Origin of the sequence: Pseudomonas sp. MSSRFD41, assembly GCF_014230245.1 — a bacterium.
Taxonomy (GTDB): domain Bacteria; phylum Pseudomonadota; class Gammaproteobacteria; order Pseudomonadales; family Pseudomonadaceae; genus Aquipseudomonas; species Aquipseudomonas piscis.
In genome coordinates this window covers 1-47,810 of record NZ_JACKZK010000036.1, presented here as the reverse complement: position 1 = coordinate 47,810, position 47,810 = coordinate 1, and the positions used below count along the sequence as shown (strand labels likewise).

General features: G+C 60.1%; 44 protein-coding genes, 1 tRNA gene and 3 pseudogenes. 38 read left to right on the top strand and 10 right to left on the bottom strand.

What is annotated here, in order from left to right; genetic code table 11:
- Positions 1-313: 313 nt before the first annotated feature.
- On the bottom strand, positions 314-1,795 hold the full coding sequence (gene gltX / locus H7A76_RS30240) for a glutamate--tRNA ligase (RefSeq protein WP_185701903.1): 1,482 nt from the start codon (positions 1,793-1,795) through the stop codon (positions 314-316).
- Between the two features lie 155 nt (positions 1,796-1,950).
- A complete protein-coding gene (gene uvrB, locus H7A76_RS30235) occupies positions 1,951-3,966 on the bottom strand; it encodes an excinuclease ABC subunit UvrB (protein WP_185701902.1) in 2,016 nt (671 codons plus the stop codon).
- Positions 3,967-4,302: 336 nt separating this feature from the next.
- On the opposite strand from uvrB, the gene H7A76_RS30230 reads away from it, so the two are divergent.
- The 5 genes from H7A76_RS30230 to H7A76_RS30210 all read left to right on the top strand — a co-directional run bounded on the left by H7A76_RS30230 (position 4,303) and on the right by H7A76_RS30210 (position 8,375).
- Entirely contained in the window at positions 4,303-5,499 is a 1,197-nt protein-coding gene (locus H7A76_RS30230) for an amino acid aminotransferase (RefSeq protein ID WP_185701901.1), read from the top strand.
- 121 nt (positions 5,500-5,620) lie between these two features.
- Positions 5,621-5,818 (top strand): hypothetical protein, encoded by a 198-nt coding sequence (locus H7A76_RS30225; protein ID WP_185701900.1) that lies wholly within the window; start codon positions 5,621-5,623, stop codon positions 5,816-5,818.
- Positions 5,819-5,906: 88 nt separating this feature from the next.
- Positions 5,907-5,982 (top strand) — tRNA-Asn (locus H7A76_RS30220).
- A gap of 566 nt (positions 5,983-6,548) precedes the next feature.
- Entirely contained in the window at positions 6,549-7,703 is a 1,155-nt protein-coding gene (locus tag H7A76_RS30215; RefSeq protein ID WP_185701899.1) for an MFS transporter, read from the top strand.
- A 90-nt stretch (positions 7,704-7,793) separates the two neighbouring features.
- Positions 7,794-8,375, top strand: coding sequence for an SH3 domain-containing protein (locus tag H7A76_RS30210; protein ID WP_185701898.1), 582 nt, complete (start codon positions 7,794-7,796; stop codon positions 8,373-8,375).
- Between the two features lie 47 nt (positions 8,376-8,422).
- Here H7A76_RS30210 and H7A76_RS30205 read toward each other — a convergent pair whose 3' ends face one another.
- Together H7A76_RS30205 and H7A76_RS30200 are read right to left on the bottom strand one after the other, a co-directional pair.
- Positions 8,423-9,958 (bottom strand): nucleobase:cation symporter-2 family protein, encoded by a 1,536-nt coding sequence (locus tag H7A76_RS30205; RefSeq protein ID WP_185701897.1) that lies wholly within the window; start codon positions 9,956-9,958, stop codon positions 8,423-8,425.
- A 378-nt stretch (positions 9,959-10,336) separates the two neighbouring features.
- Entirely contained in the window at positions 10,337-11,176 is an 840-nt protein-coding gene (locus tag H7A76_RS30200) for an arylamine N-acetyltransferase (protein ID WP_185701896.1), read from the bottom strand.
- A 234-nt stretch (positions 11,177-11,410) separates the two neighbouring features.
- On the opposite strand from H7A76_RS30200, the gene H7A76_RS30195 reads away from it, so the two are divergent.
- Positions 11,411-11,995 (top strand): GNAT family N-acetyltransferase, encoded by a 585-nt coding sequence (locus H7A76_RS30195; RefSeq protein WP_185701895.1) that lies wholly within the window; start codon positions 11,411-11,413, stop codon positions 11,993-11,995.
- A gap of 30 nt (positions 11,996-12,025) precedes the next feature.
- The gene (locus H7A76_RS30190) at positions 12,026-12,550 is read left to right on the top strand and encodes a GNAT family N-acetyltransferase (protein ID WP_185701894.1); all 525 of its coding nucleotides are present in this window, start codon (positions 12,026-12,028) and stop codon (positions 12,548-12,550) included.
- Positions 12,551-12,553: 3 nt separating this feature from the next.
- Here the strand turns inward: H7A76_RS30190 and H7A76_RS30185 are convergent, their stop codons facing one another.
- Positions 12,554-14,110, bottom strand: coding sequence for a diguanylate cyclase (locus H7A76_RS30185; protein WP_185701893.1), 1,557 nt, complete (start codon positions 14,108-14,110; stop codon positions 12,554-12,556).
- Positions 14,111-14,740: 630 nt separating this feature from the next.
- On the opposite strand from H7A76_RS30185, the gene H7A76_RS32910 reads away from it, so the two are divergent.
- The 7 genes from H7A76_RS32910 (at position 14,741) to H7A76_RS30150 (ending at position 25,390) form a co-directional block, all read left to right on the top strand.
- Positions 14,741-17,263, top strand: coding sequence for a polysaccharide pyruvyl transferase family protein (locus H7A76_RS32910; RefSeq protein ID WP_185701892.1), 2,523 nt, complete (start codon positions 14,741-14,743; stop codon positions 17,261-17,263).
- 116 nt (positions 17,264-17,379) lie between these two features.
- On the top strand, positions 17,380-18,072 hold the full coding sequence (locus H7A76_RS30175) for a 2OG-Fe(II) oxygenase family protein (RefSeq protein WP_185701905.1): 693 nt from the start codon (positions 17,380-17,382) through the stop codon (positions 18,070-18,072).
- Positions 18,065-20,245: a glycosyltransferase gene (locus H7A76_RS30170; RefSeq protein ID WP_185701891.1), complete on the top strand. Its 2,181-nt coding sequence runs from the start codon at positions 18,065-18,067 to the stop codon at positions 20,243-20,245. Before H7A76_RS30175 ends, H7A76_RS30170 begins: the two co-directional genes overlap by 8 nt.
- 38 nt (positions 20,246-20,283) lie before the next feature.
- Positions 20,284-21,300: a class I SAM-dependent methyltransferase gene (locus H7A76_RS30165; RefSeq protein ID WP_312026275.1), complete on the top strand. Its 1,017-nt coding sequence runs from the start codon at positions 20,284-20,286 to the stop codon at positions 21,298-21,300.
- A gap of 25 nt (positions 21,301-21,325) precedes the next feature.
- On the top strand, positions 21,326-23,410 hold the full coding sequence (locus tag H7A76_RS30160; protein ID WP_185701890.1) for a glycosyltransferase: 2,085 nt from the start codon (positions 21,326-21,328) through the stop codon (positions 23,408-23,410).
- On the top strand, positions 23,407-24,510 hold the full coding sequence (locus H7A76_RS30155; RefSeq protein WP_185701889.1) for a hypothetical protein: 1,104 nt from the start codon (positions 23,407-23,409) through the stop codon (positions 24,508-24,510). Before H7A76_RS30160 ends, H7A76_RS30155 begins: the two co-directional genes overlap by 4 nt.
- Positions 24,494-25,390 carry a glycosyltransferase family 2 protein gene (locus H7A76_RS30150; protein WP_185701888.1) on the top strand — a complete coding sequence of 299 codons (897 nt, stop codon included), beginning with the start codon at positions 24,494-24,496 and terminating at the stop codon, positions 25,388-25,390. Before H7A76_RS30155 ends, H7A76_RS30150 begins: the two co-directional genes overlap by 17 nt.
- 292 nt (positions 25,391-25,682) lie before the next feature.
- Here the strand turns inward: H7A76_RS30150 and H7A76_RS30145 are convergent, their stop codons facing one another.
- Positions 25,683-26,162: a hypothetical protein gene (locus H7A76_RS30145; RefSeq protein ID WP_185701887.1), complete on the bottom strand. Its 480-nt coding sequence runs from the start codon at positions 26,160-26,162 to the stop codon at positions 25,683-25,685.
- A gap of 211 nt (positions 26,163-26,373) precedes the next feature.
- On the opposite strand from H7A76_RS30145, the gene H7A76_RS30140 reads away from it, so the two are divergent.
- A complete protein-coding gene (locus tag H7A76_RS30140; protein ID WP_185701886.1) occupies positions 26,374-27,261 on the top strand; it encodes a serine hydrolase domain-containing protein in 888 nt (295 codons plus the stop codon).
- Here the strand turns inward: H7A76_RS30140 and H7A76_RS32535 are convergent.
- A pseudogene (locus H7A76_RS32535) lies at positions 27,258-27,467 on the bottom strand (site-specific integrase); the annotation flags it as partial. The gene H7A76_RS30140 and the pseudogene H7A76_RS32535 overlap by 4 nt on opposite strands.
- Positions 27,468-27,837: 370 nt before the next feature.
- On the opposite strand from H7A76_RS32535, the pseudogene H7A76_RS32530 reads away from it, so the two are divergent.
- Positions 27,838-28,035 (top strand): annotated as a pseudogene (locus H7A76_RS32530) (hypothetical protein).
- A 310-nt stretch (positions 28,036-28,345) separates the two neighbouring features.
- Here H7A76_RS32530 and H7A76_RS30135 read toward each other — a convergent pair.
- Positions 28,346-30,091 carry an ATP-dependent nuclease gene (locus tag H7A76_RS30135; RefSeq protein WP_185701885.1) on the bottom strand — a complete coding sequence of 582 codons (1,746 nt, stop codon included), beginning with the start codon at positions 30,089-30,091 and terminating at the stop codon, positions 28,346-28,348.
- Between the two features lie 1,087 nt (positions 30,092-31,178).
- Here H7A76_RS30135 and H7A76_RS30130 point away from each other — a divergent pair.
- Both H7A76_RS30130 and H7A76_RS30125 read left to right on the top strand, forming a co-directional pair.
- Positions 31,179-31,772, top strand: coding sequence for a hypothetical protein (locus H7A76_RS30130; RefSeq protein WP_038580796.1), 594 nt, complete (start codon positions 31,179-31,181; stop codon positions 31,770-31,772).
- 5 nt (positions 31,773-31,777) lie between these two features.
- Positions 31,778-32,893 (top strand): ImmA/IrrE family metallo-endopeptidase, encoded by a 1,116-nt coding sequence (locus H7A76_RS30125; protein ID WP_185701884.1) that lies wholly within the window; start codon positions 31,778-31,780, stop codon positions 32,891-32,893.
- A 53-nt stretch (positions 32,894-32,946) separates the two neighbouring features.
- Here the strand turns inward: H7A76_RS30125 and H7A76_RS30120 are convergent, their stop codons facing one another.
- Positions 32,947-34,002, bottom strand: a complete 1,056-nt coding sequence (locus tag H7A76_RS30120) for a phage portal protein (RefSeq protein ID WP_185701883.1) — start codon at positions 34,000-34,002, stop codon at positions 32,947-32,949.
- Entirely contained in the window at positions 34,002-35,759 is a 1,758-nt protein-coding gene (locus H7A76_RS30115) for a terminase ATPase subunit family protein (protein ID WP_185701882.1), read from the bottom strand. Before H7A76_RS30115 ends, H7A76_RS30120 begins: the two co-directional genes overlap by 1 nt.
- 153 nt (positions 35,760-35,912) lie before the next feature.
- Here H7A76_RS30115 and H7A76_RS30110 point away from each other — a divergent pair, with 153 nt between their 5' ends.
- The 20 genes and pseudogenes from H7A76_RS30110 to H7A76_RS30020 all read left to right on the top strand — a co-directional run.
- Entirely contained in the window at positions 35,913-36,758 is an 846-nt protein-coding gene (locus H7A76_RS30110; RefSeq protein WP_185701881.1) for a GPO family capsid scaffolding protein, read from the top strand.
- A gap of 42 nt (positions 36,759-36,800) precedes the next feature.
- A complete protein-coding gene (locus tag H7A76_RS30105; RefSeq protein WP_185701880.1) occupies positions 36,801-37,820 on the top strand; it encodes a phage major capsid protein, P2 family in 1,020 nt (339 codons plus the stop codon).
- Between the two features lie 2 nt (positions 37,821-37,822).
- Positions 37,823-38,527: a phage terminase small subunit gene (gpM, locus tag H7A76_RS30100; RefSeq protein WP_185701879.1), complete on the top strand. Its 705-nt coding sequence runs from the start codon at positions 37,823-37,825 to the stop codon at positions 38,525-38,527.
- Between the two features lie 115 nt (positions 38,528-38,642).
- Positions 38,643-39,104, top strand: coding sequence for a head completion/stabilization protein (locus tag H7A76_RS30095; RefSeq protein WP_185701878.1), 462 nt, complete (start codon positions 38,643-38,645; stop codon positions 39,102-39,104).
- Positions 39,104-39,316 carry a tail protein X gene (locus H7A76_RS30090; protein WP_185701877.1) on the top strand — a complete coding sequence of 71 codons (213 nt, stop codon included), beginning with the start codon at positions 39,104-39,106 and terminating at the stop codon, positions 39,314-39,316. Before H7A76_RS30095 ends, H7A76_RS30090 begins: the two co-directional genes overlap by 1 nt.
- Positions 39,317-39,358: 42 nt before the next feature.
- Positions 39,359-39,682 (top strand): phage holin, lambda family, encoded by a 324-nt coding sequence (locus H7A76_RS30085; protein ID WP_185701876.1) that lies wholly within the window; start codon positions 39,359-39,361, stop codon positions 39,680-39,682.
- Positions 39,679-40,521 carry an N-acetylmuramidase family protein gene (locus tag H7A76_RS30080; protein WP_185701875.1) on the top strand — a complete coding sequence of 281 codons (843 nt, stop codon included), beginning with the start codon at positions 39,679-39,681 and terminating at the stop codon, positions 40,519-40,521. Before H7A76_RS30085 ends, H7A76_RS30080 begins: the two co-directional genes overlap by 4 nt.
- Positions 40,518-40,724, top strand: coding sequence for a hypothetical protein (locus tag H7A76_RS30075; RefSeq protein WP_185701874.1), 207 nt, complete (start codon positions 40,518-40,520; stop codon positions 40,722-40,724). The genes H7A76_RS30080 and H7A76_RS30075 overlap by 4 nt, the downstream gene beginning before the upstream one ends.
- On the top strand, positions 40,721-41,200 hold the full coding sequence (locus tag H7A76_RS30070; RefSeq protein ID WP_185701873.1) for a hypothetical protein: 480 nt from the start codon (positions 40,721-40,723) through the stop codon (positions 41,198-41,200). The genes H7A76_RS30075 and H7A76_RS30070 overlap by 4 nt, the downstream gene beginning before the upstream one ends.
- Positions 41,197-41,640, top strand: a complete 444-nt coding sequence (gene lysB, locus H7A76_RS30065; RefSeq protein WP_185701872.1) for an Rz-like lysis system protein LysB — start codon at positions 41,197-41,199, stop codon at positions 41,638-41,640. The genes H7A76_RS30070 and lysB overlap by 4 nt, the downstream gene beginning before the upstream one ends.
- Positions 41,555-41,740 (top strand): annotated as a pseudogene (lysC, locus tag H7A76_RS32525) (Rz1-like lysis system protein LysC); the annotation flags it as partial. The gene lysB and the pseudogene lysC, both read left to right, overlap by 86 nt.
- Entirely contained in the window at positions 41,737-42,189 is a 453-nt protein-coding gene (locus tag H7A76_RS30060) for a phage tail protein (RefSeq protein WP_185701871.1), read from the top strand. The pseudogene lysC and the gene H7A76_RS30060, both read left to right, overlap by 4 nt.
- Entirely contained in the window at positions 42,182-42,643 is a 462-nt protein-coding gene (locus tag H7A76_RS30055) for a phage virion morphogenesis protein (protein ID WP_185701870.1), read from the top strand. The genes H7A76_RS30060 and H7A76_RS30055 overlap by 8 nt, the downstream gene beginning before the upstream one ends.
- Positions 42,644-42,835: 192 nt before the next feature.
- The gene (locus H7A76_RS30050; protein WP_185701869.1) at positions 42,836-43,429 is read left to right on the top strand and encodes a hypothetical protein; all 594 of its coding nucleotides are present in this window, start codon (positions 42,836-42,838) and stop codon (positions 43,427-43,429) included.
- 3 nt (positions 43,430-43,432) lie between these two features.
- Positions 43,433-44,545 (top strand): DUF262 domain-containing protein, encoded by a 1,113-nt coding sequence (locus H7A76_RS30045; protein ID WP_185701868.1) that lies wholly within the window; start codon positions 43,433-43,435, stop codon positions 44,543-44,545.
- An 84-nt stretch (positions 44,546-44,629) separates the two neighbouring features.
- Complete coding sequence (locus H7A76_RS30040) at positions 44,630-45,202, top strand: phage baseplate assembly protein V (RefSeq protein ID WP_185701867.1); 573 nt, start codon at positions 44,630-44,632, stop codon at positions 45,200-45,202.
- Positions 45,199-45,543, top strand: coding sequence for a GPW/gp25 family protein (locus H7A76_RS30035; RefSeq protein ID WP_185701866.1), 345 nt, complete (start codon positions 45,199-45,201; stop codon positions 45,541-45,543). The genes H7A76_RS30040 and H7A76_RS30035 overlap by 4 nt, the downstream gene beginning before the upstream one ends.
- Positions 45,540-46,451 carry a baseplate J/gp47 family protein gene (locus H7A76_RS30030; RefSeq protein ID WP_185701865.1) on the top strand — a complete coding sequence of 304 codons (912 nt, stop codon included), beginning with the start codon at positions 45,540-45,542 and terminating at the stop codon, positions 46,449-46,451. The genes H7A76_RS30035 and H7A76_RS30030 overlap by 4 nt, the downstream gene beginning before the upstream one ends.
- On the top strand, positions 46,451-47,152 hold the full coding sequence (locus H7A76_RS30025; RefSeq protein ID WP_185701864.1) for a phage tail protein I: 702 nt from the start codon (positions 46,451-46,453) through the stop codon (positions 47,150-47,152). The genes H7A76_RS30030 and H7A76_RS30025 overlap by 1 nt, the downstream gene beginning before the upstream one ends.
- A partial coding sequence (locus H7A76_RS30020) for a phage tail protein (RefSeq protein ID WP_185701863.1) occupies positions 47,149-47,810 on the top strand: 662 nt, incomplete at its 3' end. The genes H7A76_RS30025 and H7A76_RS30020, both read left to right, overlap by 4 nt.

Sequence of the window (47,810 nt, the reverse complement as noted above, 5' to 3'; positions counted from 1 at the left end):
ATGCAAGCGCTCTCCCAGCTGAGCTATAGCCCCTCGTCGGTGAGGACGGGGCGAATCTTAAGGGGCGTTCGCAAGGCTGTCAATTTTTTTTCAGCTTTTTGCAAAAAAATTTGCCGGGATAACAATCACTTACCGGCCCGCCCTGAAAAACCGGGCTTTTGCGCCCTTCCCGACTTGTGCCGACTCCCGCAAAAGAGTCGACCCAAGCCTGGAGAATTACCGGTCACGGCAACCAATTCGCCTGACGCCAGAGATTCAAGCGTAGTCGAAAAGCTCGCCGTTCCTGGCAGCACTACTGCGGCACCAGGCCGTCTCAGGCGATGGCGCCCAGCAGTTTTTCCCACTCCTTGTTCTCTTTCTTCGACACGCCACCGAGCAGGTCGATGGCCTGGCGCAGACGGAAGCGAGTCAGGTCCGGACCCAGGATTTCCATGGCATCGAGCACCGACACCGAACTGGCCTGGCCGGTGATGGCGGCGAACATCAGTGGCATGGCATCGCGCAGCTTCAACTCCAGGGACTCGACCACAGCCTGGATAGTCGCGGTAATGCTGTCCTTTTCCCACTGGCGCAGGCTTTCGAGCTTCCACAGGATCAGCTGCATCAGCTGGCGCACCTGATCGCCCGACAGCTTCTTGGATTCGAACAGCTTGGCATCCGGAGTGACTCCGCCTGCGAAGAAGAACCCGGCCAGCGGCGCGATCTGGCTGAAGGTCTCGACCCGGCCCTGGACGTGGGGAGCGATCTTCATCATGTAGTCGCTGTTGAACGCCCACTTCTGCACGCGAGTGGCGAACTCCTCCACCGGCAGGTCACGCAGCCACTGGCCGTTGAGCCAGGACAGTTTCTCGATATCGAAGATCGGCCCACCCAGGGAGACCCGCGACAGGTCGAAGTTGTCGACCATTTCCTGCAACGAGAACTTCTCGCGCTCGTCCGGCATCGACCAGCCCATGCGCCCCAGGTAGTTGAGCATGGCCTCGGGCATGAAGCCCATGCGCTCGTAGAAGGTCACCGAAGTCGGGTTCTTGCGCTTGGACAGCTTGCTCTTGTCCGGGTTACGCAGCAGCGGCATGTAGCACAACTGCGGTTGCTCCCAGCCGAAGTACTCGTAAAGCAGGATCAGTTTCGGCGCCGACGGCAGCCACTCTTCGCCACGCAGCACGTGGGTGATGCCCATCAGGTGGTCGTCGACCACGTTGGCCAGGAAGTAGGTCGGCAAGCCATCGGTCTTCATCAGGACCTGCATGTCCATGCGATCCCATGGGATCTCGACATCGCCACGCAGCATGTCCGGCACCACACAGACGCCTTCGCTGGGCACCTTCATGCGGATCACATGGGGCTCACCGGCCGCCAGGCGCTGGGCCACCTCTTCCTTGGACAGCAACAATGCGCGTCCGTCGTAGCGCGGGGTTTCGCCGCGGGCCATCTGCTCGGCACGCATCTGGTCCAGTTCCTCGGCGGTGCAGAAGCATGGGAACGCATGCCCCATGTCCACCAGTTGCTGGACGTACTTCTGGTAGATATCGCCACGTTCACTCTGGCGATACGGGCCATGGGGACCGCCGACATCCGGGCCTTCGCTCCAGTTGATCCCCAGCCAGCGCAAGGCATCGAAGATCTGCTGTTCGGACTCGCGGGTCGAACGCAGTTGGTCGGTGTCTTCGATACGCAGGATGAACTCACCGCCGTGCTGCTTGGCAAAGCAATAGTTGAACAAAGCGATATAAGCAGTACCTACGTGGGGATCCCCGGTAGGCGATGGCGCGATGCGCGTACGGACGGTGGTCATGGCATGTCTCGGAAAGAATAGAAAAGCTAAGGAACAAACAAGGGGCGAATGGTAACAGGCGATGCCAGGCGCGCTCCAGTGAGGAGGGTATTTAAGCCCAGGTCACGGTTACGGACGATCGCGCCCCATGGCCGCTGCCATGGGGCGCGCACCGCTCAGACGTTGAGCAGGCGCTCACGCAGCTTGCCGATCTCGTCCCGCAGTTGGGCTGCCGCCTCGAATTCCAGGTCCCGGGCCAGTTGGTACATCTTTTCCTCCAACTGGCGGATGCGCTTGGTGATCTCGCTCGGCGAGCGCAGCTCGCTTTCGTAGCGAGCGCTTTCCTCCGCGGCCTTGGCCATGCCCTTGCGCTTCTTGCCGCGCGAACCGGGCACGGTGGCACCTTCCATGATGTCGGTGATGTCCTTGACCACCCCCTTTGGGGTGATGCCATTGGCCTGGTTGAAAGCCAGTTGCTTGTCGCGCCGGCGCTCGGTCTCGCCGATGGCACGCTGCATGGAGCCGGTGATGTTGTCGGCGTAGAGGATCGCCTTGCCATTGAGGTTGCGCGCAGCGCGGCCGATGGTCTGGATCAGCGAGCGCTCGGAGCGCAGGAAGCCTTCTTTGTCGGCATCGAGGATCGCCACCAGCGACACCTCGGGCATGTCCAGGCCTTCGCGCAGCAGGTTGATCCCCACCAGCACGTCGAAAGTACCCAGGCGCAGGTCGCGAATGATCTCCACCCGCTCCACGGTATCGATGTCCGAGTGCAAGTAGCGCACGCGGATACCATGGTCGGCCAGGTAGTCGGTGAGATCCTCGGCCATGCGCTTGGTCAGGGTCGTCACCAGCACACGCTCCTCCAGGGCCACGCGCTTGGTGATTTCCGACAGCAAGTCGTCGACCTGGGTCAACGCCGGACGCACCTCCACCTCGGGGTCCACCAGACCGGTGGGACGCACCACCTGCTCCACCACCCGGCCGGCGTGCTCGGCCTCGTAGTTGCCGGGAGTGGCGGAGACGAAGATGGTCTGCGGGCTCACCCCTTCCCACTCGTCGAAGCGCATCGGCCGGTTATCCAGCGCCGAAGGCAGGCGGAAACCATATTCCACCAGGGTTTCCTTGCGCGAACGGTCGCCCTTATACATGGCGCCGACCTGGGGCACGCTGACATGGGACTCGTCGATCACCAACAGGGCATCGGGCGGCAGGTAGTCATACAGGGTTGGTGGCGGCGCCCCGGCCGGACGCCCGGACAGGTAGCGCGAATAGTTCTCGATACCGTTGCAGTAGCCCAGCTCGAGGATCATCTCCAGGTCGAAGCGAGTGCGCTGCTCCAGGCGCTGGGCTTCCACCAGCTTGTTGTTGGAACGCAGGTACTCCAGGCGCTCCTGCAGTTCCTCCTTGATCCCATCGACGGCCTCCAGCAGGGTCTCGCGCGGGGTTACGTAGTGGCTCTTGGGGTAAAAGGTGAAGCGCGGCAGCTTGCGGATCACCTCGCCGGTCAACGGGTCGAAGGCGCTGATGCTTTCCACTTCGTCATCGAACAGTTCGATGCGGATCGCCTCCAGGTCGGATTCCGCCGGGTAAATATCGATCACATCGCCACGCACCCGGAAAGTGGCCCGGGCGAAATCCATGTCGTTGCGGGTGTATTGCAGGTCCGCCAGGCGCCGCAACAAGGCCCGCTGGTCAAGCTTGTCGCCGCGATCGACGTGCAAGACCATCTTCAGGTAGGTCTCAGGGCTGCCCAAGCCGTAGATGCAGGACACCGTGGTGACGATGATCGCGTCCTTGCGCTCCAGCAGGGCCTTGGTCGCGGACAAGCGCATCTGCTCGATATGGTCGTTGATCGAGGCGTCCTTCTCGATGAAGGTATCGGAGGACGGCACGTAGGCTTCGGGCTGGTAGTAGTCGTAGTAGGAAACGAAATATTCCACTGCGTTATTCGGGAAGAACGCCTTGAACTCGCCATACAACTGCGCGGCCAGGGTCTTGTTCGGCGCCAGTACCAGGGTCGGGCGCTGCACTTGCTGGATGACGTTGGCGATGCTGAAGGTCTTGCCCGAACCGGTCACACCGAGCAGGGTCTGGTGCGCCAGGCCGGCCTCGATGCCTTCGACCATCAGGCGGATGGCCTCCGGCTGGTCGCCGGCAGGCTGGAAACGGGTAACGAGCTGGAACTCAGACATAACCTACCTCTGGAATCATCCTGCGCGGCGCGACCGGACAGCAATGGGAAAGACCACGTACGACCCAGGTCGCCGGGGAAAGAAAACGGGAATATTCAGAATGTGGAGCCAAATCCCACAGCTTTCAAGGTAAAGGTCCTACACCCGCTAACATGCCGAATGTTGCAATAAGACTAACGGTGAGAAAATAACCCGAAAAACTTGTCGCAAAAGGCTAATAGCCTGTCGCCCGCCGCGATGATGGCCTCTATACTAGCTCCCCGTTTGTGCACCGCTCTAGTGCATTCGGCTGGAGCGCGGCACGTCCCTCCACACTCCATTCAGAGCCGCCGTAAAATGAGCCTGTTCTCCGCTGTCGAAATGGCACCACGCGATCCAATCCTGGGCCTCAACGAAGCATTCAACGCCGACACCCGTACCGACAAGGTCAACCTTGGGGTGGGCGTGTATTGCAATGAGGAGGGACGCATTCCACTCCTGCGCGCCGTTGTCGAAGCCGAGACGATCCGCGCGGCCCAGCATGCTTCCCGTGGCTACCTGCCGATCGACGGCATCGCCGCCTACGACCAGGCGGTACAGAAGCTGCTGTTCGGTGCCGACTCGCCACTGCTGGCCGCGGGCCGCGTGGTCACCACCCAGGCCGTCGGCGGCACTGGCGCCCTGAAGATCGGCGCCGACTTCCTCAAGCAACTGCTGCCCAATGCCGTGGTCGCCATCAGCGACCCGAGCTGGGAGAACCATCGCGCACTGTTCGAGACCGCTGGCTTCCCGGTACGCAACTACCGCTACTACGATGCCGCTACCCATGACGTGAACCGCGCCGGCCTGCTGGAAGACCTCAATGCCCTGCCAGAGCAGTCCATCGTTGTCCTGCACGCCTGCTGCCACAACCCGACCGGCGTCGACCTGAACCCAGAGGACTGGAAGAACGTCCTGGAAGTGGTCAAGGCCAGGAACCTGGTGCCGTTCCTGGACATGGCCTACCAAGGCTTCGGCGATGGCATCGACGAAGATGCCGCCGCTGTGCGCCTGTTCGCCGATTCGGGCCTGACCTTCTTCGTTTCCAGCTCTTTCTCCAAGTCGTTCTCGCTGTACGGCGAGCGTGTCGGCGCGCTGTCCATCATCAGCAGCTCGAAGGAAGAAAGCGCCCGCGTGCTGTCCCAGGTCAAGCGCGTGATCCGCACCAACTACTCCAACCCGCCGACCCATGGCGCCACTATCGTCGCCGCAGTGCTCAACAACCCGGAACTGCGTGCCCAATGGGAACAGGAACTGGCGGAAATGCGCCTGCGGATTCGCGGCATGCGTACCCAGATGGTCGACTTGCTGGCCAAGGGCGCCCCACAGCACGACTTCAGCTTCGTCGGCCGCCAACGCGGCATGTTCTCCTACTCCGGCCTGAGCTCCGAGCAAGTGGGCCGGCTGCGCAACGAGTTCGGCATCTATGCCCTGGACACCGGCCGCATCTGCGTTGCCGCGCTGAACCAGAGCAATATCGGCGTAGTGACCAAGGCCATCCTCCAGGTGATCTGAGCCACTGCCGGTAGCCTGCAAACAAGAGGGGAAGCCACGGCTTCCCCTTTTTCATGGGCGCCCGGCGTTCTCCCCCACGCCCTCTAGACTCAAGCCGTGCCTTGCCAAGCGAGAACCGCCAATGAAAAACGATGACCTGCGGGCCGAACGCGACGACCCCGAACATTACCTGCCCCGTTCGCAGAAACGCGCAAAAAACCTGGTGCTGCAGATCGCCCTGGGCGTATTCCTCGGAGGCCTGGCGTTGTGGCTGGTGCAACTGGCGGCCAATGCACTGATGGCCAGGCTGATGCTTGGCACCTTGACCTTCGGCGGCTGAAGGCGGCGCCTGCGCATTTGAAGAAAAAGTTCGTCTTTTCTCTTCAAGCGCTTGACTTCCCTTTTTGAATCAGTAAGATACGGCGCATTCCGCGATAGCTCAGTTGGTAGAGCAAGTGACTGTTAATCACTGGGTCCCTGGTTCGAGTCCAGGTCGTGGAGCCATCTTCCCAGACTGATTTGCCACGCAATCCATGAAGAGCGCCCTGCTCCTCCGGCAAGTCGGCTCAAGCGATATCCCTTCAGATACCTCCTGCGCATGCCAGCCAGGCATGCGGCAAAGCTATTCATATACCCCTGAAAACTCCATGCCCATGCCTGGTTGCTTTGCCGCAAAGGCCTGACGTAGGCTGTGCGCTTCCTTTTCCAACCAGTCAGACAATGATGTCCGTTCCAGCACAGTTAGCGTGCAATTCTTCCTCGATCTCCCCTTCGGCCAGCCTGGTCGTTGTCCAGCATGACTGCGCGATCAATCGTCGGCGTCGCAGCGTGCTGTTCGCCTTCACCTTCTCTCCCCCCCAAGGCCAGCGCTGACCGCGACTGCCCCCCTTGTCACCTCCTGCGATCCGCACCTGGCGCAAGCGACCTGAAAGCATCTCGCCTGCCCCAAGACCTGTACGCGCACCAGGGCTCGCCCGGCAATCGCCTGTACCGCCACCTGCGTCCGCGCGCAGGACCGCACTTTTTTACTTCATCTAGGCACCTGGAAATCCAGGTGCAGGTCTCGAGCAATGAACAAAGCCTTGTTAGCCGCCCTGATCCTGGGCATCTCCATCGTCGGCCTGAGCATCGGCTCCAGCGTGCCGATCCTGGCCCTGCGCCTGTACCAGGCCGGCGCCTCCAACAACCAGATCGGCCTCATGTCAGCCCTGCCCGCCGCCGGCATGATGCTCTCGGCCTTCCTGGTCAATGCCCTGTGCCAACGCCTGACCCGCCGCCAGATCTACTTGCTGTGCTTCAGTCTCTGCGCCCTGAGCGTGGCCACCCTGGAACTGCCTGGCCTCGATCTCTACAGCCTGGGCCTGGCACGTATCGGCATGGGCCTGGGCGCCGGGCTGATCATCATCCTCGGGGAAACCTGGGTCAATGAAATGGCCGAGGACAGCAGCCGTGGGCGCCTGGTGGCGGTCTATACCACCTGCTTCACCTTCTTCCAGCTGCTGGGGCCGGGCCTGGTGTCGGTACTGGGCACCGAAGGACCGGCGGTGCTGGGTATCGTCACCATCGGTTATGCGCTGGCTATCGCCGTGGTCTGGCTGACCCTACCCCGGGAAGACGCCCCGAGTCCCCACGCCGAAAGCCGAACCTTCTCGGTACTGGGCTTCATCCGCGTCGCCCCCGCGCTGTGCGTGGGCATCCTGTTCTTCGCCTTCTTCGACAGCATGGTGCTCTCGCTCTTCCCGGTCTATGCCGCGGACCATGGCTACAGCATCAAGCTCGCCGCCCTGATGGTGACCATCATTCTCCTGGGCGACACGGCGTTCCAATTCCCCCTGGGCTGGCTCTCGGACAAGCTCGGGCGCCCCGGCATCTACCTGGGCTGCGGCATCATCTCGCTGCTGATCGGCCTGGGCCTGCCGGTGCTGATGGAAACCCCCGGCCTGCTCTGGCCGAGCCTGGTGATCCTCGGGGCCGCGGCCGGCGGCATCTACACCCTGGCGATCGTCCTGATCGGGCAGTCCTTCAGCGGCCCGGACCTGGTCACCGCCAACGCCAGCGCCGGCCTGCTCTGGGGCATCGGCAGCCTGCTCGGACCACTGCTCAGCGGCGCGGCCATGAGCGGCGGCAGCTACGGCCTGCCCCTGACCCTATCGGCAGCCGCCGCCATCGTGGTGCTGTTCGCCCTGTCCCTGGTGCGCCAGGGCCAGTTCAAGGTCGCACAATAAGCATATGCGGGACGCGGCCAGTGATCATTCACAGGTCGCGTCTTTGTCATTACCATCACCCCTCCCTCCCCGCCCATGGACACCTTCGCGATGGACCGAACCCTGCATCTGCTGCCGCTGTGCGGCCTGCTGTTGTCATTATCCCTGCCAGCCCTGGCCGAACCTGCGGTGGACTGCGCCGCCCTGGGCGAAAAAGCCTCCCGGGAAGCCGGCGACTATCGCCCGCCCCTGGAAGCCAAGGTAATCGGCACTGGGCGCCTGCATTTTCACAGCGCCCCGCACGCGGCCTGCATGGACAAGAAACTGTTCGTGATTCCCGGCGATGGCCTGACGGTGTACGCCGCCACCGAGGACGGCTGGGCCCAGGTCATGTACATCGCCAAGGACGGGGAGGACTACAGCGGCTGGGTCGAGGAACAGCGCCTTAAACTGGGAGGGCACTACGGCGGCGCCCAGCTACCGGCCGACGCCAGCGCCCTGATCCAGCGCCATGAGGAATGCCAGCACTTCGCCGGCGAGGAGCCTTATGACGCCGAGCGCCGGGCCGAGCTCGAAAAGGCGGTGGAGGAAAGCTGCACCGGCGTGGATCGCCAACTGGCGACACTGCGCCAGCAGTACAAGGACGACCCCGAGGTCCTCCAGGCCCTGGCGCCCCTGGAAAACCTGGAGTAAGCCAAGACCGGCGCCTGGGCGCCGGTCGCCAGTCACCACGGAGCCACTCAATGGGTGGTTTCGACGCTGCCACGAACATGACTGGGTGGCGCCGCTTCGCCTTCTGCCGCGACCGCCGGGCCATCGGCCAGCAGCGGCACTTCCTTGCCCTCGGCATCATGCAACTTGCCCCCGCTGAAATAGTCCCCCTCTCGCAGGCCAGCGATGTCCTGGAAGCGCAGGCTGCGCTCGGTACCGGCGACGAACACCGACTGCTGGTCGGAGTTGCCGGTGGTGAAGTGGTTGAACGCCAGGTTCAGCAGGATCGCCATGATCGCCGAGGAACTGATGCCCGAGTGGAATATCGTCGCGAACCAGCTGGGGAAATGATCATAGAAGCTCGGTGCGGCAATGGGGATCATGCCGAAGCCAATGGAGGTAGCGACGATGATCAGGTTCATGTTGTTGCGGTAGTCGACCTTGGACAAGGTACGGATGCCACTGGCGGCCACGGTGCCGAACAGCACGATGCCGGCCCCGCCAAGCACCGAGGTCGGCACGGCGGCGATGACCCGCCCCATGAACGGCAACAGGCCGAGAATTACCAGGAACAGGCCACCGGTGGCCACCACGAAGCGACTCTTGATCCCGGTGACCGCCACCAGCCCGACGTTCTGGGCGAAGGCGCTCTGGGTGAAGGAGCCGAAGATCGGCGCGATCATGCTCGACAGCATGTCGGCCCGCAGGCCATTGCCCAGGCGCTTGGAGTCGACCTTGGTATGGATGATCTCCCCTACCGCCAGGATGTCCGCCGAGGTTTCCACCAGGGTCACCATGACCACGATGCACATCGACAGGATCGCCGCGACCTGGAAGGTCGGCATGCCGAAATGAAACGGCGTGGGCAAACCGAACATCGGCCCCTGGGTGACTCCGGAAAAGTCCGCCATGCCCAGGAACACCGCGATCACCGTGCCGATGACCATCGCCAGGAGAATCGATAATCGGGAGATCGCCGCGCTGCCGACCTTGCTCAGCAGCAGCACCAGGACCAGGGTGACGGCAGCCAGGCCGATGTTCGACAGGCTGCCGAAATCCGCCGAGCGGCTATTGCCGCCCATGGCCCAGCGCGCTGCCACGGGCATCAGCGTCAGGCCGATGGTGGTGATGACGATACCGGTGACCAGGGGTGGGAAGAACTTGGTGATGCGGGAAAACACCGGAGTGATCAGCAGCCCGATCAGGGACGCGGCGATCACCGCGCCGAGCACCGACTGGAAACCACCCTCGCCGCCACTGGTGACGATCGCTACCATGGTCGACACGCCCGCGAAGGACACCCCCTGCACCAACGGCAGGCGGCAGCCGAAGAACGGCACCCCCAGGGTCTGCAGCAACGTGGCCAGCCCCCCGGCGAACAACGAGGCGGCGACCAGCAGGCCGATTTCCGCCGGCGCCAGGCCGGCAGCCTGGCCGATGATCAGCGGCACCGCGACGATGCCGCCATACATGGTCAGCACGTGTTGCAGGCCATAAGCCATATTCGCGCCAACACCCAAGTTTTCGTCTTCGGGCCGCTGCGGTGAAACCTGAGGGATAGTCATGGTTTGGGGTTCCCTGTTTTTGTTATGCGCACACTGTATGCAACATCAAAGAGAACTGTCCATATAATTGTATACAGTTTATCCGCCAACTTTCCGGCGTCTTCGGCTCGCAAAACCATCGCCCAGGCTGCCCTGTCGCAGCCCCGGTTACGCCGGTAAAGCCGTCGCAGAGCCCTCTCCCCACGGCCATCGACAATCTTGGGCACGCGTTGCCGCGAACTAGCCGGGCCGCCTGGCGGCCCAACAAAAAGGGCCGACCCGACAAACGAATCAGCCCTTTTGCACGATCTGTCGGCCCAACGGGGCAACGGTACCTGGATTCTGTACACAGTCGCGGTCACACCACCTCGCGCCGCCAAGAGACGGTCAGCCCCACCGTCATGCCGGTACGGCTTCGGTTTGCAGCAGTCGCTCCAGCACCTGTGGCAAGTCCGGATGATCCGGCAGGCGCAAGCCGAACTCACCCTGCAGCAGGTTCATCAGTTGCTCGACCTCGGTGATCTGGCGGCGCTCGCTGGGCTGGCCCATGCGATGCAGGGCGTAGTTCTGGTTATGCAAGGTATGGCGTACCCCCGGGCCGATTCGCGCCACCATCAGCTGGCCGAGAAACGGCGAGGCGGGATGAGTGGACACGTACCAATTGCCCATTTCGTAATCCACCTCGCCCTGCACCTGCAAGTCGAACACGTACATTGCTCGCCATTCATCGGCGACCTTGGCCCGCAGGATGTAGCTGCCGTCATGCCGGGTGATGCGATAGGGCTCATGGGGCGTGGCCTGCTCCTGCTCGGTATCGAGCAGCAAGGGCGCGGTCGGCACCATGCCACCGAAACCGACATCGACGATATAGCGCCGGCCATCGAGCCGCAGCAGTGTCAGACGGTGACTGCGAGGCGTGAGCGCATCTTCCGGTCCACTCATCACTACCCGTCCAGTGATGCCCCGGACCTCGTAGCCCAGGTGCTGCAGCAGCTCCAGGAAGAGCTGATTGAGCTCATAGCAGTAGCCACCGCGCCCGTCCCGCAAGATCTTGCGCTCCACCGCCGCCAGGTCGATGGGGACCGGTGCACGCAGCAAGGTCGATAGGCTCTCGAAAGTGAACCGGCAGACATGGCGCAGCTGCAGCTCTCGCAGGGTTTCCAGGGTGGGGGCTGGTGCTCGGTCATAACCGAGACGGTGCAGGTAGAGGTCGAAGTTCATCAGGTGCGGCTGGCTCATGCACGGGTCCTTGATATGAGTGTCGCGCAGGGGTCCGGCAATCCGCGTGCCGATCCATTCGAGCAACGCCAGCCCCTGCATGTCGGGTTTATGTATAAGCCAGAACAGACCCGGATCGACAATCGATTCGGCTGATATTTTTTATCGCATTGGTCCCGGATTGGCCCTTGCCAAGAAGTGTCCGGGGTCCTGTAATAGCCGACCGTCCAGCCCAGACCTGGAGAATCCCCCGCCATGCACCCACTGGAAGGCCCGCGGATCATCCTGCGCCCCCTGCAAGAGAGCGACGCCGACGCCCTGGTCGAAGCGGCCCGGGACGGCGAACTGTGGAACCTGCCCTTTACCGTGGTGCCCTCACCCAGCACGGTCGACCACTACCTGGCCAGCGCCCTGGAGGGCCGCGCCGCGGGCAGCGTGCAGCCCTTCGCCACCCTGCTGCGCGCCACTGGCCAGGTCATCGGCTGCACACGGTTCTGGAAGATCGACCGGCACAACCGCAAGCTGGAAATCGGCAGTACCTGGATCGCCAGCCGCTGGCAGCGCAGCTTCGTCAATACCGAAGCCAAGTACCTGATGCTGCGCCATGCCTTCGAGGACATGGCCTGCGTGCGGGTACAGTTCACCACCGACGAGATCAACCACAAGTCCCGCGCGGCGATCCTGCGCCTGGGCGCACAACAAGAGGGCGTAGTGCGCCACGAACGCATCATGCCCGATGGCCGCAAGCGCAACTCCGTGCGCTTCAGCATCATCGACGACGAATGGCCGGCGGTACGCCAGCACCTGGAACAGTTGCTCGAGCGATCCGCCGCCCACTGACTACCGGCAATCAACTACAAGGATGCAGTCATGCCCACCACCCTGACCTTTCGCCATGCTCGCCACGAGGACGCCCTGTGCCTCGGCGGCCTGGCCACCCAGGTCTTCTTCGATACCTACGCCCTGGATGGCATGCGTGCCGACCTGGCCGAGGAGGCCCTGAACGTCTACGCCCCGGAACAGTTTCGCCAGCGCCTGGCCGACCCCCGGCGAATCCTGCTGCTGGCCGAACGCGACGGGCACCTGCAGGGGTTCGCCGAACTCGCCGCCGGCGGCAACCGCCTGCCCCTGGAACAACTGGCCGATGGCATGGAACTGGTGCGCTTGTACGTCCAGCGTCATGCCCAGCGCCAAGGCATCGGCCAAGCCTTGCTGCGCCAGGCGGAAAATCTCGCCCAAGGGCGTGACGCCAGCTGCCTGTGGCTCAGTGCCTGGGAGGGCAACCGACCGGCGCTGGCTTTCTACCTGGCCCAGGGCTATGACGCGGTGGGTGTCACAAGCTATGAATTCGGCGGCAACCGCTATGGTAACCAGGTGTTCTGCAAGGCCTGGTAAGACTCAGCGATCGGAACGCTGCAGTGGTTGCGCGGACAACGCCGAGACCCGGTTGCGCCCCGTAGCCTTGGCCTGATACAGCGCCGCATCCGCCCGCTCGATGAACACCTCGGTGCTGTCGCGGCCGCTGGGCACGAAAGCGTAGCAACCCAGGCTGACCGTCACGCAACCGGCCGCCGAGCCGCTATGGGGGATGTTGTGCGCCATGACGCTCTGGCGAATCTGCTCGGCCATGGCCACCGCACCATGGATATCGGTATCGGGCAGCAACACCGCGAACTCCTCGCCACCGTAGCGCACCGCGAGGTCGGCCTGGCGCTGGCAGCAGGCTTGTAGCGCCTGGGCCACCTGCGTCAGGCAGTGGTCGCCGGCGACGTGGCCGTAGGTATCGTTGTAGCGCTTGAAGTAGTCGATATCGACCATGATCAGGGCCAGCGGACTACTCTGCCGGGCTCCCCGGCCGAACTCGATCACCAGCGCACGCTCGAACAAGCGCCGGTTGGCCAGGCCGGTCAGGCTGTCATGGGTGGCGATCACCTCCAGCGCCTCTTGCGCCTGGCGCAGGTCGGCCTCGATCCGTTCGTTATTGCGCACCTGGTTGACAAAGACCCAACCGAACAGCCCGACCCCCAGCAACACCAGGGCCACGATGGCCGTGGACTGGTAGGCCGAGGCATACCAGCCCTTGAGAATCGAATCCTTGGAATTGGCGGCAGCCACCACCAGCGGATAGGCCTGCAACTGGCGATAGCCATACAGTCGCGGCACCCCATCGACGATGGAAGTGATCATGGCATTGCCCGCCGGGGCTTCGGGCAGGTACTTGGAAAAGATCTCGCTCCGGGACAGCGAAGCCCCGACCTGGCGAGCCTCGAATGGCCGCCGGGCGATGAGGGTGCCATCGGAGAGCGCGAGGAACATCGTCCCCTGTTCGTCGATATTGAAGCTTTTGAAGAAGTGGTCGAAGTAGGTCAGCTTGATGCCGGCCATCAGCACGCCCTGGAAGTTCCCAGCCTTGTCGTTGATGCGGCGGGAAATCGGGATGACCCACTCTCCATTGGCACGGCTGCGGATCGCCGGGCTGATATGGGCCTGCAACGAGGCGTTCTGCTGGTGGAAACGAAAGTAATCGCGGTCGGCCACATCCTGGCCGTGGGGTGAGTCGTTGAAAGAGCTGACCACCCACCGGCCCTGCCGGTCATAGAGGAACACCCCGCTGAGCTGGTTCAGGGCCAGCACCCGCCGGGCGAAGATCTGCTGCAGTTGTTGGCGTTGCTCAGCTCCCTCGCCCAACGCCTCGATCCATTCGGAGAGGCTCATCAACACCAGGTCGGCCTCCATGAAGGTGTCTTCGGCCTGCTGGGCCATGGCCTGGGTCAGGTTGGTGGAATTAAGTTCGGCCTGGGCCAGGTCGTGGCGCCAAGACTGCTCCAACTGCAAGTACAGCAAGCCGCACAGGCAAAGGGAAACCATGGAGATGAACCCTACCGCCGCCTTGAGCAAGGGCAGGCGTTTCAGGGTGCCACCAGGGGCATTTACATCGTAGATGGGGACAGGCAATGGGTCGTCCTGACGGAAAAGGCGTGATTTGCGACGCAAATCCCTTTGTTGTTTGCTTGGCTGGCCCGGGCAGCGGCATCCACACAACCTCAGCGCCACGCATCCGGCAACAGGCTGGGAGGCAAGCGGACCGGCACTTTGAGGGTTATCGGCAGCACCGGGCGCTGCCTGAAGCATAGACCGCCCCGGCAGCATTTCCGACACACCGTTCGCTGCCGACAGCCGCTCGGGTGGCGCAGTATCGCACAACACTCCGGAGCCCGATGCAGTTCGCCTGAACCCGGCGACCACGAACTGACCAGCCAGCCACGAAGCCGTAGCCTGGAGATGTTCCCGGTAATAGCCATTTAATCTCCCCCCTTTATCAGAAAGAATCATTTCCCCACCTTCGATAGGGGAAATTCTGGTCTATAAACAATTCCAAAAATAACCGTACCGAACCCAACACATCGACTCATGCCCCGAACCACCTGGTCGGGCAAATCGCGATGCGAAGATAGTTGACCGCCAAGGAGTGGAAGTTGACCAGGGGCATCACGCTCGAGCGTTTCAGTTTCCGGCCCATGAGCCAGCAGTTACTAAGGCTCCTGATCGAACTTCGGGCGAAACCCGGATTGGGAGCATGCGCCCATGTGCTCTGACCTGGCGATCAGGACTCAGGGCCTGGGCAAGTGTTATCAGATCTATGAACAACCCCGGGATCGCCTGCTGCAGATGCTGTTACCCAACGGCAGGCAGCGCTATCGCTCGTTCTGGGCGGTCAAGGATGTCTCGCTGGAGATTCGCAAGGGCGAGAGCCTGGGCATCATTGGCCGCAACGGCAGCGGCAAGTCGACCCTGCTGCAATTGATCTGCGGAATCACCGCCGCGTCCTCGGGCAGCGTGACCAGACACGGACGGATCGCCGCCCTGCTGGAACTGGGATCAGGGTTCAACCCGGAGTTCAGCGGCCGCGAGAATGTCTATCTCAACGCCGCGGTGCTAGGCCTCACACGCGAGGAAACAGAAGCGCGCTTCGAGGAGATAGTGGCCTTCGCCAACATTGGCGAATTCATCGACCAACCGACCAAGACCTATTCCAGCGGCATGCTGGTGCGCCTGGCGTTCGCCGTCTCGGTGTGCGTCGAGCCAGACATCCTGATCGTCGATGAAGCGCTGGCCGTCGGCGATGCTTCGTTCCAGTTCAAGTGCCTGGAGCGCCTCGAGCGACTGGCCCACCAGGGCACCACGCTGTTGTTCGTGTCCCACGACATGAGCATGGTCAAGCGCTTCTGCAACCGGGTCCTGTACCTGCGCAACGGCGAAGTCCGGGGCAGTGGCGCACCTGAGGAAATGGCCGAACTCTATTTGCTGGACATGCGCGACGAGCAGCGACGCTGGACCAGCGGCGGTGCCATCCAGGTCATCGCCAAACCTGCGCTCGCCCAGGGCCAGGGCATCGCCTTCGGCACCGACGAGGGCCAGATCGCGTCGGCGCTGTTCAGCGCCACGGGAACCTCATACTGCAGTTTCGTCCATGGCGATCCAGTGGAAATCGAGATCCAGGCCTTGGTCAGCGACCAGGTCTCGCGTCCCAACCTCAGCCTGACGATCCAGGAAGCACGATTGCTGGTGGTCGGCGGAGCCAACGTGGCCTTGGTGTGCCAGGCACCACTGCAAGGCTGGTGCCGCGCCAGCACACGCCTGGGATTTTCCGCCAACCTGGCGCCCGGGCGTTATCACGTGACCCTCAAGCTGATGAATGGCGACACCGAGGAGACGTCCCAACTGATCGAAAAACAAGTAGCGCCCCTGGCCTTCGATATATTGCCGGGGGACAAGCATTTCCTCGGCCTGGTCGACCTGGACATCAGGACGGTCGAGCCGGAGCAACCGAATATCACCGGGCCTGCCCCCCGTCCAGCGGATGAACCTTGGCAGGTAGCGATCTTCGGTACCTTCGATGTAGCCAACTACGGCGACCTGCTGTTCCCCATCATTGCCGAGCGCGAATTGCAGGCGCGCCTGGGACCGGTACAACTGCACCCCTGCTCTTACCACCAGCGCCGCACCCCGCAGTGGCCCTATGACGTGACCTCGGTGAGCGAGCTGCCCGAGCTGGTGGACTCCCTGGATGGGGTGTTGATCGGCGGCGGCTTCATCGTTCGCTTCGACAAGTTGGTGGCCGTCGGCTATTACCCACCGACGCCGCGGATCCACCACCCCACCGGCTACTGGCTGTCGCCCGCCCTGCTGGCCCTGCAACACGATGTGCCGCTGATCTGGAATGCCCCGGGCATGCATTGCAACGAGATCCCGTCCTGGGCCCGACCGCTGCTCAAACTGACCCTGGAACTCAGCCCTCACGTCAGGGTGCGCGACACGCTGTCCCAGGAAGCCTTGTCGGCACTCAGCGAACAAGCGCAGGTCGAGGTGCTGCCAGATACCGCCTTCGGCCTGGCCAACCTCATCGACCTGCAACGACCCTCGGTCGAATATCGGCGCTTGTGCGAACAAGCGGGCCTGGGCCGCCGATACCTGGTGGTGCATACGATCGCGGGCCTGGAGAACTTCCTGCGCTTGTGGAAAACCCAAGGCACCGAACTTGAGCAATGGCAACTCTTGCTGCTGCCCATAGGTCCGGTGCTGGGCGACCACGAATCGATCCTCGGTGACGACCTGCCGCGAGCGGTAACCCTACCCCACTGGCCTGCGCCGCTGTTGCTGGCGGAAATCCTCGGACATGCCGAAGGCGTGATCGGCCACAGCTATCACCTGGCGATCACTGCCCTGGCTTTCGGCGTTCCCATCTTCTGTTCGGCCAACCTGCACCAGGGCAAATACACCGCCCTGCTCGACTACCAGGGCATCTACCCACTGCCAAGCGGTGAACCCATTGCCCTGGAGTGGTTCCTCGAACGCCTGCGCCCACCCTCCTCCTGCCCCCGCCTGGAAGCGGCCAGGGAGCAGTTGCGCAAGCACTGGGACAAGGTGGCCGAGCTGATCCGCCAAGGTCGCCGGCCCACCGGCCAATGGATGAACCGGCTCTGGCAAGACCTGCCCAACCTGCTGGAAGGCCAACAACAGGAGTGGCATGAGGAATGCCTGCGCCAGCGCGCCGAACTCGATGAGCTGCGCCGGCAAATGCGGCAGTTGCAACCGCTCCAGGAATGACAATGGCCCGCCACGGACCAGTCCCACGACGAATGTGACTGGCCGTGGCCCCGGCTCCTTGCGTGGCACCGCAACACTGCGTCTCACATGACATGGATTCAAGGAGGAAGAACATGCTGCTGGACCTGAAGATGCTCGCCCACCAACCCTTGCACCAGCAGCCCTTTCGCTGGGGCCGGATCGACGGCCTGTACTCGGCCGAGGATGCAGCCGCGCTGGCGGCCAGCTACCCCCACGATGCGTTCAAGCGGGTCTACGGCTATGGCGGGGAAAAGGACTACGAATACCAGGCACGGCAACTGGTGGAGCTGGGCACCGGACGGATAGTCCACGCCCAGGGCCTGAGTCCGAGCTGGTTGCAACTGGCCACCGAACTGACCCGACCGGCCTATCGCCTGGCCGTGTCGATGCTGGCCGACATGGACCTGCGTACGGCACCGATGGAGGTCAACGTTTTCCATTACGGTCCCCAGGCTTGCCTGGGTCCGCACCTGGACCTGGACGACAAGCTGGTGACCCACATCCTCTACTTCAACGATACGTGGAGGGTCGAGGATGGCGGCTGCCTGAACATCCTGCGCTCGGCGGACCCGCAAGACATCGTCGCGGTGATCCCGCCACTGGTGGGCAGTTCAGCGCTCCTGGTACGGGGCCAAAGCTCATGGCATGCGGTCTCGCCGGTGGCGGACAGTTGCCGGACCTCGCGCCGCAGCATGACCGTGACCTTCTACCGACCTGGGTCGCAGAGCTCCATGTGGCCAGCAGATGACCAGACGCCCCTGCACACCTATGTGAGCCAGCATGAATAAGCCAGGATCGTCGCCAACGCCAATACAGGAACATGCCCAGGCGATCGTCGAGCGCGATGTCGCCCTGGCACATATCGAGCATATGCGGCGCTCGCGCTCCTGGCGCCTGACCCGCCCACTACGGATGCTCATGCAACTGCTGCGTCACGGAGCCGTAGGCAGTGGCAGCGAGTACCCGCTGCCCATGGCGCCAACCCCACGGTTGCTGGCACCCAGACCTGCTCCGGAACCCGTACCGGCCCCTGTTGGCGCACAACCGACGCCGCCGGACAGCCAGGAGCCATTCGACCTCCTGTGCTTTGCCAATATCGACTGGTCAGCCAGGTTCCAGCGCCCCCAGCAGTTGATGACGCAATTCGCCGCCCATGGCTATCGGGTGTTCTATATCGTCCTGGCCCCTACGCCTGGACAGCCATATCAGGTACGGGAAGTGGCTCCGAGAGTCTACGAGGTGCACCTGCGCGGGCACTCATCCCAGGATCCCTACGCCACCTGCATCACCTCGGGCAACCTGCGCAGCAACCTCGAGGCCTTGCAGGCCCTGGCCGCCGACTTCCGAATCAAGACTGCCGTGTCGGTGATCCACCTGCCCTACTGGACTCGCCTGGCCTTGCATTTGCGTCAGGAGCGAGGCTGGCTGGTGCAGTACGACTGCATGGACGAATGGCAAGACTTCCCGAACATCGGCGCCCCGTTGCTGGCCGAGGAACAAGTGCTGGTGGAACAAGCCGACCTGGTCACCGTCACCGCTTCGGTGCTGCATGACAAATGGGCCAGCCGGTGCCGCCGTTGCGTGCTGGTGCGCAACGGCGTGGATTTCGAATTCTTCGCCCGCCATTGCGCGCCCAATGCCTTGCTCGCCGACCTGCCGGGGCCAGTGATCGGTTTCTATGGCGCGCTGGCCGAATGGGTCGACCTGGAACTGATCGCGGCCATCGCCCGGCAACGGCCAGAATGGAACCTGGTACTGGTCGGCGACGTGTTCGTCAACGACCTGGCCGGCCTCGACCGGCTGCCCAACGTACACCTGACGGGGCACCAACCCTACGCCCAGATGCCGCAATACCTGTATCGGTTCGACGTCTGCATCATTCCGTTCCGCCTGTACAACGTGACCCATGCCGTGGACCCGGTGAAATTCTACGAATTCATCAGCGCCGGCAAGCCGGTGGTCTCGGTGCCGCTCCTGGAAATGCAGCTCTACGCGTCCTACCTGTACTTCGCCGAAGGAGCTCCAGGCTTCGTGACCCAGATCGAAAAGGCCCTGGAGGAAACCGACCCCCAGCGCTGGGAGCGGCGCATCGAACTGGCCCGGGCCAACGACTGGCGGCACCGCTTCGAGGACACCCGCGACGCGCTGGTGGCCCTGTATCCGAAGGTCTCGGTGGTGGTCGTCACCTACAACAATGTCCAGCTGACCCGAGGCTGTGTCGACAGCCTGCTGGATAACGGCGCCTATCCCAACCTGGAGCTGATCATCGTCGACAATGCCTCCAGCGACGACACCCGCAACTATCTGCGCTACCTGGCCCGCACCGAACCGCGGGTGAACATCGTCCTCAATCCACGCAATCTCGGCTTCGCTGCCGCCAACAACCAGGGACTACGGCTTGCCCAGGGCGATTACCTGGTACTGCTGAACAACGACACCGTGGTCCCCAGGGGGTGGCTGACGCCCCTGCTGCGCCACCTGGCCGACCCCGGGATCGGCCTGGTGGGCCCCACCACCAATGCGGTGGGCAACGAAGCCAAGGTCCGGATCGACTACCAGCGACTCGATGGCCTGGAAGATTTCGCCAACCGCCGCGCGAGCCAGTATCGCGGGCGTTGCTTCGATATCCCGATGCTCGCCATGTTCTGCGTGGCATTGCGCCGCGAGGTGCTGGAGCAGGTGGGCTGGCTCGATGAGACCTTCGGCATCGGCATGTTCGAGGACGATGACTACAGCCGCCGGGTACAGGCAGCGGGCTGGCGCACCGTATGCGCCGAGGACGCCTTCATCCATCACTACGGCCAGGCCTCGTTCAAGGCCTTGATTCCTACGGGCGAGTACCAGCGCTTGTGGGACAGGAACCAGGCGTATTTCGAAAGCAAGTGGGGCACCTGGAAGCCCCACAAGTCACTACCCAGGGAGGAGGAAACGGACGCTCCGAGATCCAGTGTCGCTGACTGAACCCATTAATCGACTCCCACCAGAACAAGAGGCCAAGCGTGCTGAAGAACATCATCAACAGACTCAGTGGGCCGGTAGCGCCCTCCCCGACGGCTGTGGACGACGAAACCGAAGAGCAGCGGCGCAAGGCCAGGACCGCTGAACACTGGTCGCAGAACCAGGCCGGCTCGGACCCGTTTTCCGCGGACGTCTACTGGCGTGCGGTACCGGCCATCCAGCGACGCCACCAGCAGAAGGCTACCGCAGGCAGCGGCCATGATTATTGGGTGTCCTACTGCCTGGACACCTTTTTCGGCGACCGCCTGCCCGTGGCCCGCATGCTCAGTGTCGGCTGCGGTACCGGGGACCTGGAGCGCGACCTGTACAACCTCAAGGCATTCCAGCACTGCGACGCCCTGGACATCGCGCCCGCGGCCCTGGATACCGCCAGGACCCAGGCGGCAGCCCTGGGCGCCGGGAGCATCGACTACCAACAGGTCGATGTCGAGCGTACGACGCTGCCCAGCGCCCATTACGACGCGGTCTGGTTCAACGGCTCCATGCACCACATCCGTGAACTGGAAAGCGTCTGCGCCAATGTCCGCCAGGCGCTGAAGCCCGATGGCTGGCTGTTTCTCAACGAGTACGTGGGCGCCAATCACTTCGCTTTCGACGAAACCCAGCGCGCGGCCATCAGCCACGCGTTCGCCCTGATTCCACCCTCGATGCGTCATTCCTTCGTCCAGGGTTCCTATGGCCAGGTGCAACACCAGGTGCCACTGCCCGATCCGCTGGAGGTGGTGAAGGTCGACCCTTCGGAGGCCGTGCGTTCCCAGGACATCCTGCGGGTGGTCCAGGAACATTTCGATATCCGTGCCTTCAACCCTTGTGGCGGCACCCTGCTGCAATTCTTGCTGCATGGCATTGCCGGCAACTTCCGGGATGACGATCCGCAGGCCATGCGAGTGCTGCAAATGCTCTTCGACATCGAGGATGGCTTGATCGAATCGGGAACGCTGCACAGCGATTTCGTGATCGTGGCCGCGACCCCGAAACCCTGGGGCGCCAACCATTGAGAGCGTCTGTGACAAGAGGCTGGCAATGAGCCAACCCGCAGCAGTCGAGCTGCTCAAACACCTGCGCAGTGCCTACCAGCGCTGGCCGCTACCGGCGCCGGTCAAGGTGTTGGTACGGCGCTTGTACCGCAGCGCCTGGCTGCCAGCCTGGCGAGCGTTGCGCCGCTACCAAAGGGCAAACCGGCCGTTCATCCCCGCGCCAGGTACAGTACCGGCGGCACCGACGCCATTGCCCGACTACCTGGTGTGGGGAGCCATCGACTGGGACCTGCGTTATCAGCGCCCACAACAGCTGGCCCATGGCCTGAGCCTCGAAGGGCGGCGGGTGTTCTACATCGCTTCGAGCCTGGTAGACGACCTGCGCGATGGCTTCAGCGTACGCCCCCTGGATCGCCAGGGCCGGCTGTTCGAAGTGCGCCTGTTCGCTTGCAAGGCACCGGTGATCTACCAAGCCCCGCCCGACGCCGCGACGATCAGGCAACTGTGCCGCAGCCTCGGTGAGTTCCTCGGCTGGGTAGACTCGCCGTGGGTGGTCTCGCTGGTCCAGCACCCCTTCTGGTTCCCGGTGGCCAGGCTGCTGCCCAACAACCGCCTGGTCTATGACTGCATGGACCAGCACCAGGGCTTCGGCAACAACGCCCTTGGATTGCTGCCACTGGAGCGGCAACTGCTGGACGAGGCGGACCTGACCCTGTTCGCCTCGGCGTGGCTCGCGCAACACTGGAAGCAACAGTGCCCAACCCTAGCCGAGCGTCGACAGGCCCTACTGCGCAACGCTGCCGACTTCGAATATTTCTCGACCGTTCCCCAGCACCGCCACCAGGATCCGAACGGCCGCAAGGTGATCGGTTACTACGGAGCGCTGGCTGATTGGTTCGATGTGCAACTGGTATCGACCATCGCCCAGGCCTTCGCCGATTGCACGGTGCTGTTGATCGGCGCTGACACGGCAGAAGTCGGCCTGCGGCTGCGCAGCCACGCCAATGTCAGGCTGGCCGGCGAAATCCCCTATACGCAACTGTCCGCCTACCTGCATGCATTCGACGTGTGCATCCTGCCATTTCGGATCCAGGCGCTGACCCTGGCCACAAACCCGGTGAAGGTCTATGAGTACCTGAGCGCAGGCAAGCCGGTGGTCGCGGTGGACCTGCCCGAGCTGCATGAATTTACCCCCCTGGTGAGGATCGCCGGGGATGCGCAATCCTTCGTCGCCGCCATCGCTCAGGCCCTGGACGAACCCGAGCTGAGCGCAGCGGCCCGGCAACGCCAGGACTTGGCCCGGCAACAGACCTGGAACCACAGGGTGCGGACCCTGCTGGACCTGGCCGAGATACCCCAGCCACAACCGCTGATCAGCGTGATCGTGGTGACCTGCAACAACCTCGCCTTCACCCGCGACTGCCTGGCGAGCCTGGACGCCGATCCCCTGGGTCGGGAACTGGAGCTCATCGTCGTCGACAATGCCTCCACCGACGGTAGCGTCGAGTTCCTGCGACAGTGGGCCGCCCGCGGTGGGCACCAGCTGATTCTCAATACCAGCAACCTGGGCTTCGCTGCCGCCAACAATCTGGGCCTGGCCCAAGCCCGAGGCGAATACCTGGCATTGCTCAACAACGATACCCAAGTCACCAGCGGCTGGGCCCAGAGCCTGCGCCGACACCTGCAACGCAATCCCGGGCTGGGCCTGGTCGGGCCGGTGACCAACAACATCGGCAACGAGGCGAAGATCGACATCGGCTACCGGAGTCTCGAACACATGCCCGCTCGTGCGCGGCAATACACCTGGCGCCACATCGGCCACCTGGTGCCCTGCGCCACCCTGGGGTTCTTCGCCGTGATGCTGTCGCGCTCGACCTACCTGCGCGTTGGCCCGCTGGACGAGGCCTTCGGCCTGGGATTCTTCGAAGATGACGATTATTGCCGGCGGGTCGAGCAAGTCGGCTTGTCTTGTGCGTTCGCCGAGGACGTGTTCATCCACCACCACTTGTCCGCGTCGTTCGACCGGATGCCCGAGCGCCAGCGCCAGCAGCTGTTCAACCGCAACAAGGCGCTTTATGAAGCCAAGTGGAAACGCTCGTGGGTGCCCCATGCGTCCCGGGAGAGATCATGAGGCTGGTCTATCTTTCGCCCGTCAGCTGGCACAGTTTCGCCCAACGCCCCCACGAATTGGTCCGCCAATACCACGCTGCGACCCAGGCCCAGGTGCTGTGGGTCGAGCCTTACGCCACGCGCCTTCCGGGAATCACCGACCTGCTCGGCCAACGCCCGCTCCAGGGACCACCTGAGCCACAGCCCGCCTGGCTGACCCTGGCCAGCCCGCGCGCCTTGCCGATAGAACCGCTGCCCGGGTCGGGGTGGCTGAATAGACTGCTCTGGCGCGATCTGCTGCGCCAGGTACGGGATTTCGCCCAGGACGCCGCGCTACTGGGCATAGGCAAGCCGTCCAGGCTGGCCTTGCAGTTGTTGCGCGAGCCGGTTTTCTACAACAGTTTCTACGACGCCATGGACAACGTACCGGCCTTCTACCGGGGCTGGTCGCGCCGCGCCATGAGTCGCAGCCAACACGAAACCGCCCGGGCCGTGGACATCACCCTGGCTTCCTGCTCGGCATTGCAACGCTACTGGCAAGGACAAAGGGTCCACACGCAATTGCTGTTCAATGCCTGCGCCACCGAACGCTTGCCCGCACTACCACTGCGCCGCTCCAGGAACGCTACAGCGCCCCCCGTGTTCGGCTATGTCGGGACCTTGGCCAAATGGTTCGACTGGGATTTCGTGCAGGCCCTGGCACTGGCCTTTCCCGATGCCGAAGTACGCTTGATCGGCCCCCAGCATGGCGCTGCGCCAACCGTTCTGCCGGCCAACGTACGCCGTTTGCCGGCGCTGTCCCACGCCAATGCGCTGCAGGCCATGACCGAATTCGCTGTCGGGCTGATCCCCTTCAAGCGCAACGACCTCACTCGCTTCGTCGACCCGATCAAGTATTACGAGTATCGGGCGCTGGGGTTGCCGGTGGTCAGCACCACGTTCGGAGAAATGATCAACCGCCGGGATGTTTCGGGAGTCTTCCTCTGTGACGATGTCCGCGACATCACTCAAGTCGCCCGACAAGCTCTGGACTTCAGTGAACCCAGAGGCAACACCCTTGCGTTTCGCGAGAACAATTCGTGGGCAAAACGCTTCGAGGTGGTCAATGCAACGCTCCTGTGACGTGGTGATAGTCAACCACAATGCCGGCCCGCTATTAGAACAATGTATCGCCTCGGTGCTGGCACAGAATGCGGGGCGCCTGGTCCTGGTCGACAACGCCTCCCACGACGACAGCCTGCAACGGGTAATGGCTTGCCATGGCAACCACGCACGACTGCTTATCCTGCGCAACAACAGCAATATCGGGTTCGCCGCTGCTTGCAACCTCGGGGCCCGTCAATGCCAGCAGCCATGTATTCTCTTCCTCAATCCAGATACCGTACTACAGCCCGGTGCAGTGGATGACATGCTCCAGGTTCTGCTCCACTCCAAGGAGCGGGGTATGGTGGGTGGCCTGTTGTGCAATTTCGACGGCAGCGAGCAACCTGGCGGCCGCCGGGTGTTTCCCACACCACGGCGGGCGGTGATAAGCGCCTTGAAACTATCCAGGCTGGCCCGGCTGTCACCACGCTGGTTTTCCGACCACCAGTTACACCGCGAGCCCCTGCCCGCCACGCCGATGAATGTCGAAGCTATCTCCGGTGCCTGCATGCTGATCAAGCGTGAGGCACTGGACAGTGTCGGAGGTTGGGATGAAGGTTATTTCCTTCATTGCGAAGACTTGGACCTGTGCATGCGCTTGCATCTGGGAGGCTGGACAATCTGCTTCGTTCCATGGGCCAGGATCTTCCATGCCTGGGGCGCTTGCAGCCGGACCCGTCCGATATTCGTCGAATGGCACAAGCATCGCGGCATGATCCGCTTCTACGGCAAGTTTTTTCGCGAGCATTACCCGAGCATCTTGTCCTGGTGCATTTTTATCGGCGTGTGGATGAGATTCGGCCTCATGGTGGGGTATCACACTATCAGGCGCTTTAGGGCAATGTTCATTGCCAGATGATCCTCACAGGCCGCTCTGTAACGAACACAAGCGCATAGATCCCGGTTTTACCGATGGACGGAGCACGCCCGTGTTGCCCCCGGGATTGCAGATGACACACCATCGGCACTGATCGATTTGCCGAAGGCCCTCGTGGAGCCCTCCATACCCGTTACCCAGGCGAGGAGAAACGCATCCAGGTAGCTGAACCAGCAGCCGCGAACAGACTGGCGACATGGCGTTGGGCGAGAACTAACGGGCGGGATGAGGAAAACTGCCCAGGGTTGATGCTCCTGGGCGATACGCAGCGGATCTAGCGTTTGCGATCCTGGCAATCGACCACGCTGGCGTTGGTGATGATGTTCTTGCTGTCGGTATACAGGGTGATGCTGCAGAAGTAGTCCAGCACGGTCTGGTTCTCGTAGTACCCCGTCTTGCGATAGACGGCCTCGCTGCTCACCGGCATCACACCGCTGACACCCTGGCCGCCGACACCAACCAAGGTCTCACGCTGGCCGACATACTCGGTACCGGTCTGTACGAATACCTTGTCGGGCCCCAAATGGGTCTGCACCCGGTTCCAGGCATAGAAACCACCGCTGCCATAGGACGAGGGCCCCATGCCCTGGTCGGGTTTGCCGAACAATTCGAAGGCTTTCTGGGCAGGTTGGCCAATCAACCGTTGCGCGGCGAGCTTGACCTCATTGTCCTGGTTGCTGGTTGTGCCAGGCACGGCGCAGGCCGTAAGAGCCAGGACGGCGATGGCGAGGCTGGCGAGCTTGATCGAAGGCATGACATTCACTCCATGTGCATGTGGCGTAGGGGAAAACCTCGGAACTTTGGCTCAGCCACAACGCCGAGTCCATGCTAGCCAATTGCCGCTAGCGTATATCGAAGATGGGCTTGATCGCTTGTCCGTTGCCAGCGCCTATCTGGATCGCGGGTCTTCGGGGAATGAGCGTGCATGGGGTATTTTGTCGAACCGCTCAACATCAAGGAAATCCATGTTCAGCTCGCTCATAGCAAATGGTAAGCCTGCCACGCCTGATGGCCCGGAGCTGATCGCCCCCTGGTGGAGCTTCACCAAGACAGTCCTGGCGGCGACCGCCCTGACGTTGGTGCGTGACGGGCTGTTGCAGCTGGACGCCCCTGTTCCCGAGCGAGCCTTCACATTACGCCAGCTACTGCGACATGAAGCAGGTCTGGCCGACTATGGCGAGCTGGCGGAGTATCACACCGCCGTTGCCAACAATGAACCCGCTTGGCCAGCGGCGGAAATGTTGCAACGCCTTGACGGGGCTCGACTGCGATACGCTCCGGGCACCCATTGGCGATACTCGAACGTGGGCTATCTTTTGGTGGCCAGGTTGATAGAGCGGGTGACCGACCTCGAACTGGGCGATGCACTCACTCAACGTGTACTGGCGCCCCTGGGGCTGTCGAATGTCCGTTTTGCTAAAACAGCAGCGGACCTACAGGCAACGGCAGTAGGAAACGCCTCGAACTACGACCCCGCCTGGGTCTATCACGGCCTGCTGATCGGGCCGATTTCGCAAGCGGCGCTATTCTTGGATCGCTTGCTCTGCGGGCAGCTTTTCTCAGCGGACCTGCTTCAGCAAATGCAGACAGCTCGAATCCTGGGCGGCCCGACTCCGGGGCGACCATGGATCGAGCCCGGCTATGGCCTGGGTGTCATGCAGGGCTCAATCGAGGGCGGTTTCTTCCTTGGCGGGCATACAGGCTGCGGACCAGGCAGCGTGATCGCGGTTTATCGAATCTGCGATGGCGACAGATCGGCTTGCTGCGCCGTTTTTGCGGCAGGCGCCGACGAAGGCGCGGTAGAAACCCTGGTGGCTGGGCAACTGGTACAGGCCCTGCGACGAGCTTGCTGAATCGTTGCGCCTTGGCGACTTGCCCGCTCGATGGCGCCTGGCTGGTCAAGCTCAGCCTCGCGTTTACGCACCCAGGCCTGAGCGACCTGTTTTCGGGCGAAGGTCTGGCTCTCTTGGTAAACTTGTAGTCCATTTCGTTTGATGCGGATCCGAGCGGTATAGCTCACCTTCCCATCTGCTAGTTTTCTTGCCCGGATAGTCGCCATATCCGACGTGGTAGCCGCCCTCCCCTGGATGGCCCCTCGTAAGAACACCTGAAAACGCCCCAAAACACACCGGAACACGTAGAGCAAAATGGTCCAGAATTCAGCTACAACCCCAGTAAACTCAAGCCCTACGCTGTCCCGGCGGTTTAGCGTTGCACCGATGATGGATTGGAACGACTAGTCCTACAGACCTTGCAAAACGGGTACTACAGCACCCTCGCCACTCTCCTGTACCACTTTCGTACCAGCACCACTCCCGCGCACTTACCCCCTGCCCCCTTTTTTCGCTGGCTTTCGCAAATCCGAGAGTTGCCACCGCTATGCTTAATTTTTTCAAAACGAGCCGCAAACCACGACAAGCGAGCACTCACTGACGGACGTACTGGAACGGCCTGTTCAAAATCAACTGGCCCTGGAAGCGACTGTGATTGAGCTGACTCTTTGAGTTAAGCAGCAAAACGCTTTAGAAGCGAGTGAGAATGTTCGAGGGGCACTTAACACGATTGGTGAAAACGCGGGCCATATCAAAAAAGGCCTGGCTCGATTGGGAAGGTCAGACCTCACCTGAATGTTAGTTATCGGCCAAAAGTAATAATTCATTGCCCTATAAAATCAGGGCTTATTCATATTACATGGAGGCCCTATACGCAAACTCACAAGCGCTCGCAGATGGGGTGATGCGATTACATTAGTCCGACATCAAACGACGCACATCTTGAGGCGAGAACTGGCGCCGGAACCGATGCGGATCGAGAATTCATAAAATCGATGACTATAAAAAAGCCCCCCTTCCCTCGAGAGAGGCCTGAAAAAATCACCAAACAAATTTATCAAATTTTCGAGGGCTGGCTATACACTATAGGATGCACACCATCAAACTAATGATTAGATTCAAGTATGAAAGCCCTCAGCCTTTCCATCTGCTTCTCTAAGTCCAAGCGTTTCAAGTCGGCAACATAACTAGACGTATAGTACTGAGCCACTTTAACCTTGCTCGCCTCTTTGATCTCTCCTCCCTTGTTTTTGTAATATTTCAGAAGATTAGACCATTGACCCCGGCTTTCTAGTGATTTCGCTGAAGGATGGACCGCGAGAACAGATGCTTCTACAAAATCTTCATTTAAGTAGTTCTCAACCTCTCGTCCCTTTGTAACCCAAGCAAATCCGGGGCCAAAATCAAACTCTTCTCGCAGCCGCTGCTTAGTTACGGACAGTTTGGTGTGAGCGCTAGATTTGTCACTATCGAACATTATTACCGAATGCCTATTCAGCTTTCTAATACTTATAAAATCCTCAAGCCGTTCTTGCTCATCGCTATCCAACGCCGTCAAATGGCTAAATAGCCGACCGCCGTAAAACATTATTGAATAGTGCACACCTTCTACGAAGTTATCGACAAGTGAGGCGATCCAATAATTCAAGTAAATCCTATCGGAAGGTCCTTCAACCCAGATAACACAGTTAGCCTGCAAAATATCGGAAGCTTTATATCCAAGATTACTGCAAATCTCTGAACGCTGCCTGGTACTGGATATAGCCTCAACTTCAGTCGCCCCTTCGAATTGTGTTACATGAAAAATCTCCGCTTCTACAGCATCTAATAAATGCGCAGAATGAGTAGTGAAAAAATATTGATTATTCGTTTTATTATTTAGGTATGCTACCAACTTCCGCTGGAGCAAGGGATGCAAATGTAGTTCGGGCTCTTCTATACACAAAATACTATTCTCGAGCAGAGTCGCGGCCGCCGCGAGTATGATAACCTCATGCACGCCGGTCCCCAAGGATTCTAGTGGAAGCGTTTTACCGTCCATATGAACGAGTATCATATCTCGATCATGAGGTATCTCTATTGAAGCACTTAGATTTTCAAGCACATCGGATAAGAAATTATTTATTGCGGTAAATTTTAGCTTGTCTTTTTGAAGCTCCAAAGTTGGGTTCTGGATTTTCGCCAAACGTTCGATTATCCCTTCTCCGCTAAAATCTGCCGCCTGACTCCCCGAAGCTCCAATTTTCCTTATTGCAGGAATCACTTCAATCTTTGGTATATTATCTGGCGAATAAGCAAGCGCCGACATCGTTTCTGGAAACCAATGAGCCTTTAAACTACCGCGACTTTGGTTAGTTAATCTACTCCATAGAAGCTGCCATTCATTGGCGTTAAGCACTCCCTCCATTTCCTCTTTATCATAAACCAAGGTAAACCTTGCATTTATATCGTCATATAGATAAACAAACCACAACCTATTGCCATCATTAAACGCTGGACTCATCAGTACTTTTTTTGCTAACGATAAAACTTGCTGAGAGACTCCATCGCGAATTTTTTCAAAAAGATAATCATCAATATCAGAAAAGTCCATATTAAACGCGATTCTACGTTTGACTTTGACTTTCGAAATATGTGTATCTATCGCAGCCAGCTTAATATCATCGCTTATCTTTTCGCTTTTTACTCCACGCAAAAGCGCAGGATAGTAATGAAAAAGAAAGTTAACAATATTAGACTTTCCAATATTATTTTGCCCTATAATAAAATTTACTTTTTTCAGGGGAGCCAACTTAACAAGCTTATCTCCAAAGCTTCGATATCCCGAAAAACCAAATCCCTTTAGCAACATATCACTCTCAGCCTACTGATTAAGTTATTTATAAAAATTCTTATGCTTCTGTCAGATTTCTCAAAATCTCACGATTTGATTCACCACGCAGTGCTTGTGAATTGCTCAAAGTCGCATCAATCCTAAAGGTGCAATCGCATTACTGGATATGGAAATTTTCCCAAACTAAGAACCAAGTTCCATTCACCCACCGGCACCCATTGCATTCTCTCAAGGCCCTCCATAGATTCGGACCCACCGTCAAGGCCGACTGAGCTCGTTATCGTAGGCTTGAAGTGTCTGTGCAACAGCGTGCACGCGCAACAGCTAGCGAACCTCAGCCAGCGCCAGCCCATCTGGAATTTACGGTTTTTATATTGACCCACGGGAAAGGGGTTAGGAGGGTAATTTTTTTACCACTAGCCCTGAACGCTTGGTCTGTTAAGGCCTCTCAAATGATTGACAAGGTTAGCTTTTCGGTTAGGTCTGGTAATTTTCTAACCTTTACTAGGATCAAACACTCAATAAATAAACTTCTTTAAAAACAAATAGTTACGAATTACTAACCTTTAAACTAACCCAACCTAACCCATCAAAGTTAGGTCGAAAGCCCAACAAACACGGGCCCTGTACCCCACAAATCCTTCTCAAAATAAAACTAACCTTTTTCCCGAGGCACCTACTGAATTCAGCCAGTCGTGCACGCTGATAGGTCTACGAAACACATCCATCCTCGCAGGGTTCCGCAGGTTTAAGCCGCCTCCAAAATGCCAAGCAAGCTCCCAGCCTGGTCCGCCGAGAGTAGTCCGCAGGGGTGCAGAAAAAACGATACCTTTAGCCCGCAGGCGAGGTGGGGGGACGACGGCGCGCGCCAGGTGTTGAAGCACGTCACTGCCCACTATGTGGCACGTCAGTACCCCGAAATCGACGTGTAGAACACCACTGGCCTACCTCGACTTGTAGCATGCCACGCCCTCATGTATCCCAGTAGAGACGAGCCTTTGGTGACTCCAGAAAGCATCGTTAAATACTCAGAAAGCTGGTTGACAAAAGTCACTTTTTGCCAGATTCTTTGGTTGACAAAATCCGATTTTTGCCAGGAATCGTTATGACCTTTAAACACCCCTCCTCCTTCTATCCAGAACTATCCGATGAGCGCCTGGCAAAGATTGCCGAACCCTTGCTCGACATCCGTTACAGCACCATCCAAGAAATGTCGTCTCCATATGACGACACCTATACCCAGGAGACCGCTGTTTTCGGTCGCTCTCGAAATCTGCTTATCCACATGTGCACCAGCCGCAAACATCAGTGGCTGAGCCTCGCCAACGCAGGGATGGATGTGACGTTCCGTATTGGTAACGTTCCTTGCCGCTTCTTTCGAGATGACCCAGAAAGTCCAGAGAAGCCCGGCTTCTTCAAGCGTAACGGTGCCGATGATCTGTTTTCGATCGATGAAAACGCCCCTGTCATGTGGCGTTTTGTAGTGGAGAAAGCATTGACCGAGGAGGATGAAGATCGAGTTTTCTTCATTGGATTCAATGCTTTCCAAGAAAAAGTGTCTCAGTGGGCGTATGGAGCATCTGGTCCTGTACTGCATACTGTGGACAACGAGACACCTGTCTCCAAAGAGCTGCGACCTGCTGAGGTCGGTGTCCGCGAAGATTCCATTGATAAGAGCGATAAAGCTCAAACCGAGTGAAATAGATGAATGCCGTTTTCGACGGAGCATCTCTCAGACTAGCCCGCGTTTTCAGCGGGCTAGCTCTTGAAGAGGTAGCAGAAAAGGTAGGCAAAACACGCCAATACCTACATAAGCTTGAGACAGGCCAGGGAACGCCTACCGAGCAATTGATGGGCGACCTTGCTGAAGCTTTAGATGTGGAGATTGGTTTCTTTGCGTCCAAATCACACAGATTGAATGAGGACCAATTCCATTTCAGAAAACTGCTGACCACCAAAAGCACGATCAAGCAGGTAGCAATTGCCAGAGGTGAGATGGTTGACGCCTTGATCAAGTTTCTTGATCAAGAGCTACAACTACCTCGAGTCAGTATTCCTAGCCTGCCTAACTCGCAAACATTTGATGATGTAGAGCGAGCAGCAGAGTACTGCCGTAGGGAATGGGACCTAGGTCTTGGCCCTATTGCGAATATGACTCGCCTTGTTGAGAACCTAGGCGCGGTTGTAACCACTTTCCAAGGGGTGTCCAAAGAGATCGATGCTCTCTCTGTGTCTGTAGAAAGACCATTCATTGTTCGAAACACAGCCAAAGAGAGTGCTTGTCGCCAGCGTTTTGACATCGCTCATGAACTGGGTCATTTGGTCATGCACGAAGGAGTGGTGACAGGGGATAGGATCACTGAAAACCAAGCCAATAGATTCGCAAGTGCTCTACTGCTGCCCCGCTCCATGATGGCAAAACTGTTTCCACGACCAACGGGGACAAGGCTCGACTGGAAAGGTATAAAGGAGTTCAAACTCACATGGAAAGTGAGCAAAGCAGGCATACTGTATCGAGCCAAACAGCTCGATCTGATAACCGAGAGCCAGTACAAAACAGGGGTAATTACGCTAAGGAAGCAAGGTGAAACGAATGGGGAGTGGGAAGACAATCTGGTAGCACAAGAACCACCGGAGATGCTTGCACGATCCTTGTTTATTTTGGCCGAGAAAAAAGGGATAAATGCGGAAGATATAGCTAAAGCATTGCACGTAAAGCCAGCGTTCCTTCGTGAGCTGGCAGGACTGGAATCATTAGCCATTTCTCCGCAGCAGCAAATCCGTACCCAAGCCCAAACGCACTTACGCCTTGTCAAATAATCTCAATAGAAAGCCCGGCAAATGCCGGGCTTTTTTTCAGCAGTAATTGATACCTACCCCCCACTCTCCAATTCAAACGGCTTGAATTTGACGACCTCCTCACCCAGCCACTCATTGACCTGAGCCAACCGCGCCTGCAGCGGCTCCAGCTCGTTCACCGCCCAGACTTGGGCAGCCTCTCGCAGCGACCCGAAACCTCCCGCGTTCTGCGGCACGATGCCCATCAACTGTGGCGGGATGCGCAAGGCCGCGAGCAGGTCGTCGCGGCTGATGTTCTTGATTGAGCTGAACTCGTCCTTGGCCGCTACCTCGCTGACCGGGATCAACTGGATGCCGTCCTTCTTCCCGGCGGGTGCATAGACGAACAGGTTGCGGAAGTTGCCCGGCCCCTTCGAGCTCTTCAACGCGGTGCGCAGCGAATCGATGTCCTCGTCCTTCTGCGCGGCGTCGGTCATGTAGAGGATGAAACCGGCGTGACTGCCGTTGTTGTAGTACTTGCGCCGGAACAGGGTGGCGCTCTCGTTCAGCAGCGCGCTTTGCAGCGCCGCCAGCCATTCCGGCAGCCCGTAGATCTCCTGGTTGATATCGGCCTCGCGCAGGTGGCAGATCGAGCCCGCCTCGAATTTGTGCTCGTTTTTCCAGCCGCGCACCATGTAATAGGTCACCAGGTCCTCACCGCGGCGCATGTACTTCGCCAGCGGCGGTACCAAGCCCAGGGTGTTGCGCAGCATGTTGTTGCGCTTCTCCAGGTAGCAGTTGCCACTCCAGAGCCAGTCCAGGGAGAACTGTTCGAAGGCCTGGCGGCTGAACAGCTTGTGTGGGATGAAGGTCCGGGCGAGCATGTTGCGCTTGAATGTCAGCCCGGACTGCAGGTAGACGCTGGCCCGGGTGGTCTTGGCCAAGCCATCCATCGACATGGGCGTTTCGTACCAGCGGCCGTTGAACCAGCACTCCAGGTAGTCGAGGATCTCGCGGCCATCCAGCACCGGTGTCGGGTCGCCGAAGGTGAACGCCTCGACCGGGCCGGCCTGGGCCTGCAGGAGTTCCCCTTCCACTGCCGCCGAATTGTTGGCCGGTACCAGGTTTTTTCCGCGCGTGCGTCTGCTCATCAGTAGGACTCCATAAATCCGGTATTCGCCGTGGTCTGCCCTTCGAGGGGCTCGTTGTGCAGGGCGTGAAAGGTCGCCCAGGCCAGGTCGGCATGGCCGGTTTCTTCGTTGCGCCCGGCCGTGTAGGTGATTTGCCGCCCCGAGGCGGTGATTGTTTTGCGGATGGCCATCAGGGACTGGGCCAGGTCGGTCCAGCTCGCGTCGAACTCCAGGCGGCCGTTCTTGATCACGTCGTAGGCCTTGAGCACTAGGCGGGTTTTCACTTCTGGCGAATAGCTGAACAGCGTCACGTTCGGGAAGAACGACTTCACCAGCTGGGCCACGCCGGTACCCAGGCCCGTGGTATCGATGCCGATGTACGTCACCCAATAGCGCTGCGTGACTTGGCGGATAAACTCGGCCTGGGCTGCGAAGTCCATGCCGCGGAACTGGTGCCGCTCGAGCACACGGAACTTGCCACCGGGCACCATGGGCGGCGCAATCACCACCAGGCCGGCTCTGTCGCCCGTTTCCGCGGGGTCATATCCCACCCAGACAGGGCGGTCGCCGAACGGCCGCATGGCGAAGGGCTTGTAGTCCGATGCCCATAGGTCCCAGCTGTCGACCAGGCAGCGTTGCAACATCGCCAGCGGAAAGATGCTCGCCCCGTCGTCGATGAACTGGCACATCAGCAGGTTCTGGAATGACTCGGCGTCATACTCAAGCCGCAGCTCGTCCAGGTCGAACAGATCACAACCGCGGCCCTCGGCGTCGAGGATCGTAACGATCTGCCGCCAGATCCGGTCCTCGCACAACCGGCCCTGCTGCAGGGCATCGTGGGACACGTCGAGCTTGATCCGCTGCGCCGCCGGCTTGCCCTTGTTGAAGCGCTCGCCAGTCCAGAATGTGTATGCCTCATGGGCCATGCTCGAGGGCGTCGAGAAGTAGGTCCGGCGGTACTGTTTCTGCATCGCCATGCCGCTGGCGACCTTGTTCAGCTCCTTGAACTTGAAAGTCCAGAAGAACTCGTCGAAGTAGAAATTTCCGTGGTAGCCCTGGGCCGTCCGGGCGTTGGTGCCCAGGAAGTGCAGCTCGGCGCCGTTGCCCAAGATGATCGGATCGCCGGTCAGCTCGATACCGACCGTCTCACGGGCGAAGGCCTGAATGTAGGCCTTGAAGATGTGGGCCTGGTTCTTCGATGCAGACAGGAAGATCTGGTTACGCCCGGTGGTCAGCGCATCGATCAGCGCCTCCCGGGCGAAGTAGAACGTGGCGCCGATCTGGCGGGACTTGAGGATGGCCCGGGTGCGCTGGTTGCCCGCCTTGTACCAGTCCAGCTGATAACCGAAGCATCCGTCGATGAACGCCTCGGTCAGTTTCTCGATGTGTTCTTCGTCGAACTCGTTGCGCTTGGGCGCCTTCTTCGGCCCCTCGTTGCGCTTGGCCAGGTTCGGGTTCAGCTCGGTTTCAGTACCGCCCTCGGTGAAACGCCGAATCCGGGCCTGGCGCTCCAACTGCCGGTGCAGCAGGTCAATTTCCTTGTAGTCCGCCCCTGACTTGGGGTCCTTGAGGATCAACTGCACCAGGCGCGCCTCGGTGGCTGCCTCGATGCGCTCCAGGGGCGTGGCCCGGTCCCATTCGTCCCGGGCCTTCCAGCTGTGCAGGGTCTTTTCCTTCTCCCCGATCAGCTCGGCGATCTCGCACACGCGATAGCCCTGCCAATACAGGTGTTTGGCGTGGCGGCGGTGATCGGTGGGCAAATCGACGATGGCATTCATGGCGCAGATGCTGCCGCCCGCGCGCGAATGCCGCCCGCCCTGCCCCTTGTAAGCCGCATAGCTACAACAGCGGCTCGTTGCCCGGAGAGGCTGCGCTCAACAACATGCCCTCAACGCAAGGCACCACCGCCACCGCATCGAGGACAGCCCGTCATGAGTACCACCGCCGCCAAGAAATTCCGCTCCAAGTGGTTCCGCATCGCCGTGGAAGGCGCCACCACCGATGGCCGGAACCTCGAGCGCGCCTGGATCACGGAGATGGCCGCCCAGTACAGCCCGAACACCTACGGCGCCCGGATCAACTGCGAACACATCCGTGGCCTGGGTCCTGACTCCACCTTTGGCGCCTATGGCGATGTGCTGTCCTGCAAGGCCGAAGAGGTGGACATCAGCGGCAAGAAGAAGCTTGCGCTGTTCGCCCAGATCGAGCCGACCGCCACCCTGATCGACCTCAACAAGCGCGGCCAGAAGATTTACACCTCTATCGAGGTCAATCCGAAATTCGCCGACACCGGCAAAGCCTACCTGGTGGGCCTGGCGGTAACGGACAGCCCGGCCAGCCTGGGTACCGAGGCGCTCCAGTTCAGCGCCCAGCACGGCACCCTCGCCGGACGTAAGCAGGACAAGGAAAACCTGTTCTCGGAAGCCATCGAGGCGCGATTCGAATTCGAGGAAGTCAGCGACCAGCCTGGCATGTTCGCCGCGCTGAAACAGTCGCTGGCTGATCTCCTCGGCCAAGGCAAGGACAAGGAGAGCAAGGACGCTACCAAGTTCGCCGACCTGGGCGAAGCCATGCAGCAACTGGTGACGTTCTCGGCCGACCAGGCCACGGCCGTCAAGCAACAGGCCGACAGCGTCACCAAGCTCACCACCCAGGTCGACCAGCTGACCAAGGACCTGACGGCCCTGCAGGAGCAGCTGAGCACCACCCCCGACAAGCAACACACCCAACGCCCGCCGGTAACCGGTGGCAATCAGCAGGTCCTGACCGACTGCTGACCCCAAGGACAGCACACCGCCAAGGAACTACCGGAGAGCAACATGCGTAACGAAACCCGCGAACTGTTCAACGCCTATATGAGCCAGCTGGCCAAGCTCAATGGCGTGTCCTCGGCCACCGCGAAATTCGCGGTGGAGCCGAGCGTCCAGCAGAAGCTGGAAACCCGTATCCAGGAGTCCAGCGAGTTCCTGAAGATGATCAACATCTTCGGCGTTGACGAACTCAAGGGCGAAAAAATCGGTATCGGGGTTAGCAGCACCATCGCCAGCCGCACCGATACCACCGGTGATGGCGTGCGCCAGCCGCGCGACGTGTCCGCCCTCGACAACCAGGGCTACGAGTGTAAGCAGACCGACTTCGACACCGCGATCCGTTACTCGCAGTTGGACGCCTGGGCCAAGTTCCCCGACTTCCAGGCCCGGCTGCGCGACGCGATCCTCCAGCGCCAGGCCCTTGACCGGATCATGATCGGCTTCAACGGTAAAAGCGCAGCGGCCACGACCAACCGTGCCACTAACCCGTTGCTGCAGGACGTCAACATCGGCTGGCTCCAGCAATACCGCACCAACGCTAACAAGCGCGTACTCAAGGACGGTAAAGCCGCGGGCAAGATCCTGATCGGCAAAGGGGCCAGCGCCGACTACAACAACCTCGATGCCCTGGTCTTCGATGCCATCGCCAACCTGATCGACCCATGGCACCGCAAGGACCCGGGCCTGATCGTGATCCTCGGCAGCAGCCTGGTACACGACAAGTATTTCCCGATGGTCAACAAGGAGCAGCCGGCGACCGAGAAACTGGCCACCGACATGATCCTTGCGCAAAAACGCATGGGCGGTAAGCAGCCAGTGGAAGTGCCGTATGTGCCGGATGGCAGCATGCTGATCACCAGCCTCAAGAACCTGGCGATCTACTACCAGCTCGGCGGCCGGCGCCGCTATGTGCAGGAAAACCCCGGCAAGAACCGCGTCGACAACTACGAGTCCAGCAACGACGCCTATGTCGTTGAAGACTACGGCCTCGGTTGTGTAGTCGAAAACATCGAGCTGGAGGCCGAGTAACCATGGCCAGCAGCCCAGCAAAACGCCACTTCGAACGGGCCAGTGCCGCCGCTGCTGCCGCTGCTGGCCCCGAACTCACCATGGAAGGCGCAAGCGTCTATGAACTGCACTTGGCCAAGCTGCAACAGGACTACCTGCGGCTGAAACAGGTGCAGTCCAACGAGGGCAAGGCAGAGCTGAAACGCCAACTGCTGCCTGAGTACGAGCCCTATGTCGAAGGCGTGTTGGCCGAAGGCAAAGGCGCTCAAGACCAGGTGCTCACCACGCTGATGGTATGGCGTATCGATGCCGGCGACTTCAAAGGCGCCTTGGACATCGCAGCCTACGTGATTGAGCACCAGTTGATCATGCCCGACCGCTTCGAGCGCACCACCGGCACCATCGTCGCCGAGGAAATCACCGAGGCCGCGCTCAACGCCCAGAAAGCCGGCGGCAGTTTCGACCTGGAGCTGCTCCTGCGCACCGAGCAGATCACCGCCAAGGAAGACATGCCGGACCAGGCCCGGGCCAAGCTGCACCTGGCCATCGGCAAGGCGTACTCGGCCCGGGTCACCGAGGATACCCCCGCAGCAGAGGCCTTGAAGCCCCTCGAACAAGCCCGCGGCCATCTGGCCCGGGCTATCGAGCTGCATAGCAACTGCGGTGGCAAAAAGGATCTGGAGCGCGTCGACCGCCTCCTCAAGAAACACGCTGCGCCCACCTCTTGACGGCCCGCAGTTAACCAAGCGTCCCCACGCACCCCGCCGGCTCGGGGTGGATCGGCCAGGCCGCTCCTCCTGAACGTGAAGCCCCGACCACCGGCGACCTATTGAGCGCAGCACCATGAGCGGATTCGTAGCCAACGGCAGCACGCCTGGCGGCCATATCAACACCGACCCATTCTGGCCCTCGATCGATCTCGACCAGGTGCGCGCCATGCTGCGTATCGACGGCAGCGTCACCCCTGCCCGGCTCGAAACCGCGGTGATCAACACCGCGATCAACGTCAACCGCGAGCTGGAGGCCTGGCAGCTCAACAAGCAGTCCCAGGGCTATAACGAGCTGCGCGAAGTACCAGCGCGGCAGGTCAACGGCGAATCGGTCCAGGTGCACCTGTACCACCGCGCCATCCAGGCCGGGGTCGGTGCCGAGGTGTGTGAGCGGTACCGCTCCTACGACAGCACCAACGCCGGCAACCGCAATGCCGAGGAACTGGCCCCGAACATCGACGACTACCACCGCGACCTGCGCTGGGCGATCCGCGATTTTCTCGCTACCCCGCGCACCACCGTGGACCTGATCTGATGGCCGTGATCTTGCGCGCCCAGCAAAACGACACGGTCGACGCCGTCTGCTGGCGGCACTACGGCCGCACGGCGGGCGTCACCGAGGCGGTACTTGAAGCGAACCCCGGGCTGGCCGACCGCGGGCCAATCCTGCCTCAGGGCCTCGCCGTACTGATGCCGGACACCCAAACCACCGCCCCACAACGGCAGATGGTGAACCTATGGGACTGAAGTTAAGCCGTGTCCTTGTACCCACCCACCCTGGACCTTGGAATGAACAGAATGCCTGACCGTCCCGACACCTGGGCCTGGCTCGCTGCCTGGCTCGAACAGAACTGGCCGGCCATTTACTCCGGCATCCTTGCGCTGATCATCGCCGCCCTGCGTGTCATGTACGGCGGCGGCACCTGGCGCCGCATGCTGATCGAGGCGCCGCTCTGCGGAGCCCTGGCCCTAGCAGGCAGCCACGGTCTGGCGTTGCTCGGTATCCCGGCGTCCACCGCACCGTTTTTCGGTGGCGTGATCGGCCTGCTCGGCGTCGAAGGCACCCGCGCCGCGGCCCGCAAGTTTTTCAACCGCAAGGTAGAACAGCTATGACCACACTCCGCCACGGCGACCGCTCCCAGGCCGTCCGCACCCTGCAGAAGAACCTCAACAGCCACGGCGCCACCCTGGCGGTGGACGGCGACTACGGCGACGCTACCGAGAAAGCCGTGCGCGCCTACCAGCTCAAGGCCGGCCTGGTGGTGGACGGTATTGCCGGCGAGAAAACCCAAACAAGCCTGGCCGGTGGCGATTGCAGCCAGTTGCTGAAGAACGCCGACCTGGTCAGCGCCGCCCAGCGCCTGGATCTGCCCCTCGCCAGTGTCTACGCGGTCAACGAGGTGGAATCAAACGGCAAAGGCTTCTTCGCCAACAACAAGCCAACGATCCTGTTCGAGCGCCACATCATGTACCGCCAGCTCTGCACGCCTCGGCACCCCGGGGATGACGTCGCAGAACTGAAGCGCCACGCCGACGAGCTCGCCGCGCAATACCCCGCGATCATCAACCCCAGCGCCGGTGGCTACACCGGCGGGACCGCTGAATATCAGCGCCTGGCCGCGGCCCGCCTCATCGATGACACCGCGGCCCTGGAATCTGCCTCCTGGGGCGCCTTCCAGATCATGGGGTTTCACTGGAAGCGCCTGGGCTATGCCAGCGTCCAGGAGTTCGCCGCGGCGATGGCTGCGAGCGAGTCCCAGCAGTTCGACGCCTTCGTGCGCTTCATCGAAGCCGATCCGGCGTTGCACAAGGCCCTGAAAGCCCGCAAGTGGGCCGAATTCGCACGCCTGTACAACGGGCCGAACTATCAACGCAATCTGTACGACACAAAGCTCCAGCGCGCCTACGAACGGCACAGCGCCTGCGGCTGTGGCCAGGAGGTTTCGGCATGATCGATCTCGAAGCGGTGCACAAACTCCAGATAGCAGACGGCGACCTGGTGGTCGTTCCAGCGAACACTACCCACAACGACATGCAGCAGTTGGCCGAGGCCCTGCAGTTCGTCGACCCAGGCTGTCGGGCAATTGTGATCCGCGGGCCGGTTGAACGCCTGGACCCGGCCGCCATGAACAAGCTGGGCTGGTACCGCGCATGACAGCGAAGGTCGCCTACCTCGAAATCTCCGGTCGCCTGACGGGGAAAACCACTCGTCTGGTGAAGTTCGCAAAGGAGCTCACCGCCCAGGGCGAGACGGTGATTTTCGTCACCCCACAAGCGAAGGATTTGCTAGGGCACCTGCCAGGGGTCGTCGTACTTTCAGACCGTCAGGCCCCTCCTGATGACGTCGACCAGGAACAAGCCATCTGGATCTACGACGAGTTCGACTGGCTCAAGTCGACCAAGGTCCGCAACGGTGGGTACTACGCAACAACGGCGAGCCGAGTCCGCGACCTGGGGATCGATACCCCGGAAACGGATCTGCTGTTGCAACTGATCGAGCTCAACGGCGGTAGCTATCAGCGCCATCTGCTGACATCTGGGGTAATCGATGAGGCCTACTACGAGGAGGTCCGCGCGGCTTGCACCGATGAACAGTACCGCCGGTTGATCCTGGGTGAGTTCCTCAGATGAGCACCATCCGCCAGATCCTGCTGGGCCTGGCCCTGGTCGGCGTAATGGGGCTGGTGCTCTGGGGCCAGCAACAACGCATCGAGGTCGCCGACAAGAACCGGGCTCTGGCAGAGAAAGACACCCGAGACGCGCTGGCCGCGGCCGGGCGCAGCGAGGGCAAAGCCAATGCCCTGGAGGCTGCCCTGTCCGGCGAGCGCGAGGCCCAGGCCCGACTGCGGACGGAACAGGACCTGCTACGCCAGGGGCTCGCCAAACGACAACTCACCATCGAGGGGCTGAAACGTGAAAACGCTGATCTGCGCGCTTGGGCTGACCAGCCTTTGCCTGATGTTGCTCGCCGGCTGCGCGAGCGCCCCGCCCTCACCGGAGCCGACGCTTATCGTCAGTGGCTGTCCGGCCGTGGTGCCCTGCAGCCTGCCGGCGACCAGTCCAAGCAGTAACGGCGAGCTGATGAACGACCAGGACACCGCCGAGGCCGCCTGGGCCGAATGCGCGGGTCAGGTCGACATGATCTACCGCTACCAGCAGGCCAAGCCATGAACAAACCCGAGAGCCTACGTGTGCACCTGCTCAACCAGGTCCCGGAACTGCGCCACAACCCTGATCGGCTGCTGATCTTCATCGACAACGGCAAGGTCCGTTGCACCGCGGCCGCCAGTCTCTCGTTCGAGTACAGCTATGAACTGCAAGTGATCCTGACCGACTTCGCCGGTCACCCCGACACCGTGATGGTGCCGCTGCTGGCCTGGCTGCGCGTGAACCAGTCCGAGCTGTTGGAAAACCTCGACAAGTCCGCCGAGGGCATCAAGTTCGAGGCGGATCTGCTCGATAAGAGCAAGGTCGACATGAGCCTCAGCCTGCCACTGACCGAGCGCGTCGTCGTACGCACCGATGATGCGGGCACCGTCACCATCAGCCACCCCGGCGAGCCGCAGCGCAACCTCAACCTGGCGGATGGCCTTGGCGAGTGGATCGTTCCGAATGGCTGACCTCGAAGCCCTGGAAGACTGGGCCGCTGGCCTGCTGGGACGCCTGCATCCTAGCGCCCGAAACAAGCTCGCCCGCAGCGTCGGCCAGGCCCTGCGGCGCAGTCAGCAACAACGGATCATCGCCCAGCGCAACCCGGACGGCAGCAAGTACGCCCCGCGTAAACAGCGGAACCTGCGGGGTAAGCAAGGCCGAATCAAGCGCAAGGTGAAGATGTTTCAAAGGCTGCGCACCGCTAGTTTCTTGAAGGTTCAGGGCGACGGCAGAGCGATCAGCGTCGGATTTACTGGACGTGTAGCGCGTATTGCGCGTGTGCATCAGTACGGTTTGAAGGACCGGGCCGAGCGGGGCTCCTCTGAGGTCAAATACAACCAACGAGAGGTGCTAGGCTTTACAGAAGAAGACTTAGAGATCATTCGCAATTCGCTCCTGGGTGCTTTAACAACGTTTCGTTGAGCCTAATCATCAATTTCCCGCCATCCCTAAGCTCTCTCATCAGCGCTCACTGAAAAATTAGTCGATGACTTTTCTTCACTCGTTGGCTAGATTAGCCTCGCCTACACAAATCTTACAAACAGCAAAAAACCAGCCATATAAGCATTAAAACACCGGATAAAAAACTATATCTGAAATAGGAACAGGAAGTTCATGGAGAAAATCAGGGCCTTATTCCTGCAAGAGCTGGTTAATTCACCTCCGGACATTATCGCATCCATTTGGATTATAAATAGAATTCCATTCCCATTTAATGGCGATGCAAAATGCTATGAAGAATGGAGAAAAAAACTAGCAAAGCTAGTTGAGGTAGATGCTTCTGAAATCTTGATAACTGGCAGTGGAGCCTTTGGCATAAGCTTAAACCCAAACAAAAATTATAAAGAGTTTGATGATTCCTCAGATATCGATGTAGCAATAATTTCAGAGTATTTCTTTAATACATCTTGGCGATACCTTAGAAATATTGGAGCTCAGAGACACTCATTACCACAAGCAGCAAAACAATCAATAAGAGATCATGTAGAGCGATATATATACTGGGGCACAATCGCTACAGACAAAATACTTCCCTACCTTCCATTTGGAAAAGTCTGGCTATCTGCACTAGAAGAAATGGCAAAAGAAGCACCAACTAAAAATCGAACAATCAAAGCCAGAATATACAAGGATTTTGACAGCCTAAGAGCATATCAAGTCAACAACCTGACAAACCTACGCTCTTCTGAAATAGAAAAAAGGATTTAAAAAATGTCTAAATTTCTCACTACCACAAACAGAACTGTTGTCTGGTTCAAAAAAGCAAATGATAGTGGCGACCTTCAAATGAAGCCGCCTTTCCAGAGAAATCCGGTATGGACCCTACCCCAAAAAAGTTATCTTATAGATAGTATACTAAATGGATATCCAGTCCCTGAAATATATATGCAAGAGTTTGTTGATGAAACAGGAAATGAGCGACATATCATCATCGACGGCCAACAAAGAACCAGAGCGTGTTTAGAATTTGTTGAAGGTAGATTCGCAATTAAGGAAGATGAGTCTCCGACTTGGGGCGGTATGAAGTTCGACGATCTTTCACCCGATGATAAAAAGAAAGTATTCGGATATACATTTATTGTCAGGATCCTGCCAGAAATGTCAGACAATGATATCCGAGGGATTTTTCAACGCCTGAATAAAAACGTTGTAGCGCTCAATTCCCAAGAATTACGCCAAGCAACTTATTGGGGGCCTTTCATTCAGACAATGCAAGAGCTATCCAATTACAGCTACTGGAATACCACTGGAATTTTCACACCAGTAAATGTAAGACGCATGATGGATACAGAGTATGTTTCCGAGTTAGCCATTGCAGTATTGCACGGCCATCAGAACAAAAAAGAAACTATCGACAAATTCTATCAAGAATACGAAGTAGAATTTGAACACAGAGAAGAGTTAATCTCGACTTTTCAGGCAGTAATATTCGAACTCGAACAGTTACTACCAGATATAAAATCCACTCGCTGGAAAAAGAAAACCGATTTTTACTCACTCTTCCTATATTTAGCATCACATGTAAACTCACTACCACTTTCAAACGACACTCGCTTCCAAGTTCGAAATGCACTGGATGAATTTTCCAGCTCCATTAATAGCTACCTCAGTTCTGACACCGATGAATCTGATTTTTCACAACAGGTTAATGACTATGGAAAGTCCATCAGAGCATCTTCTGACCTTGGAAACAGAAGGCGCAGACACATTGCATTGAGCCAGTTAATAGACCCAATACTCGACTTATCTGTTAGTCAAATACCGCTCACAAAAATCGTTCCTTTGCAGGAAGGTCTTTTTGACTCATTAGACGACGACAATTGATATAGTCGAACGCTAGATTGTAAGAAACTTATCTACAAGCACTTATAACTGCAAAGCCCATCTCATGGCGCCACCATCGGCGCCATGAACGATCTAGCCACCCTCGCCCGCCTGATTGAAAACCTCGTCCGCTTCGGCGTCGTCGCCGCTGTGCAGATGACCCCGCCGCGCGTGCGGGTGAAAACTGGCGAGCTCACCACCACCTGGCTGCCCTGGCTGGCCGTGCGTGCCGGCGCTGACCGGGAATGGGACCCGCCCACCGCCGGCGAGCAGGTCCTGCTGATCAGCCCCTCTGGCCAGCTCGGCAACGCCGTGGTCCTGACTGGCCTGTTCAGCGACAGCGCACCGGCCAACGGCAATCGTGCCGGCCTGCATCGCCGCACGTACAGCGATGGCACGGTGATCGAGTACGACAGCGTGGCCCACCACCTCAACGCCACCCTGGTCGCCGGAGGCACTACCAACCTGGTCAGCACAGGCGGCATCACCATCGTTGGCCCGATCACTCACCAGGGCGACTACACCCAAACCGGCAACCAGACCGTCACCGGCAAAGTCACCGTGTCGCAAGACGTGATCGCCGCCGGCATCAGCCTGGTTAAGCACCTGCATGGCGGCGTGCTGCCCGGTGGTGCGAAGACAGGAGCCCCGGAATGAACCGAGAAACCGGCGCCGCGATCAGTATTTCGGAACACATTCAGCAATCGTGCAGCGACATCCTCAGCACTCGCCTCGGTACCCGGGTCATGCGCCGCGAGTACGGCAGCCTCCTGCCCGAGCTGGTCGACCACCCGTTCAACGACCAGACCCGCCTGCGCGTGTACGCGGCCACCGTGATGGCGCTGATGCGCTGGGAACAGCGCATCAGCCTGAGCCGGGTTCAGTTCCTGGGCGCCACCCTCCAGGGGCAGTCCGTGCTGGATATCGAATGCCGGCGGGTCGATAGCAACGAACCGCTGAACCTCAGTGTCACCCTGCAGCTGGGGGCCAGTGCATGAACACCTTCGTCCCTATCGACCTGAGCCAGCTCCCACCGCCGGAGATCATCGAGCAGATCGATTACGAGTTGATCCTCGCCGAGCGCAAAGCCTACGCCATCAGCCTGTGGCCTGCCGAGGAGCGCCCCGAGATTGCCGCCCGCCTCGATATGGATTCGGAGCCCCTGGCCAAGCTGCTCCAGGAGAATGCCTACCGGGAAATGGTCTGGCGCCAACGGGTAAACGAGGCCGCGCTCGCCAATCTGCTCGCCACCGCCAAGGGCACAGACCTGGAACAGCTGGCGGCCAACTACAACGTCAAGCGCCTGGTGGTGCAGGAGGCCAAACCGAATGCGGTACCGCCTCAACCGCGGATCATGGAAAGCGACGACAGCCTGCGCGAACGCGCGCAGATGGCCTGGGAAGGCCTGAGCACTGCCGGCCCACGCAACAGCTACATCTTCCACGCCCGGGCCGCCGATGGTCGTGTCGCCGATGCCACCGCCGAGAGTCCATCGCCGGCCGTGGCGGTGGTGACCGTGCAGAGCCTGCTCGACGACGGCACTGCGCCCCCGGATCTGCTGGCCGCGGTCAATCGCTACCTGAGCGACGACGACCGGCGCCCGGTGGCCGACCGCCTGATCGTCCAGGGCGCCACCATCCTGCGTTACAAGGTCAAGGCCAAGCTCTACCCGCTGTCGAACGGCCCTGAGGCGGAACCAATCCTCGCCGCGGCGGAAAAAAGCCTGCAGGCCTACGTGTACCAGCGCCGGCGGCTAGGAATGGAAGTCACCGAATCGGCCGTGCATGCCGCGTTGCACGTCGAAGGCATGCGCAAGGTGCTGCTCGATAACTGGGTCGATATCGTCGCAACCCGCTCGCAGGCGCCGTACTGCACTGCCATCGAACTGACCCGGGGTGTCGAGTGATGGCCGGCCGGCACCTGCTGCCGAGTAATGCGACCGCGCTCGAGCGCCAGGCCGCCCTGGCCCTGGCACAGATCCAGCGGGTACCAATTCCGCTGCGCCAGCTGTGGAACCCCGACACCTGCCCAGTGGAGCTGCTGCCGTACCTGGCCTGGGCGTTCTCTGTCGACCGCTGGGACAGCAAATGGCCCGAGGCGGCCAAGCGCTCGGCGATTCGCTCGTCGCACTACATCCATTCGCGCAAGGGCACCATCGGCGCCCTGCGCCGTGTAGTGGAGCCACTGGGCTATCTGATCGAGGTGCTGGAGTGGTGGCAAACGGTGCCAGAAGGCGTTCCGGGCACCTTCGCTATCAAGATCGGCGTACTCGAAACCGGCATCACCGAGGAGATGTACCAGGAGCTCACCTGGCTTGTGGATGACGCCCGGCCCGTCACTCGACACCTGACCGGAATGGCCATCAGCCTGGAGACCACCGGGGGGGTCAACATCTTTGCCGGCTTTACGGACGGGGACGAAATCGACGTGTACCCGCCTGTGCTGCGGGACATCGTCGCGACCGGGGTCCTGGGCACCACCGGCCACGAGTCCTCAACTGACAGCATCGACGTTTATCCGCCCACCTTGGGGGCCATTGCCCTGACTTGCTACATCGGCGCCCCTGGGCGTGAACATTCAATCGACACACTGGACACCTACCCATGATCGACCCGAACAGTCAGTTCTTCGCCATTCTTACGGCGGCCGGCGAGGCCAAGCAGGCCAACGCCGATGCCCTGGGCATCCCCTGGAAGCTAACCGAGATGGGGGTGGGGGATGCCAACGGCACCGACCCTATCCCTGACCGGGCGCAAACCCGGCTGATCAACGAACGCCGGCGCCGGCCGCTGAACAAGCTGTCGGTTGACCCGGCCAACCCGAACATCATCGTCGCCGAACAGATCATCCCGGCCGACGAGGGCGGCTGGTGGATTCGTGAGATTGGCCTGTATGACGCGGAAGGGGTCCTGGTCGCAGTGGCGAACTGCGCGCCGAGTTACAAGCCGCTGATGTCCCAGGGCTCTGGCCGGACCCAGGTCGTGCGCATGAACTTCATCGTCTCCAGCGCGGCCAGCGTGGTGCTGAAAATCGATCCGGCGGTGGTGCTGGCCACTCGGCAATATGTCGATGACTCCATTGCCGATGCGGTCAACCGGCAGGACGCCAAGGCGTCTGTGCTGGTGGCGACCACGGGGCCAATCCAATTGGCTGGCACACCGACTATTGACGGGGTCCCGGTGCCGCTCGGCTCACGGGTGCTGGTGAAGGACCAGGCTCAGGGGAAGGACAACGGAATCTACGTTACGGCAGAGATCTGGAAGCG

What these genes read in the sequence shown, in the direction of transcription:
- H7A76_RS30190 (WP_185701894.1), top strand. Translation starts at nt 12,026, where the DNA reads ATGCCCACCACCCTGACCTTTCGCCATGCTCGCCACGAGGACGCCCTG.
- uvrB (WP_185701902.1), bottom strand. Translation starts at nt 3,966, where the DNA reads ATGTCTGAGTTCCAGCTCGTTACCCGTTTCCAGCCTGCCGGCGACCAG.
- H7A76_RS30085 (WP_185701876.1), top strand. Translation starts at nt 39,359, where the DNA reads ATGAACAGAATGCCTGACCGTCCCGACACCTGGGCCTGGCTCGCTGCC.
- H7A76_RS30040 (WP_185701867.1), top strand. Translation starts at nt 44,630, where the DNA reads ATGAACGATCTAGCCACCCTCGCCCGCCTGATTGAAAACCTCGTCCGC.
- H7A76_RS30055 (WP_185701870.1), top strand. Translation starts at nt 42,182, where the DNA reads ATGGCTGACCTCGAAGCCCTGGAAGACTGGGCCGCTGGCCTGCTGGGA.
- H7A76_RS30150 (WP_185701888.1), top strand. Translation starts at nt 24,494, where the DNA reads ATGCAACGCTCCTGTGACGTGGTGATAGTCAACCACAATGCCGGCCCG.
- H7A76_RS30045 (WP_185701868.1), top strand. Translation starts at nt 43,433, where the DNA reads ATGTCTAAATTTCTCACTACCACAAACAGAACTGTTGTCTGGTTCAAA.
- H7A76_RS30090 (WP_185701877.1), top strand. Translation starts at nt 39,104, where the DNA reads ATGGCCGTGATCTTGCGCGCCCAGCAAAACGACACGGTCGACGCCGTC.
- H7A76_RS30115 (WP_185701882.1), bottom strand. Translation starts at nt 35,759, where the DNA reads ATGAATGCCATCGTCGATTTGCCCACCGATCACCGCCGCCACGCCAAA.
- H7A76_RS30205 (WP_185701897.1), bottom strand. Translation starts at nt 9,958, where the DNA reads ATGACTATCCCTCAGGTTTCACCGCAGCGGCCCGAAGACGAAAACTTG.
- H7A76_RS30120 (WP_185701883.1), bottom strand. Translation starts at nt 34,002, where the DNA reads ATGAGCAGACGCACGCGCGGAAAAAACCTGGTACCGGCCAACAATTCG.
- H7A76_RS30025 (WP_185701864.1), top strand. Translation starts at nt 46,451, where the DNA reads ATGGCCGGCCGGCACCTGCTGCCGAGTAATGCGACCGCGCTCGAGCGC.
- H7A76_RS30135 (WP_185701885.1), bottom strand. Translation starts at nt 30,091, where the DNA reads ATGTTGCTAAAGGGATTTGGTTTTTCGGGATATCGAAGCTTTGGAGAT.
- H7A76_RS30155 (WP_185701889.1), top strand. Translation starts at nt 23,407, where the DNA reads ATGAGGCTGGTCTATCTTTCGCCCGTCAGCTGGCACAGTTTCGCCCAA.
- H7A76_RS30140 (WP_185701886.1), top strand. Translation starts at nt 26,374, where the DNA reads ATGTTCAGCTCGCTCATAGCAAATGGTAAGCCTGCCACGCCTGATGGC.
- H7A76_RS30060 (WP_185701871.1), top strand. Translation starts at nt 41,737, where the DNA reads ATGAACAAACCCGAGAGCCTACGTGTGCACCTGCTCAACCAGGTCCCG.
- H7A76_RS30230 (WP_185701901.1), top strand. Translation starts at nt 4,303, where the DNA reads ATGAGCCTGTTCTCCGCTGTCGAAATGGCACCACGCGATCCAATCCTG.
- H7A76_RS30195 (WP_185701895.1), top strand. Translation starts at nt 11,411, where the DNA reads ATGCACCCACTGGAAGGCCCGCGGATCATCCTGCGCCCCCTGCAAGAG.
- H7A76_RS30170 (WP_185701891.1), top strand. Translation starts at nt 18,065, where the DNA reads ATGAATAAGCCAGGATCGTCGCCAACGCCAATACAGGAACATGCCCAG.
- H7A76_RS30035 (WP_185701866.1), top strand. Translation starts at nt 45,199, where the DNA reads ATGAACCGAGAAACCGGCGCCGCGATCAGTATTTCGGAACACATTCAG.
- H7A76_RS30095 (WP_185701878.1), top strand. Translation starts at nt 38,643, where the DNA reads ATGAGCGGATTCGTAGCCAACGGCAGCACGCCTGGCGGCCATATCAAC.
- H7A76_RS30075 (WP_185701874.1), top strand. Translation starts at nt 40,518, where the DNA reads ATGATCGATCTCGAAGCGGTGCACAAACTCCAGATAGCAGACGGCGAC.
- gltX (WP_185701903.1), bottom strand. Translation starts at nt 1,795, where the DNA reads ATGACCACCGTCCGTACGCGCATCGCGCCATCGCCTACCGGGGATCCC.
- lysB (WP_185701872.1), top strand. Translation starts at nt 41,197, where the DNA reads ATGAGCACCATCCGCCAGATCCTGCTGGGCCTGGCCCTGGTCGGCGTA.
- H7A76_RS30160 (WP_185701890.1), top strand. Translation starts at nt 21,326, where the DNA reads ATGAGCCAACCCGCAGCAGTCGAGCTGCTCAAACACCTGCGCAGTGCC.
- H7A76_RS30145 (WP_185701887.1), bottom strand. Translation starts at nt 26,162, where the DNA reads ATGCCTTCGATCAAGCTCGCCAGCCTCGCCATCGCCGTCCTGGCTCTT.
- H7A76_RS30030 (WP_185701865.1), top strand. Translation starts at nt 45,540, where the DNA reads ATGAACACCTTCGTCCCTATCGACCTGAGCCAGCTCCCACCGCCGGAG.
- H7A76_RS30070 (WP_185701873.1), top strand. Translation starts at nt 40,721, where the DNA reads ATGACAGCGAAGGTCGCCTACCTCGAAATCTCCGGTCGCCTGACGGGG.
- H7A76_RS30210 (WP_185701898.1), top strand. Translation starts at nt 7,794, where the DNA reads ATGGACCGAACCCTGCATCTGCTGCCGCTGTGCGGCCTGCTGTTGTCA.
- H7A76_RS30110 (WP_185701881.1), top strand. Translation starts at nt 35,913, where the DNA reads ATGAGTACCACCGCCGCCAAGAAATTCCGCTCCAAGTGGTTCCGCATC.
- H7A76_RS30105 (WP_185701880.1), top strand. Translation starts at nt 36,801, where the DNA reads ATGCGTAACGAAACCCGCGAACTGTTCAACGCCTATATGAGCCAGCTG.
- H7A76_RS30225 (WP_185701900.1), top strand. Translation starts at nt 5,621, where the DNA reads ATGAAAAACGATGACCTGCGGGCCGAACGCGACGACCCCGAACATTAC.
- H7A76_RS30200 (WP_185701896.1), bottom strand. Translation starts at nt 11,176, where the DNA reads ATGAGCCAGCCGCACCTGATGAACTTCGACCTCTACCTGCACCGTCTC.
- H7A76_RS30125 (WP_185701884.1), top strand. Translation starts at nt 31,778, where the DNA reads ATGAATGCCGTTTTCGACGGAGCATCTCTCAGACTAGCCCGCGTTTTC.
- H7A76_RS30130 (WP_038580796.1), top strand. Translation starts at nt 31,179, where the DNA reads ATGACCTTTAAACACCCCTCCTCCTTCTATCCAGAACTATCCGATGAG.
- H7A76_RS30215 (WP_185701899.1), top strand. Translation starts at nt 6,549, where the DNA reads ATGAACAAAGCCTTGTTAGCCGCCCTGATCCTGGGCATCTCCATCGTC.
- H7A76_RS30080 (WP_185701875.1), top strand. Translation starts at nt 39,679, where the DNA reads ATGACCACACTCCGCCACGGCGACCGCTCCCAGGCCGTCCGCACCCTG.
- H7A76_RS32910 (WP_185701892.1), top strand. Translation starts at nt 14,741, where the DNA reads ATGTGCTCTGACCTGGCGATCAGGACTCAGGGCCTGGGCAAGTGTTAT.
- gpM (WP_185701879.1), top strand. Translation starts at nt 37,823, where the DNA reads ATGGCCAGCAGCCCAGCAAAACGCCACTTCGAACGGGCCAGTGCCGCC.
- H7A76_RS30050 (WP_185701869.1), top strand. Translation starts at nt 42,836, where the DNA reads ATGGAGAAAATCAGGGCCTTATTCCTGCAAGAGCTGGTTAATTCACCT.